Here is a 55,600-nt window from a genome sequence, read left to right as displayed (position 1 = left end):
CTTATTAAGCATTGGTCTCAGGAAGGAGGAAAATAAGATGAAAATCTTTGTGTTAGAAGATGATATCAATCAACAATTCTATATGGAGTCAACCATTCTGAATATTTTGAAAAAAAACAGCTGGCAATGTCAGTTTTTAGAAATCTACAGCAATCCCCAAAAGTTACTTGATGCTGTTCGGGAACGCGGAAGCCACCAGATTTTCTTTTTGGATATTGAGATAAAAAAAGAGACACAGAAGGGCTTGGAAGTAGCTGGTCGAATTCGTAAGTTAGATCCCTATGCTTTGATTGTTTTTGTGACAACTCACTCAGAGTTTATGCCTTTGACTTTTCGATATCAGGTATCAGCTTTTGATTTTATTGATAAAGGGCAGTCTGAAGAAGCCTTTATTAAGCAGGTTGAAAAGGATCTAGCCTATCTATACGAGAGAAAGGATAGTTTCCAAGCTGAGGAAACCTTTCTATTTGAAAATTCCAAATCTGAAATTCAAGTTCCTTTTAATGAAATTTATTTTTTTGAAACATCGGATGTTCCACATAGACTTATCCTCTATACGAAGAAAGAGCGCATTGAATTTTATGGACAGCTTTCTGAGATTGTCAAGCAGGACAAGCGCTTCTATCGTTGCCACCGATCTTATGTGGTTAATCCAGCCAATATCGTTCAAATAGATAAATTGGAAAACATAGCTTATTTCCCCAATGGCGCTAGCTGCTATATTTCTCGACTTAAGATGAAAGGATTGCGGGCAGCCTTAAAAGCAGAAGGGAAGTAGTATACTAGAAGTAGGAGAGGGATTTATGTTCATAGGATTGCAAATTGTAGCATTGATATTTCAGTCTTTAGCTTTATTTATTCTTTTTTCGAATATCAGTGGCGCTAAAATGGATTGGAAAAAATATATATTAGCAACTTTAGGATTGAATTTTATAGGGATTTTACTTGCAATAATAGGGTTGGTTACTGAGAATAATATTTTTTCATATGTTAATTTTTTAACCATTCCTATATATTTTTTAATTTTTTCATTGCTAATAAACAAATATACACCAAAAGTTCTAGCTATATTTTATGGTTTCTTTCCAGTTGTTCTTTGGAATCTTTTACACCGTCTTTTTTCTTTTTTTTTAAAAAATATAATGCATTCCCATGCCCAGGCCCAGTTAAATCCTGATAAATATATTCTATATATTTCAGCAATTTTAGCTAGTTTACTATCCTTATTCCTGCCTCAGTTATTGCACTATAATTTTAAACGATTGAGGGAATATAAATTAAATAAAAAAGATATAAAATTAATTTTTTTTCTAAATATTTCCATGATTTTCTATTATACATTTGTTCAATATTTTACTTATTTAGAAAAGTATCACCAGTCTTCTAACTTGTATAATCGTGAACTGATAGTAGTTATTTACATTATTCTCTTTCTAAGTTCAGTTAATATTTTAGACCGGAATTTGCGGGAACGAATTCAACAGCAATTAAGTGAGCAAAGAGAATTACAATTGAGGAACATGTCCGACTACAGTAAGCACATTGAGGAGCTTTATAGTGAGTTAAGAAGTTTTCGTCATGATTATGTCAATATTTTAAAGAGTATAAAATTAGGAATTGATACTAAGGATTTACCAGCAATTGAAAAGATCTATAATCAAGTCCTAAAGAACTCTGGTCAATCGCTCAACCAATCTAAGTACGATTTGGGACGTTTGTCTAATATCCATAACGATGCTCTCAAAAGTGTCTTATCCGCAAAATTTCTCGAAGCTCAGAGTAAGCACATAGAGACCGGATTAGAAGTTCCGCAGGAAATTGAGCTTAGAGGAATTGAATTGCTTGATTTCGTTACCATTGTTTCCATACTGGCTGATAACGCTATAGAAGCAGCTATTGAAACTAGTCATCCAGTAGTTTCTTTTGCCTTTCTTGAGCAAGAAGGTAAACAGGTTTTTATCGTAGAAAACTCAATAAAAGATTTCTCAGTGAATTCCAATAATATTTTTAAAAAGGGCTTTAGTAGCAAAGGAGAAAATAGAGGGATTGGCCTTTATAACGTTCAAAATATCATCAGTCGTTATCCCAATGTTTCTCTTCGTACCATTAGTCATGATAACAAATTTAAACAGGAGATAGAAGTAAAACTGTTAAATGTTTTTTTATAGCTCTATCTAATAAAAAGCCAATTTCAATTTGTTAATGAAATTGGCTTTTATTATTTATAATTAGATTAGATGGCTGGATTTTTTATTATCTACCAAAAACAGCTTCAAACCAGTTGGAAATAACTCTTGACCAATTTTGTCCCCCTCCTGAAATATTTTCTAATTCTTCAGGCGATAGTGCATTGAATTGCTCAAATAATCTCTTTTTGTTCATAATATGAACCTCCTTGATTTTAATAAAATTAGTGTAACAAAAATATTGATGTTTTTGCAGAGAAAATCCTAATCAGTTTTTATTTATTCCTGAGTGGTAGGTTATTTATTATATCAATTTAATTTTATTCGTTATGGTCAAGAATTTTGTCTTTATAGTAGTTAAAATAACTTTTTTTTGCTATGACACTGGTTACGCGTCCTTGAAGTCCATATCGGACTAGTTTGCTATTTTCCTTGGAGAGCTTAGCTTTCGCTATTACTTTGAATACGCTACCTTCCTTGGTTTCGGTGGCTGTTTGGTCAATGCTCTTGATTTTTCCAGTGATAACTAGGGGTTGGTTTCCTATTTTTTCCAGACTGAGGCGGACAGTTTGTCCTTTTTTCAGATTAGGTAAGTAGGCTGAAGTTACATAGTAGCTGATAAAGACTTCTTGATTTTCCTTGATTTGTGGATAGAGTTGGGCTATTTCGGTTCCTTTAGGTAATAAGTTCTTCCCTTTATAAGATTCATTTAGATGAATAACACCATTTTCAGGAGATATTAGTTGATTATTTTGAAGTTGGTCATCTGTTTGGTTAAGCTGATTCTCTAAATCGGTAATTTGTGCCTGAGTAGTTACTAGTTGTTGATCTGCATTTTGAATAAACTGAGTTCGCAAAACTTCTATCTTAGTTGTTGCACTACCATCATATACACTTGGACTGCCTGTACCTGCCTTTTGTATCTCTAGATTTGAAATAGAGGATTCTAAACTTGATATGTTTGAGCCTATTTGTGTTAGATATTGGCTGGTGATGCTGGTATCTTGGTTTGCTTTATACTGATTAAGATAAGAATTAAACATATCCTGATAAGAGTTTCCTTCAGGTAAGCTGGACGAGTTATTGGAAATAGCGTTGTAAAGGTCATTATAATCTTTTATTTGGGCTTGTAGTTTAGATATTTGATTATCAATGGCAGTGGCAACATTGCTAGCAATAGCGGTTTGATTGCTTACCTCTGTATTTGCTTTAGAGATTCCAAGGTTGATATCATTGACTTGGTTGACAAAGTTGTTATAGATATTACCATAACCAAACTCATCATTATCGCCAAAGAGATTATTTCCCTGCTTCAGGCTAGTTTTTAGAGTTTCCAAGCCTTCTTTCTGGTGTTTATAGCGTTCGAGCTGTGTTTCAATGGCTTGTTTTTGAGAAGCCTCTAAGGTTTCAGTGTAGCTAATCAGAAGTTCTCCCTTTTTTACAGTTTGGTTTTCGGTGAGATTGTTGACTTTAACAGTGTGATCACTGGTTGATTGGATGGAAGCGACAATATTGGTAGGGGTAATCTGACCAACAGAAGTTACAGTCACCTCTTTTGTAGCAAATAAAGAAAATAGAACTAGGAATATGATTAATAAGGTTAACGGAATTGTCAGAACCGTTGCAAAATTATGGTACCGTCTCTTGTAAAACTCAGTACTTTTAAAGAGATTAGGATTCATAGTGTACCTCCTTTTTATTTATTAAATAAATGTTGATAGAATCCGCCCTGTTCCATTAAATCTTTATGAGAGCCGATTTCAATGATTTTGCCGCGGTCAAGGATAATCACTTGATCGGTTCGCTCAGAAATACTAAGCCGGTGAGCTACAAAGATGATAGTTTTTTCTTTCATGGCCATTAGATTGTCAATAACTTTCTTCTCAGTTAGGACATCAAGTCCGCTAGTTGCTTCATCAAGGATAAGAACAGGAGATTTAGTTAAAAGTGCGCGTGCCAGAGCAATTCGTTGTTTTTGACCGCCAGATAATCCAGCTCCATCTGATAGCTCTGTCTGATAGCCCATAGGCATTTGTTCTATATCGGAGCGAATTTCTGCAATCTCACAAGCCTGAATAATGTCAGATTGATTGATAGTTTCATTGGCTCCGAGGGTTAGATTTTCTAGAATAGAACCACTAAAGATATAGGGTTGTTGAGGAAGGTAATTGATATACTGACGCAGGATTTTTTTATCAATAGTCTTAAGGTTATGGCCGTTGATGCGAACTTCACCTTGATAGGGTTCGTAAAAGTTGACGATTAGTTTAGCGAGAGTTGTCTTGCCTGAACCGCTAATGCCGACTAAGCTAACCTTGCTCCCTTCTTTGATAGTTAGCTGGATATCAGATAAAGTATCTCGTCCAAAACCATACTTGTAGGATACATTATCAAAACTAAGGTCACCTGCTAAAGCACTTGTATTTGTAATGGGCTGGTTTTTTGCGAATTCAGATTCTACTAGATATACTTCGTTTAGTCGATTATTAGCAACTCTAGCTGATTGGAGTTTAGTTTGAAGGTTGATAATATTTTCTAACGGATTTGTAAAATAGGAAAGCAAGGTATTGAAAGTAATTAGCTGACCGATAGAAATATGATTGTTCATAACGAGCTGAGCTCCTAACCAAAGAATTGATACATTTAAAATCAGATGTGCTCCTTGTTTTAAAGAACTTTGTATAATCGAAAACTTATTGAGCCGAAAGGACTTATCAAGATAATCTACAAATTCTCCATCAATTTTTTGGTAACGGACCTCTTCGCTAGTTAAAGATTTAATCGTTTCAATACCATTAATATCTTCAATAATAGCAGAGCTGACCATGGAGTTCGCTTGCATCACTTCGTTATTCATTTTTTCGAAGAATTTCATAAAACTAAAAATAATGATGATATAAATAGGAATTGCCAGCAAGGTCATTAGAAATAAATTAGCATTTTGTAGGAATAAAGTGCAACCGACAATGATTAAGATAGATAAATCTAAAAAGAGAGATAATATAGTGGATGCTAGAGCGTCAATGATAGAGTTAGCATCCGTAAATCGGGAAATAACCTCGCCAGTCCGCCTAGTTGCAAAGAAGGACATAGGGAGCTCGAAAATATGGCGGATATAGGATAAAATTACATCAATACTCAATCGTTGGCTAAGGATAGTCAATAGGTAGTCTCTAGAAAAAGACATGAATTGCTGTAAGACATAGGTGATAATTAGGCCTATAGAAATAATGCCTAGAGTTGTTTTCATCTGATTGGGAATGTACTCATCTAGAATTCCCTGAAGGTAGTAAGAACCCACTATATTCATCAATGTTACAAGAAGGCTGGATAAAATAATATAGAATATCAAAAACTTCTGTCTTAGAATGAGCGGTATAAAACTCATTAATCCAATTTTTTTGTCTCGGTGAATCTGGTAACTGGGTTCAGGAGCTAGAAAGATTGACACTCCAGTCCACTCAGATGCAAAACGTTTTAGGCCCATCCTCGTTATTTTGACCGTTGGATCTGGATCTCCGATGATAAGGTGCTTCTTTTCTTTTTTGTAGACGACATAGTAGTGTTGAAGTTTACCATTTTTATTGACATGAGCAATAAATGGATAGGGCATATCAGATAGTTCAAAGAGCGACATATCCGCTTTAATCGCTCGTGTCTCGAACCCCATCTCCTTTGCGGCCTTGACAATTCCCAGAGCTGTAGTGCCTTCCTTGTCAGTTTTGGCAAGCTCTCGCAGATGTGCTAAGGAGTAGTTGGAACCATAATATTTTGCAATAGAAGCTAAGGCAGCAATGCCGCAGTCTCTAGCATCTATCTGAGGGACAAAACTTTTACGATATTTGAACATAAAATAATCTTCCTTTCTCCTACTATATATGCATTCATATTATCGCACGATTTAGAGTAAAACGGTCTCAAAAATCTCAAATGGTTGTTATGTTATCCTAAATGGTAAAATTTTAAAAAAATTTTATCAATTACCGTTTAGGAGTAAATAATAGCTATTCATGATTTTGACCTTACAATTTTTAGGAAAAATGTTATACTTTAGGTGTGGTCGCGATGCACAAGAAAAATAATAGGAGGTATCTATTATGGATACAAAAGTAATGTCACAGTTTGATGTGCTGGATGAAAATACGCTTGCTACTGTCGAAGGTGGTTGGGGCTATGTATGGCAATGTTCAAATAAATATAAAAGCGCGTGGCATGCTCAACGTCGGACAGCTCAAGAAAATGCTAATGCATATATGAGAATCCATCGTGGAGTAGTTTGTGCAGTATTTAATGCCTAACATATCAATTACATAAGTTCGAAGAAGAGATCTGGGTAGCTTACATATAAATTTCCAAAAGATACTCTCATCTATGAAGTCTTATATAGCAATTGTAGGCGTTTATTCCAGCATTATCTTTTATATCATAACATGATTAGTTGGCTGATTAGTTTGTTAGTCTTATATATAGTTGGGGGAAGAAAATGACGATTTTCTGTCCCCTGTATTGTTTTTTGGAATGGAGGGCCTTTATGAAATTAGAAATGATAGGCATTAGCAAGAGTTACGGTTCTAAGACTGTGCTCAGTAATATTTCCTGTAAATTTACAGAAGGAGTTTATGGCTTGCTTGGAGCAAATGGTACAGGTAAGACAACCTTAATGAATATTATTTGTGATCTTATTAAGCCAAGCCAAGGAAGAATTAGATTTGATAGTTCCTCGCCTGCAGAGGATTATATCCAATATATTGGGTTCTTACCTCAAAATTTTTCTTACTACCCTAATTTTTCAGGGATAGATTTTCTCTTATATATGGCTACTCTTAAGGGAATGACTAAAAAACAAGCCAGAGCAGAGAGTGATAAAGTTCTAAAACTTACTGGTTTATCTGATGTCCGGGAAAAGAAAATTGCTTCCTATTCGGGTGGAATGAAGCAAAGATTAGGAATTGCGCAAGCTCTTCTAAATGATCCCCAGATTTTGATTTTAGATGAACCAACTGTGGGACTAGATCCCAAAGAAAGGGTGAAATTCAGAAATATTATCAGTGAGCTATCGGCCGAAAAAATTATCCTTTTATCAACCCATATCGTATCCGATATAGAAGCGATTGCCAAGGAAATCTTAATCCTAAAAGATGGAAATTTTATTGAGAGAGGTAGTGCTAAGGAGCTTCTTTCGCTTATTGAAGGACAAGTTTGGGAGTTTCAAGTTTCAGAGAGTGATTGGCAATATTTTGCAAGGGATTATGTGATTGTTAATGAGCGGATAGAGCCTGACGGTATAATCTTGAGGGTTATTAGTATGTCAAGACCGGTCGAAAGGGCAAACCAGGTAGTGCCTAGTTTGGAAGACCTTTATATTTATCACTTTAGAGAGGAGACTGTTTGATGAAAGCGTTAGTTACTTTTGAGTTGAAAAAACTAATAAAAAAGAAGTCTGTTTTAGGTGCAGTTTTGGCTAGTATTCTAGTTTTATCTGGATTATTTTATCCTACTTTTTTTTACGATGGTCAGCTAAGCGGTATTTCCACTGATCGTATTCATGGTATAGAGGCGGTTCGCATACAAGAAAAGATAGCAGAAGAACACACTGGTTATTTATCTGATAATTTGATAGGTAAAATTGTCAATGATTATGCAGAAAGGATGCCTTATCTCAAAAGTACTGATATATATGATATATTTTCATGGGATAGTATTGATCGACTTGTATCAAATGGGAAAGAAATCTTACTTCAAACTTATCAGTCAGATGAGGTATTACATTATGAAAATGCCAAACTCAAATCACAAGATGAGTTAGATTCGGCGCTGCCATTGAATAGTTTAAAATTAGGTAATTATGCTTCATGGAATCAATTATATACAATGTTAAGTAATGCTTTTTCATTGATACTTGTTTTATTTATGTATATCTGTTCCTCAGTATTTTCGGGAGATACTGCAAAAAAGATGAATTCTCTGCTCCTAACAACAAAATATGGTAGAAGCAAATTGACAGTTTCAAAAATCTTCGCTGTTTTTGGGATAGGTATACTTATATTTTTAATAGTTCATACAATTATTTTGTCTGTCTTTACTTGGTATTTTGGATGGAGTGGAGCAGATACCAGCGTTCAAATGAACTTGTATTGGATTAATATAGCTCATAACATTTTGCAATTTCCTGTAAGGATGAACTTATTAGAATTGTTAATTCGCCTTATCTTATTCCAGTTTGTAGGTATGCTCTTTATCATGGGAACGACGATTCTCATATCCAGTTTGACAAAGTCACCCTTGGCTACGTTCGCAACTTCTGTAGGATTCTTCTTGGCTCCAGATTTTTTGATGAATATTTTTAGAGATGGTGTGATAAATAAAATACTGACTATTTTTTCTGTTTCAACTGGTGAAACAGAAGGACTTTTGTTAAAGCTCTCTAGTAGCAAAGGTTTCTTCTTTAACGATTTTACTGCAAATGGTATTACCATTATTATTATACGCTTGATCCTCATGCTACTATGCTGTCTGATTTCTTATCGGATAATCCGCAAAAGAGGAGTCTAGTTGGTTATGAAATAATCTAAAAGCCTGTTACTGCTTCATAAAGATTCAGAAACAGGCTGATTTTTTAAAACAACCATTAAAGAGTAAATAAAGTCTATTTAGGATTTTCTTGTTTTATTGCTATCAGAATAAGTTAAACTAGATTTATAAAAAAAGAAGGAGCTTATTATGAAAAATAAAATGGTTATTTCGATATTGCTTTGTCCGCTTTTGCTTGGCCTAGGTGCTGTATCGGTTTCAGCTGATACGGGTAGTATAGATGTGCAAGGTGGTCAAGAAGAAGCAGAAGTCAGTAGAAGTACCGATATAGCTTTGTCTACTGTATCAGATGCTGTGCCTGAATCTAATGGGAGGGCAGAAGCAAGCCAGCCTACAGAGCAGAATTCGGATCGCTCCGAACATACTGAGGCTACTCAGGCAGAAGTGACTCAAGACAGTTATTTAGAAAATGTAGCTGATTTTCAAAAAGTTTCGATTGATCAAGTGTACCAATCTTTTACAGAAGATGGTCAGGAGCATACAATCTATGTTGGTCGTCCAACTTGCTATTATTGTCGGCAGTTTTCTCCCGTGCTGAAAGAGTTTAATCGATTAATTGATAATCATCTTGAATATTATGATATTGATGGAAAAGACCTTGATGGCAAGGCAAAGAAATTTTTATTTGAAACCGTTGGAATCCCAGGAACTCCTACAGTCCTGTATCTAAAAAATGGAAAACTTATTTCTGGTTGGGCCGGAGGAGGAGCAACAGCTCAACAATTATATGAACACTTGTACACCAGTACAACAGATAAACAAGAGAAAGCAAGGGAACAATCGAACGTAACAAGTGGTGAAAATGATCCTACTGCTGTTTATCAAGCGACTACGTCAACTTCCGATGAAAGTCAAATAAGATTTTCTAAGTCAGATCTGCAGGACAAGAGAGAAGTTAAGAGTGGCCAATGTCCTATTTTAATTGATAGTGATTTTAAAAATCAAAAGAGGGAGGATGTGGCGAAACAATCAATGTTAAGGACATTGCCGCAGACAGGTGAAAAGACAACTGAATTCTTCGCACTTCTAGGCTTTATTTCACTAGCAGCAACTCTTATGGCTTTTTCTCAAAAAGATAAAAAGGCTTAATTTAGTTCCACTAATTAATTTAAAAAGCAGAAAAGGAGCATAAGTCATGTTTTACAAAGTGATGAGCAAAAATGATTTGCCTTAAATAAATGGTGCTTGCTTTTTCAATTAAGATTTGGCATATATTTGCTTATCTCCTAAACAAATAGAATCTAAGAAGAAATGAATCCGTTTTCTACAAGAATTCCTAAAAGACCGATTTATAAATGATATAAAATACATTCTCTATTTAATAGAGAGTGTATTTTATTTAAATGACTATTTAGGACGAAATAAAAGCTATTTATGATTTTTGTATCTATCAATCTTTAAAAGTGCTATAGTATTGGTGTGTTCGCGACACAAAAGAAAAAATAATAGGAGCTATTCTTATGTATACAAAAACAATGTCACAGTTTGATGTGATAGACGAAAATATGCTTGCTGCTATTGAAGGTGGGGATCGCAATAGTTACTGTAACGGATTAATTGCAGGGCGGCTGTTGCGCAAAGCTCTCTACCATCAGCCCGTTTTACCGAGCGATTTCATTTGTAAATAGAAAGGAAAAAGAAAATGAAAGATCAACAATTTGAAGAAATATCACAAGAACATTTGGAAAATATCATAGGAGGCGGTGATTGGCTTCGTGATATCCAAAAAAGCTTCAAAAATATTGGAGATAGTATAGGAGGGTTTATTAACGGCTGGCTTGGCAATTAGTATTTATAATAAGAGGTGGGGTATATGTTTGAAAGAATTCGCAAGATTGATTGGTTGCTTCCAGCTTTAGTTTTTCTATATTTTAATGCTGCTCGGATTTTGCTAAGACTGCTGCATTTTAATGAGGGGACAAATTTGGTAATATGGTTTTTTGTCAATCTCCTATTGGCAATAGTCTGTGTTCTATATTTGAAGCATTTTGATCAGTTGTCTGTGTTTCGATTGGGACGGCCTAAGCTTAAGTTGATAGGATTAACTGTTTTAGGATTTCTCCTTCTTTACTTCTGGCTTAGTTATGTTCGTGACAATTTTCCAGTCACTCATAATCAAGCAGGCCTGAATCACAATCTTACCTCAGTTCAAGGAATTACAAGAGCATTTCTGGTTTTTTCCGTGAGCCTTGGGGGACCGATAAATGAGGAAATAATTACTCGTGTATTTGCTCTGAATTGCTGGAAAAGGTTCAAAAAATACGGTATGGATATCCTTTTAGCTGCAGCCTTTTTTTCTTCGTTGCATCTTTACAGCTGGGTATGGACGGATTTTTTAGCATACTTTGGCATGGGTTTGGTCTATGTTCTCCTATTTAGGATGAGTAAAACAGTTTACTGTTCATTAGCCTTGCATATATTTTTAAATACCATCATAATATTAGTTCGATTGAGCCATTGAGGAGTCATGAAACATGACAAAGATAATTAATCGCCAGCGAGATGACTATATTTGACTTTGTCTTCTGCTTCCAACTTATGAATCCTTTTTAAAATCATAGCTGTTATTTACTTTATATCTGTCATTTTAGCTAATATTTTGGTCTATTTTAGATTGAGATTTCAAACTTATAACTGTAAAATAGCAATAACCTCTTGATATTATTGGGATGGCTGAATAAAGACATTATAACAATACAAAATTGCATACAGCATTTGATTCTATCAAGTGCTGTTTTTGATTAAAAATGACTATTCAGGAGTAAATAGCTTCCATCTATGAATTTTGCCCCACATACCTGGAAGAAAGTGTTATACTCTAGGTGTCGAGTTGCAACAGGACAAAAATATTCACTTAAACTTGGACTAAAGAAAAGCTCCAAGGGATATTTTCTTTAATCCCTCGCATTTCACAAAAGGAGTCATGTAATGACTACACAAACAATTTCACAATTTGATGTGATGGACGAAAACATGTTAGCTGCAGTTGAAGGCGGCGGATTTGGCTATGCTTGCTTAGGTTATGGGGCAGTGTCGTTTGCTGCTGAGATTTGATACTGATAGGAAAGAAAACTTTTGTCAGTTAAAATCATGGCATGAATACAAGTTTAAAAGGATTTTTCGTATGAAATATAATAAATTAATAGCGCTAACAATGACTGTGTTTGCATTTATATTTTCCGTTCATTTATGGGAGTTTTCTAAAATAGTAGCTATTGCTTATTTTATGCTTCTTATGATAGCTAATTTTTTGTTATATTTTAGAAAGGATAAATGACTTTTTGCTTTTATTATGTCAAATCAGATTTAAGGGATAAGTGCATTAAAATAATATATTTATTAAATGAGGCCGGAACTAAAAATGTTCTAGACTTGCACTATTAAGAGATACAGAAATAATACAGCATTTGATTTTATCAGGTGCTGTATTTTATTAAAATAACCATTTACGACAAAATAAAGACTGTTTATGATTTTTATGCTTAGATTCTTTACATGTGCTATACTGTAGGTATGATATCAAAATCAAAGAAAAAGTAGCCGGTATTTATTATGGATATAAATGTAAGGTCGCAGTTTGATATGATGGATGATAGAATCTAAACTACTGTTACTAATTGAGCATAGTATTCCCTATATAGAACTCAGTGAGTGATAATAAAAGAGCTATGAGACTTAATGAACCCTAGCTAAGGTTATTAGTAACATTCTAACTTTACATTATTCTCTAGAAAAAATAAATTTGATTATCTTATGACAATTATACAAGGAAAAAAGAGGTCACTAACATGGAAAAAATTTGTTTTTTAAGATTTCTATGCTTATATCTTTTGTGCTAACGGTAGGAGGTCTATTATTAACACTCTATAATTATTTCTTTTTTAATTATCCGTTTTTAAACCAAACTACGGTAGGTTTAATTGTCTCGTTTTTAATTGTTTCGCTTATTTTTTTTAGTTCTCATCATAGAAATAGGAATTGATTTTTTGAATTACTTGAGAATAAAAAGAAAAAAACTGCAAAAGAAATTCTTTGAATTTATCTTTTAAAGGAGTTGATTTTATGACTAATACTAGGCGAGCAGTGCTAGCACTGAGCTTGGGTGTTTTGTTATTGTTAGCAACGGGAGTTCTACTGCAGGTTCATTTTTGGAGAATGATCATTTTGCTAGGTCTATTCTTTTTTGCGGAAGTATTTATCATCTGGTACTCTGGAAGTAAGTCTAAGTCGCAGATTAACGGCAGGCAAAGCCTTGACCTCTTCTGGCTTTATATCAAACGCTTGAAAATCTTTTATGTCACACTTGTGTGTCTTGCGATTCCTTTCGTTTCACTGTCTTCCAATCCTGCTTTCGATTTGTTTTTTGTGCTTGAGTTATTAGTATTTTTGCTCTTAAGCAATTATATCTTTAGCTCTCAGGGCATTCAACCGCCCAAGAAAGAGAGAGCTTTTAAAGTCTAATTGCTTTGTTTGCAGCAGTTGATTTGACTGCTGTTTTTTCAAAAAAGAAAAAAGCCTGGATTTTTCCAGGCTTTTTAGTGAAATGTGCAGGCTTAGTGTGCTACACGTTTGCGAGCTGCTTTTTTACGGTTTTCTTCGATGAAAGCCGCTTTTTGTTCTTCAGGTTCGATGACTTTTTTCTTGACTGCATATACTGCGCCTGCCACAGCAGCAACAGTAGCTGCAACTCCTGTAAGAACGCCTTTTCCAAATCCTTTAGCCATGTGATTTCTCCTTTTCTGAACTTTTATTATTTATGTTATAATTAATAGTAACGAAAAATCAAAATTTTTTCAAGGAAAAAAGATGAAAACCAAGATAATTGTGATAGTGGGGCCTACGGCAGTTGGAAAAACAGCTCTGAGTATTGAGGCAGCCAAGCGCTTCAATGGGCAAATCATCAGTGGTGACAGTCAGCAGGTCTATCGTGGCTTGGATATTGGCACGGCCAAGATTCGTCCTGAAGAGAAAGAGGGCATTCCCCATCATCTGCTGGATGTGCGGGAGGTTGGAGAAAGCTACTCGGCCTATGATTTTGTGACTGAGGCGGCTCAGGCTATTCGCGAGATTGCGGCTCAAGGTCAGCTGCCCATCATTTGCGGCGGCACAGGGCTCTATATCCAGAGCTTGCTTGAGGGCTACCATCTGGGCGGAACCGTCCCTCACGAGGAGATTCTGGCCTATCGGGCGCAGCTGGACAGTTGGTCAGATGAGGATTTGTTTGAAAAAATAGCAGAGCTGGGTATCGAGATTCCACAGATAAATAGACGCAGGGCTATGAGGGCGCTAGAGATTGCCCATCTGGGCGGTCAACTAGAAAACAATCAACCAGACTATGAAGCCCTGCTGATTTGCCTAGATGATGAGCGAGAGCGACTTTATGATCGAATCAATCAGCGAGTAGATCTGATGCTAGAAGCCGGGCTTTTAGAAGAAGCTTGCTGGCTGTTTGAGAAAGCTCCGACCAGTCAAGCCAGCAAGGGTATCGGCTACAAGGAACTTTTCCCCTACTTTGAAGGGCAGATGATCCTTGAAGAGGCCGTGGACAAGCTCAAGCAGAATACTCGCCGTTTTGCCAAGCGCCAGCTGACTTGGTTTCGCAACCGGATGTCCGTGACCTTCTATCAGGTGGGAAATCCAGACTATAAAAATCAGGTCATGGAGGACATCAAGAATTTTCTGGACAAGTAGCTGGCTGACCAAGTCTTAGTAAGGATATGAGATGATAGAAACAGAGAAAAAAACAGAGCGTGTCTTTTTGGTCGGTGTGGAGCTGGCAGACACGGAGAATTTTGACCTATCCATGGAGGAACTGCAAAGTCTAGCTAAGACCGCAGGGGCTGAGGTAGTCGGTTCCTATAGCCAGAAGCGGGAAAAGTATGACAGCAAGACCTTTGTCGGTTCTGGTAAGTTAGAAGAAATCCGGCAGATGGTTGATGCCGAAGAGATTTCGACTGTCATTGTTAATAACCGCCTAACGCCCCGCCAGAATGTCAATCTGGAGGAAAGCTTGGGTGTCAAGGTTATTGATCGTATGCAGCTGATTTTGGATATTTTTGCCATGAGGGCTAGGAGTCATGAGGGCAAGTTGCAGGTGTATCTGGCCCAGCTCAAGTACCTCCTGCCTCGCTTGGTTGGGCAGGGTATTATGCTCAGCCGTCAGGCAGGTGGAATTGGCTCCCGCGGGCCTGGTGAAAGCCAGCTGGAGCTCAATCGACGCAGTGTCCGCAATCAGATTCATGATATTGAGCGCCAGCTCAAGGCTGTCGAGAAAAATCGGGCTACCGTTCGTGAAAAACGGCTGGAATCCAGCATTTTCAAAATCGGTCTCATCGGTTATACCAATGCTGGCAAGTCTACTATCATGAACTGTTTGACCAGTAAGAGCCAGTATGAAGCAGACGAGCTTTTTGCGACGCTGGACGCCACGACTAAGAACATCAACCTCAGTGGCCAGCTCAATGTTACTCTGACGGACACAGTTGGCTTCATTCAGGATTTGCCGACAGAGCTGGTATCCAGCTTTAAATCCACGCTGGAAGAGAGTAAAAATGTCGATTTGCTGGTTCATGTCATTGACGCTAGCGACCCTCATCATGAGGAACATGAAAAGACCGTCCTGAACATCATGAAAGAGCTGGACATGCTGGATATTCCTCGTCTGACTCTCTATAACAAAGCGGACAAGGCTGAGGATTTTACTCCGACCTTGACTCCTTATTCTTTGATTTCGGCTAAGGCGGAAAATAGCAGAGCTCTTTTGCAGCAAGTCCTGCTGGAGCGGATGAAAGAGTTATTTTTGCCTTTTACAATCAAGGTAGCGCCTGCTAAAGCCTACAAGATTCATGATTTAGAGAAAGTCGCGATTATGGGGAATCGAGAATACATAGACGATGTCGAAGTCGTTTCAGGCTGGATTGCCGAGAAAAACAAATGGAAACTGGAAGAATTTTATGACTGATTATATTGACCTGGCCCTCAAATACGGCGGTTTTACAAGCCTAGACAGGGTCTACTTAGAGCAAGTGTTGGCTGGCCTGACAGAGGAGCAGAAGCGGAGCTTTATCACTCCGCCCCCCAGTGTTATCAATGCTTACTTTGCTGAGCTTTATCAAAAGAAAAGTCCGGAAGCCGCGACAGCCTATTTTTTAGAGATTAGCCAGGCGCTGGACTTGTGGAATGAGGAGCCTAGCTTTGTAGAAAATAAACCTTTTGTACGGCTTAATCTTTCTGGCAAGTCCTATGGATTTTGCTATGAGAGCGAGGAAGTCGGCTTGGTCTTTCCTGAAAAGCCAGAGTCGGTAACAGACGACTTGCTCTTTGAAATCGCCCAAGTCTTTCCACAATACTTGGTCTACGAAGAAGCAGGGAGAATAAAAATGGTACCTCTCAAAGTTGAATCTCAAGTCGTGGATAGTCAGGCACTTACTGCTTTGACAGATTGGCAGCAGCTAGCGGATGGCAGCCAGAGAGTTCTGGGCTACAATCAAGATGAAGTCAGTCAGCTGGCTCAGTCCTATGCTGGAAAAAAATACTACCACTCGCAGAATCGCTCTGCCATGATTTATATCATTTAGAAAGAAAAACATGCAATTACAATTTTTAGGAACCGGAGCCGGTCAGCCATCAAAGGCTCGCAATGTGTCCAGTCTCGTCCTCAAGCTGTTAGAGGAAATCAATGAAGTCTGGATGTTTGACTGCGGTGAAGGTACCCAGCACCAGATTTTGGAGACGACGATTAAACCGCGCAAAATCAGCAAGATTTTCATCACGCATCTGCATGGCGACCATATTTTTGGTCTGCCGGGCTTTCTATCCAGTCGTTCTTTTCAGGCTAATGAAGAGCAGACGGACCTAGAGATTTATGGTCCCAAAGGCATTAAAAACTTTGTCCTGTCTAGCCTGCGCGTGTCTGGTTCTCGTCTGCCTTATCGGATTGATTTTCATGAGTTTGATGAAAATAGTCTGGGCAAGATTCTTGAAACGGACAAGTTCACTGTTTATGCGGATAAGCTGGATCACACGATTTTCTGTGTGGGTTATCGGGTGATGCAGAAAGATTTGGAAGGAACGCTGGATGCAGACAAACTACGGGCAGCGGGCGTACCTTTTGGTCCCCTCTTTGGCAAGGTCAAAAACGGTCAGGATATCGTCCTAGAAGATGGGACCAAAATTATTGCAGCAGACTATATCTCAGCTCCTCGTCCGGGCAAAACCATTGCTATTTTGGGTGATACTAGGAAGACATCTGCCAGCGTTCGCTTGGCTGTGGCAGCAGATGTGTTGGTCCATGAAGCGACCTATGGCAAGGGAGACGAAAAATTGGCCCGCAATCACGGTCACTCTACTAATATGCAAGCCGCAGAAGTAGCCAAGGAAGCCGGTGCTAAGCGCCTTCTCCTTAATCATATCAGTGCCCGCTTTTTGGCTAAGGACATCAGCCAAATGCGCCGCGATGCCAGCGCTGTCTTTGAAAAGGTCCATGTGGTCAAAGACTTGGAAGAGGTGGAGATATGAGAACCATCATCATCACAGGGGCTAGCGGTGGGCTGGCTCAGGAAATGGTTAAGCTCTTGCCTCATGACCGACTGATTTTGGTCGGACGGAGCAAGGCTAAGCTGGAAAAACTATATGGAGAAAGGGAAAATCTTGACCTAGTAGAACTAGATATCACTGACAGCTCAGCTTTGGAGAGATTTGCTGAGCGAATTGACAGCCAGTACGGCCGCGTGGATGTCCTGGTCAATAACGCTGGCTATGGGATTTTTGAAGAATTTGAAAAAATCAGCTCAAGCGATATCGAGGCCATGTTTGAAGTCAATACCTTTGCCCTGATGAATTTGTCCCGGATCTTTGGAACTCGCATGAAGCAGGCAGGTCAAGGACATATCGTCAATATCGTTAGTATGGCCGGCCTCATTGCAAGTAGCAAGTCAAGTCTGTATTCGGCGACTAAGTTTGCAGCTATTGGTTTTTCCAATGCTCTGCGTTTGGAACTCCTGCCTTTTGGTATTTATGTCACGACAGTGAACCCAGGTCCTATCAAAACTTCCTTTTTCGATCAAGCAGATCCTGACGGTTCCTATGTAAAAGCAGTCGATAAGTATATCTTGGAACCTGACTTTGTAGCAGGAAAAATCGTCAGCTCCTTTGGCAAAAAGAAGCGGGAAATGAATCTACCTAGGATTCTCAATCTTGCACACAAGCTTTATACCCTTTTTCCAAGAATTGCCGACAAGATGGCAGCCAATATGTTTAACTACAAGTGAGGTTTTATGACAGCTAATCTACAAGCCTACAAAGCTCATCTGCAGGCGCCTTGGGGCAAGCTTCAGTATGATATTGTTTTTGCCTTTCTAGAGTCGCTGAAGGGCCAGAAAATTCTTGATTTCGGCAGCGGTTTTGGAATTGTGGCTGATTTTCTAGCGGAAAAGAACCAAGTGACCGCAATCGAGCCTAGTTCAGAAATGATTGCTGAGCGCAAGCAGGACTTTTCCTATGAGCAATTGCAAGGCAGCTTGGACCTTCTGCAAACATTACAAGACCAATCTTTTGATGTCATCGTTTGTCATAATGTCTTAGAGTATGTATCTGACCCTGCTCTTTATTTAGCAGAATTTTCCCGTCTCTTAAAAAAGGACGGCAAAATTTCTCTGGTCAAGCATCACGAGGTTGGGCGCATTATGCATACAGTGGTTTTTGAAAATGACCCAGAAAAGGCCCAGCAGCTTTTGGCGGGTCAGGAATATCAAACCCACAGCATGGGAGCTGCAAAGGTCTATCAGATTAAAGAAGTGATTTCAGGTCTTTCATTAGAAGTTGAGGATTATCAGGGAGTACGAATTTTTTACGGGCTGCAATCCAATGACTACAAAACTGCCCCTGACTGGGCTGAAAAGATGCTTGAAATGGAGCTGGCTGTCTGCAACCAATCTCCTTATCGGGACATCGCTGCCTTTCAGCATGTTTGGCTAGTCAAGTCCTAAATTGAATGAAAAAGTGTTCATTTACATCTTAAACAAACCTCGTAAGGAGAAAGCTTGATGCAAAGGAGAGGAGTCATAGAGCCAGAGCAACCTGTCAATTATGCCCTGCTCAGCCTTTTTCAATATATTGCTTCAGTTTTAGTGATTATGGTCCATTGCCAGAGGCTTTTTGAACATGAAACCCTGCATTTTGTTCAAAAGAGTATGTTTGGTCGCATGGCAGTGCCGTTCTTTTTAATTTCTTCAGCCTATTTTTTCCGAGTACGCTGGAAGCAAGAGCCTCAAGACGTGAAACTGACTCTGTATATTAAAGGTATTTTAAAGGTCTATGGCTTTTGGAGCTTGGTCTATCTCCCCTATGCTTTGACTTACTTCCAATCTCTGCACTTGCCTCTCTACCTAGCTCCGCTGGCTATTCTAGCAGCGCTCTTCTACATCGGAATGAGCTACCAGCTCTGGGGTACATTCCCGCCTTACTCTCAGGTTTGCTGCTGGTCCTTTTTTTGTATAGGAGGTTGGGTACCAAGAAAACATTTGTTCTTTTACTACTTCTCTATGCTTTAGGTGCTATTGAGTCTTATCACGCCTATCTGGCGCCTAGTCTGCTAACTGACTGGTATGATGCCTATGCCAAGATCTTTTTCACTAGCAGGAATGGCCTCTTCTCTACGCCCGGTTTTATCTATTTAGGCTACTTTCTAGCTGATTACGGGTAGATAGCCTTATTTCAGAAAAAACGCTGGCTGTTTCTTCTGTTGGCAAGTCTTTTCCTAGTAGGTGAAGGAGTTCTGGTTTACATCAGGCAGGGACTGGATAAAAATTTTTTCTTTGCTCTCATTCCCTTTACGCTCTTCTTATTCAATTGGCTGTTAAAAACTCAGTGGAAGCGTAAAAAAAACTGGCGACATTTAAAAGATCTAAGTATCCTTTATTTCTTTCTCCATCCTATCTTTATTGAGTTATCTTTCTTTCTGCTCAAATCCCAGCAGCTGAGTAAGTGTGAAAATGGCCGTTGGGCCTTCCTTCTGACGATTATCCTGACCCACCTGACTTCAGAATTGGTAATTCGATGGCGAGGGAAAAAAACAGAAAAGAAGTGAAAGTTTAGTTTTTGAAGAAAATCATATAGAGCGTTAAGAGCAACTATCAATTTTGAATAGAATTAACTATAAAACATTTCAAAGGAGTTCCACATGCTTGAACGTCTACAGCAGCAGTTAGCTTTTACCAATGAGCTGGAAAAGCTGAAAGCCACTCATCGCAACAATCGGACCTTGGATGCCTATCGTTTTGAGAATTCTGCAGAGCATAGTTGGCAGGGAGCGCTCATGGCGCTAGTCTTTCGAGAATATATCCCTGAAGAAGTTAATCTGGAAAAGGTCATGTCTATGTTACTGATTCATGATTTGGGCGAAATATATGCTGGCGATACCTTTATCTTTGACGATGTGGGCAAGAGCGATTCTTACGATAGAGAGTTTGAGTCCTTGAAAATCAGTTTGGGCAAGTTGCCGTCAGATCAGCAGGATTCCTTTTTAGAGCTTTGGCAGGAATTTGAGACCGGTATTAGCATAGAGGCTAAATATGCTCGAGTGCTGGATGCTCTGGTTCCCCTGCTCAATCACTTGGAAGTTGCTCAGCCTCATGATAACCCTCATGGCCTGACCAAGTCGCAGGTTGTTGCGAAAAAATCCTTTATACAAGAAACCTCCGAAACTCTTTGGGAATTAGCCCAGGAAGTTATTGATAGAAGTGTTGCTAAGGGACTTTACCTGGATGAATGAGGCTTAGGAACTTGCTCGCAGATAGAAAGTTTGAGACTGGTTGAACCAGTCTTTTCATGTTATAATATTCAGACAAGATTGAACGGAGAAAGTGTTTCACTTATCATGATTAGCTCAAAATACGACTGGCAGTTTGCCACAAATTTTACAGACGAAAAATTTTTAAAAAAGGCCAAGAAAGCCGGATTGGAACCTGCCGCTGCCAGTCTTCTTTACCAAAGAGGTGTTCAGACTGAAGAGGCTTTACAGGAATTTTTGGAGCCTAGTTTAGACCAGCTTCACGACCCTTATGATCTGCATGATATGGAGCGGGCAGTGGAGCGCATTCGCTCAGCGATTGAGAATTACGAACAGATTTTGATCTATGGCGATTACGATGCTGATGGTATGACCTCGGCATCTATTGTCAAGGAAGCCTTGGAGCAGCTGGGGGCTGAGTGTCAGGTCTATCTGCCCAATCGCTTTACGGACGGCTATGGTCCTAATAGCAGTGTTTACAAGTATTTTATTGAAAATCAAGGCATCTCGCTCATTATTACAGTAGATAATGGAGTGGCCGGCCTCGAAGCTATCGAGCTGGCCCAGTCTCTGGGTGTGGATGTCATCGTGACGGATCACCACTCCATGCCTGAGGAGTTGCCAAATGCTTATGCGATCGTCCATCCGGAACATAGCGGTGCGGATTATCCTTTCAAGCATTTGGCTGGCTGTGGGGTGGCTTTTAAGCTTGCAACAGCCTTGTTGGAAGAAGTACAAGTCGAACTTTTGGACTTAGTTGCCATTGGTACCATTGCTGATATGGTCAGTCTGACGGGGGAAAATCGGATTTTGGTTAAATATGGCCTTTCCGTCCTCAAAAATACCCAGCGGGTGGGTCTTCAGGAACTCTTCAAAATTGCAGGCATTCAGCCAGACGAACTGGATGAAGAAACGGTTGGCTTCCAGCTTGCTCCTCGACTCAACGCCTTGGGACGGCTGGATGATCCAAATCCAGCAGTTGAGTTTTTGACTGGCTTTGATGACGAAGAAGCTCGTGACATTGCTCTTATGATCAACCAGAAAAATGACGAGCGCAAGGAAATCGTCCAGCAGATTTATGAAGAAGCACAAACCATGCTGGACTCTAAGAGACCGGTGCAGGTGTTGGCTAAGGAAGGTTGGAACCCTGGTGTGCTAGGGATTGTCGCTGGGCGCTTGCTGGAAGAGTTGCACCAGCCAGTCATAGTGCTTAATATCGAGGATGGCATCGCTAAGGGCAGCGCCCGCAGTATTGAAGCGGTCAATATTTTTGATGCCTTGGACAGTCATCGTGATCTCTTTGTAGCTTTTGGTGGCCATGCTGGAGCAGCTGGAATGACTCTTGAAGCAGATAAGTTGGCGGAGCTTGCAGATATCCTGACAGCCTACATCTTAGACAATGATTTGGATTTGACTGGCAAAACAGCTCTGTATTTGGATGAGGAGCTGCATCTGCCAGAACTGACCCTGGACACACTCAAAAGCTTTGAAAAACTGGCACCTTTTGGTATGGACAATAAGAAGCCGCTTTTTTACCTCAAGGACTTTAAAGTGGACAATGCTCGGACTATGGGGGCTGGCAATAGCCATCTCAAGCTAAAAATTTCCCAGCAAGATGCATCTTTTGAAGTGGTAGCTTTTGGGCAAGGAGGCCTAGTGACTGAGTTTGCCCAAACCAAGAATCTGGAGCTAGCTGTCAGCCTCTCTGTCAATAAATGGAATGGACAGACCAGTCTCCAGCTCATGCTGGTAGATGCCCGAGTGGACGGTGTTCAGCTTTTCAATATTCGTAGCAAAAATGCGACGCTGCCTGACAAGGTTCCTGTCTTGCGTTTCACAGAGGAATTGCCGGATTTGACAAATAGCAGAGCAGTTGTGGTTTATGACCTGCCTGATGATTTACAGGTCTTGAAGAAGATTCTTCAATCTCAGGATTTCGAAGCGATTTACTTTAAGAATGAGATTGCCAAGCCATACTATCTGACAGGTTATGGTACCCGTGAGCAGTTTGCCAAACTATATAAGACAATCTATCAGTTCCCCGAGTTTGATGTTCGCTATAAGCTCAAGGACCTAGCAGCTTATCTGAAAATAGATCCTATTCTCTTGGTCAAAATGATTCAGATTTTTGAAGAGCTGGGCTTTGTTAGCATCACAGAAGGCGTCATGACGGTCAATAAGGAAGCAGAAAAGAAAGAAATTGACAGCAGTCTTATATACCAAAACCTCAAGCGCCTAGTCAAGGAACAAGAACTCATGGCACTGGGCACCGTGCAGGAGATTTATGATTATTTGATGGCATCAGACTGAAAATTGTGTAGGTAATATCGTTAAAAAGTGAGTGTCTTGGATCTATGGCTCAGCATGTTAGGGAAAAGTAAGTTTCGTTCTTGGAGCTAGTAGAAGAAGTGATTATAAAGATTAACCAACTCAATCCCGGCCTCAATGTGATGGTCTATAAATGAATGAAACATACTTTTTTAAATTAAATAACCTATCCCCTTAAAAAGTAAGTTTTCTATTACCATTTGGAGGAAAAAGTGATATAATAGAGAGTAAAAAATTTTTTTGAAAGAAAGTATATCATGAATTTAAAAGACTACATTGCAACAATCGAAAATTATCCAAAGGAAGGCGTGACATTCCGTGATATCAGCCCGCTGATGGCAGACGGAAATGCTTACAGTTACGCTGTTCGTGAGATTGTTCAATATGCGACAGATAAGAAGATTGACATGATCGTTGGACCGGAAGCTCGTGGCTTTATCGTGGGCTGTCCAGTTGCCTTTGAGTTAGGAATCGGCTTTGCTCCAGTCCGCAAGCCTGGTAAGCTTCCTCGTGAGGTTATCTCAGCTGACTATGAAAAAGAGTACGGTGTTGATACCCTAACTATGCATGCGGATGCTATCAAGCCAGGTCAACGCGTTCTGATTGTAGATGATCTTCTTGCGACTGGTGGAACAGTGAAGGCAACGATTGAGATGATTGAGCGCCTTGGTGGTGTAGTAGCTGGCTGTGCCTTCCTTATTGAGCTGGATGAGCTCAAGGGTCGCGAAGTTATCGGCGATTACGACTACAAGGTTCTGATGCACTATTAATACATAGTTTCTAACTATATCTAGTTAGAGAAAAAGTATAATTGAAAACTATATCTCCTTTCAGTATAATGAAAGTACATTGGATAAACAAAGAATAGGCTGGAAAAGTATTTCCAAGCCTTTCTAACGATTGAAGGAGATATTTTCATGCCAATTAAGATTGATAAGAAACTGCCAGCTGTTGACATTTTAAGTTCTGAGAATATCTTTGTCATGGATGACGATAGGGCGGACCATCAGGATATCCGCCCTCTGAATATTCTGGTACTCAATCTCATGCCCCAGAAAATGGTGACAGAAACTCAGATACTGCGCCATTTGGCTAATACCCCGCTGCAGTTGACTATTGACTTCCTCTACATGAGCTCTCATCAGTCTAAAACGACACGTGCAGAGCATATGGAGACTTTTTATAAGACTTTTGATGAGGTTAAAAATCGCTATTTTGATGGCTTGATTATCACTGGTGCACCGGTAGAGCATCTGCCTTTTGAAGCGGTGGACTATTGGGAAGAGTTCCAGCAAGTGATTGAATGGTCCAAGACCCATGTCTTTTCTACTCTGCATATCTGTTGGGGAGCTCAGGCTGGGCTTTACGCTCGCTACGGCGTGGTCAAGCACCAGATGACGCGCAAATTATCGGGTGTTTATAGCCAGTCAGCTGACAGCAGCAACCTGCTTTTCCGTGGCTTTGACGATGAGTTTTATGCGCCGCATTCCCGTCATACTGAAGTTCTAAAGGAAGATATTGTCAATCTGACTAATCTGGAAATTCTCTCGTATGGTGAAGATACTGGCCTCTCTGTGTTGGCTAGCCGGGACTTGCGAGAGGTGTATAGCTTCGGTCACATGGAATACGACCGTGATACTCTATCCAAGGAGTATTTCCGCGATTTGAAGGCAGGAAAGAATCCACATATTCCAGAGAATTATTTCAAAAACGATGATGTCCATGCGACACCGGCCTTGCGTTGGAGTTCGGCCGCGGCACTCTTTTTCAGCAATTGGGTCAATTATGCTGTCTATCAGGAGACACCTTTCGACTGGGAGAGTCCTGAAAATGATGTATCGTTTTTTGCTTATCTATAAGAGGTGACATGACTTATTTATCAGCTTTTAAATCGGGTAATCTTGTAATCCCGAGTGCTCTTCTTTTACATTTTAAGGACATCTTTGATTCCAGCGATGATTTTTTGGTCTGGCAGTTTTTCTATTTGCAAAATACGACTTCCTTGGAAGAGCTGGCGCCTAGTCAGATTGCGGAGCATATTGGCAAGACCCTGTCAGAAGTCAATCGCTCTATGTCCCATTTGACGGAGAAAGGTCTCTTGCAGTATAAGACCATTGAGCTGAATGGAGAGACAGAGGTTATCTTTGATGCTTCACCGGCTTTGGAAAAGCTGGATGAACTGCTGGCAGCCAAAAGTGGTCATCAGACTGTGGCAAAGGCACCTCAGAATGTCTTGAAAGATTTGGTTGAGACCTTTCAGCAGGAGTTGGGCCGTCTCCTGACACCCTTTGAAATTGAGGACTTGACCAAGACTGTTCAAGACGACAAAACCAATCCTGACTTGGTCAAGGCTGCCCTTCGTGAGGCTGTGTTTAATGGCAAGGCCAACTGGAAGTATATTCAGGCTATCTTGCGCAATTGGCGTAAAGAAGGTATCACCACACTTGCTCAGGTAGAAGCCAAGCGGGAAGAACGTGAAGCAGCTAATCCTCAAAATGTGACAGTTTCAGATGATTTCCTCAATGCCATGAATTTATGGAAGGACTGACTTTATTAGATTTACAGTGGCCTGTTAGATACGACAGGCCCTTGGTTTTATAAAAAAGGAGAAAAGTATGACCTATCAATTGCCAAAAGTCTGGTCTGCTGCGGATAGCGAACAAGGAAAATTTTCAGGTATCAATCAGCCTACTGCTGGCGCGCGCTTTGAGCAGAAGCTTCCTGTCGGTAAAGAGCCTTTTCAGCTTTATTCACTTGGGACTCCTAATGGGGTCAAGGTGACGATTATGCTAGAGGAACTACTTGCAGCAGGTGTGACAGAGGCTGCCTATGACCTCTATAAGATCAGCATCATGGACGGCGACCAATTTGGCTCAGATTTTGTGAAAATCAATCCCAACTCTAAGATTCCGGCCTTGTTGGATCAGTCAGCTGATAAGCCGATTCCTGTCTTTGAGTCGGCGAATATCCTGCTTTATCTGGCAGAGAAGTTTGAAAAGCTTATTCCGTCAGATTTGGCTGGTCGGACTGAGGTGCTCAACTGGCTCTTCTGGCAGACAGGAGCGGCTCCTTTCTTGGGGGGCGGATTTGGTCATTTCTTTCACTATGCACCAGAAAAACTAGAATACCCTATCAACCGCTTTACAATGGAAGCCAAGCGACAGCTGGATTTGTTGGACAAAGAATTAGCCAAGAAAGCTTATATCGCTGGAGATGACTACAGTATTGCTGATATTGCTATCTGGTCTTGGTATGGTCAGTTGGTGCAGGATAAGCTTTACCCAGGCGCAGCTGAGTTCTTGGATGCCACCTCCTACAAGCACCTATCTGCTTGGGTGGAGAAGATTGCGGCTCGTCCAGCAGTCCAGCGCGGTTTAGCTGCCGAGTATCAGGAAATCAAATAAAAAAGTGATGGGTAGAACACCCATCATCAAGTGGCGAGACAAAATCAGTTTATCAACAGGTTGATTTTGTCTCCGCTGCTTTTTTTATACCCTTAAAAATGATATACTGAATAGAAGAATGTTTAGAAAAGAGTAAGCAATGCAAAAAAAGACTATTTCCCAACGCTTGGAGCGAGTAGCTGCTTTTGTGCCGGAGGGGGCAAAGTTGCTGGATGTTGGGAGCGATCATGCCTATCTGCCTATTTACCTGATTCAGCAGGGACGGATTGAGAAGGCTCTGGCCGGTGAAGTGGTAGAGGGGCCTTTTCAGTCTGCCCAGAAAAATGTGGCAGATCACGGGCTGACAGAGCAGATTGAAGTTCGTTTGGCCAATGGTCTGGCGGCTTTTGAAGCTGAAGATCTGATTGATACCATCGTTATCGCTGGCATGGGTGGTCGATTGATTTCAGAGATTTTGGAAAATGGCAGAGCTAAGCTTGGAGCTATTTCCCGCTTGGTTCTGCAGCCCAATAACCGAGAGGATGAGCTTCGCAGCTGGCTGGTATCTAACGGTTTTCGTTTGCTGGCTGAGGATATCTTAGAAGAGGCTGGTAAGTTTTACGAAATCCTGGTAGCAGAAGCTGGCCAGCAAACTTTAACAGAGCAAGAAAAGCGTTTTGGTCCTTTTCTGCTAGAGCAGCAATCGCCTGTTTTTCAGCTAAGATGGCAGAAAGAATTGAAGAAACTTGAAGGAGCTCTGGCCCATATCCCAGAAAAGAATGAGCTGGAACGCTCTGCTATGTCCCAAAAAATCGAAAGTATCGAGGAGGTGCTCCATGCTAGCAAGTGAAATCATCGCCCGTTATGAAGCCTACTGCCCGCAAGAACTGTCCATGGAGGGCGACATTTCAGGCTTGCAAATCGGGACTTTGGATAAGGAAGTGGACAAGGTTCTAGTGGCGCTGGATATTCGGGAGCAGACGGTGGCGGAGGCTATTGAGGCAGGTGCTGGGCTGATTATCGTTAAACATGCGCCTATCTTTCGCCCGCTTAAGGACCTAGTGGCGGATAAGGCGCAAAATCAAATGATTTTAGACCTCATCAAGCATGATGTTACTGTCTATGTCAGCCATACCAATATTGATGTTGTGGAGGACGGGCTCAACGACTGGTTCTGCCAGCTATTGGATATTGAGGAGACAAGTTTTCTCAGTCAGACAAGCCCAGAACATGGTATTGGCCGCGTGGGGAAGATTTCTCCTCAGACCTTTGGGGACTTTGCGGCTAAGGTCAAGGAAACTTTTGGACTAGATAGTTTGCGTCTGGTCGCTTATGAAGAAGCAGATCTCGAACGCGTGATTGAGCGTGTGGCTATTTGTGGCGGTAGCGGTCAGTCCTTTTATCCAGAGGCTATCGCAAAGAAAGCGCAAGTCTACATAACAGGTGATATTTACTATCACACTGCTCAGGAAATGCTGACAGAGGGGCTTTTGGCGCTGGATCCTGGACATCATATCGAGGTTCTTTTTACGGAAAAATTGAAAGAAAAGCTTGATGCTTGGAAGGCAGAAGAGGGATGGGAGATTGAGATTCTGGCTAGTCAGTCTTCTACCAATCCTTTCCGACATATTTGAGAGGGAGCGACATGAAAAAAGTAGCAGTGATTGGATCTGGGATTGTCGGATCAACAGCGGCTTACTATCTGTCCAAATCTCCAGGTGTGGAATTAACTGTCTTTGATGATGGCAAGGGGCAGGCAACCAAGGCAGCCGCTGGCATTATCAGTCCTTGGTTTTCCAAGCGTCGCAACAAGGCTTGGTATAGGATGGCGCGTTTGGGCGCTGATTTTTATCAGGACTTGATTGCGGAACTGAAAGATGCTGGAATCCAGACAGACTTTTACCAACAGACAGGTGTTTATCTGCTGAAAAAGGACGAGACTAAGCTGCAGGAGCTTTATGATTTGGCTGCTAATCGTCGGGAAGAGTCGCCCTTAATAGGGGACTTGAGTCTTCTCAGTCGTCAGGAAGCGCAGGAGAATTTTCCAGACTTGCAAGGCTTTGAGCGACTTCTCTATGCTTCCGGCGGTGCCCGTGTGGAGGGAGCGCTCTTGACGGAGACGCTTCTGAAAGCCAGCAAGGCAGAATTGGTTGAGAAAAAGGTAAGATTGACAGTAGAAGGAGAGCAACTTCTTGTGGACGGACGCAGCTTTGACTGTGTCATCTTAGCTGTGGGGGCTTGGCTGGGAGAAATCTTGCAGCCACTGGGCTATGAGACAGATGTTCGGCCGCAAAAGGGACAGCTACGTGATTTTAAGCTGGCTGAAAAGACGGATGACTACCCAGTTGTTATGCCTGAGGGCGAGCTGGATATCATTCCCTTTCTGGCGGGCAAGGTCAGTGTTGGTGCCAGTCATGAAAATGATCAGGGATTTGATTTGACAGTTGATAAGACGGTATTGAATCAGTTGCAGCAAGAAGCGGAAACTTATTTGCCGAGGCTGTCTAAAGCAGAGATTCTAGGCGAACGCGTGGGAACACGAGCTTATACCAGCGACTTTGCTCCTTTCTTTGGAGCTGTTCCAGACTTGCCGCATGTCTACGCAGCCAGCGGTCTAGGCTCTTCTGGTTTGACAACTGGCCCGCTCATCGGACGCCAATTGGCTCAGATGGTTTTAGGAGAAGCGGGGCTGCTGAATCCAGCTGACTATCCTATCGAGCGGTATGTGAAGAAGGTTTGATATGACAGAAACTATTTTGAATTGGGTCAATGTTTGTGTGAAAAAAGATGATGAAATTTTACTGCTTAATCGCCAGCATGATAACTTTAAAGGGTGGATACAACCAGGCGGGAAGGTGGAGTTTCCAGAATCTTTCTTCGAAGCTGCAAGGCGCGAATTAAAAGAAGAAACAGGGTTGACTGCTCTAAACTTGGAATTGAAGGGGATTTCAGGCTTCACTAATCCTAGAAGAAAAGAACGCTATGTGTATTACGATTTTCTTTGTACTGCCTTTGAGGGGCAAGTCAGGGGAAACGATCATGAAGGGGAGCCCAAATGGTGGAAGATTTCCGAACTTGGCCAAATAGATATGCAGGACGACATACGTGAACGTTTGCCTCTCTACTGGCGGAAAGGCTCTTTCGAGCGGATTCATTACTGGAATGAGGAAAAACACTGTATAGGGGAAACCAAGATGATTTTGTATGATTGATTTTAGAGAATAAGGAGAAGTTATGGATTGGTTACGATCGCAGCCTGTGGTTATGCAGGCATTCTTGGCTGGGCTTTTTACATGGGGATGTACCATTGTAGGCTCGGCTGTTGTATTTTTCTTTAAACAAGTCAGTCGCAAGTTGCTGGATATTATGATGGGCTTTGCGGCAGGCGTCATGATTGCGGCTTCCTTTTGGTCGCTTTTGGCACCGTCGATTGAGTATGCGGAAGTTTCTTATGGCAAGCTGTCTTGGCTTCCTGCAGCGATTGGCTTTTTAGTGGGAGGTTTTTTCCTGCGGTTGATTGATGCGGTGGTGCCTCACTTACACTTAAGCAAAGACATTTCGGAGGCTGAGAGTGTTCCTGAGCATAGCCGAAAGAAGCTCTCCAAGACTGCCCTGCTCTTTTTAGCCATTACCATTCACAATTTTCCAGAAGGTTTGGCAGTCGAAGTAGCCTTTGGTGCTTTGGCCGCCAATCCTAGTCCAGAAGCCTTTGTCGGCGCGATTGGTCTAGCTTTGGGAATTGGCCTGCAAAACGTCCCAGAAGGAGCAGCTTTGTCCATTCCGATTAGGACGGACGGCAAGTCTCGGCTTAAAGCCTTTTACTGGGGTTCCATGTCTGCGATTGTAGAGCCAATCGGGGCTGTTCTGGGGGCAGTTGCTGTTATGGCCATGACGGCTATTCTGCCCTATGCCCTCTCCTTTGCAGCAGGGGCGATGATTTTCGTGGTGGTAGAGGAGCTGATACCAGATTCGCAGACCAATGGCAATACTGATGTGGCGACTTTAGGTCTCATGGTGGGCTTTGTTCTCATGATGGTTTTGGATGTAGCTTTGGGATGATGTCAATTTAGAATCAAAGAGCGGAAGAAAGCGGAATTTCCGCTCTTTTTCTTTTATTTAAGGGTAATGAAAAGGATGACATCCGCTTTCAAAAATGGTAGAATAAGGAGAATACATTAAGAGAGGAAACTCATATGAAAGGTATTATTCTTGCAGGTGGTTCTGGTACACGTTTGTATCCATTGACCCGCGCTGCGTCAAAACAGCTCATGCCGGTTTATGACAAACCCATGATTTATTATCCACTGTCAACTCTTATGCTGGCTGGTATCAAGGACATCTTGATTATCTCCACTCCGACGGATTTGTCTCGTTTTGAGGATCTGCTGGGAGATGGCTCTGAGTTTGGTATCAAGCTCTCTTATGCAGAGCAGCCAAGTCCGGACGGACTTGCACAAGCCTTTATCATTGGGGCTGATTTCATTGGAGATGACCGCGTGGCGCTGATTCTTGGGGATAATATTTACCATGGACCAGGTCTGAGTAAAATGCTCCAAAATGCTGCTGCTAAGGAAAAAGGAGCAACTGTTTTTGGCTATCATGTCAAGGACCCAGAACGTTTTGGTGTTGTAGAATTTGATGAGAATATGAATGCTATCTCCATCGAAGAAAAACCAGAACAACCGCGCTCTAACTATGCAGTAACAGGACTGTACTTCTACGATAATGATGTCGTCGAAATTGCCAAGAACATCAAACCGAGTCCTCGCGGAGAACTGGAAATCACAGATGTCAACAAGGCATACTTGGATCGTGGCGATTTGTCTGTTGAGCTTATGGGACGTGGTTTTGCCTGGTTGGATACAGGTACCCACGAAAGTCTCTTAGAGGCAGCTCAATATATCGAAACAGTTCAGCGGATGCAGAACGTTCAGGTGGCAAATCTGGAAGAAATTGCCTACCGTATGCGCTATATCACTAAAGAGCAAGTGCATGAATTGGCGCAACCATTGAAAAAGAATGAATATGGTCACTATCTTTTGCGCTTGATTGGAGAAGAATAAGAAGATGACGGAACAATTTTTTGATAAGGAATTAGCAGCGCGTGAGGTTCCTGGAATTCCTGGAATGCTGGAATTTGATATCCCTGTTCGTGGGGACAATCGAGGCTGGTTTAAGGAGAATTTCCAAAAGGAAAAAATGCTGCCGCTAGGCTTCCCTGAAAGCTTCTTTGTAGAAGGAAAACTGCAGAATAATGTCAGCTTTTCTCGCAAAAATGTCCTGCGTGGTCTTCATGCTGAACCATGGGACAAGTACATCTCTGTTGCAGATGACGGTAAGGTGCTGGGAACTTGGGTAGACCTGCGTGAGGGTGAGACCTTTGGTAATACCTACCAGACAGTAATTGATGCTAGCAAGGGGATTTTTGTCCCGCGTGGCGTAGCCAACGGCTTCCAAGTCCTTTCCGATATTGTTTCCTATAGCTATCTGGTGAATGACTATTGGGCTTTGGAACTCAAACCTAAGTATGCCTTTGTCAACTATGCAGACCCAGCTTTAGGCATCCAGTGGGAAAACTTAGAAGCAGCAGAAGTCTCAGAAGCAGACAAGAACCATCCATTGCTTAAGGATGTCAAACCTCTAAGAAAAGAAGATTTGTAAGAAGAGTGAATAGAACAAGTGTTTGAATATATTATCTATTTCTTGCTGATTATATTCTATTTTCTTATTTCTCTAGGACCATTAGGCTTCATTCTGATGATGGTTCTCCTCTTTTTGTTTATTTTCTTAGCCCTTTATATAATTTCAAAATTACTATTTTTTACGAAACAAATAATTCGATATTTTGTTTTATTATGGAGAAAAAATAAATCAATGACTGAATACAAAAAAATTATCGTGACAGGTGGAGCTGGTTTTATCGGTTCTAACTTTGTCCACTATGTTTACAATAACTTTCCAGATGTCCATGTGACAGTGCTGGACAAGCTGACTTACGCGGGTAATCGGGCTAATATTGAAGAAATTTTAGGCGACCGCGTTGAGTTGGTTGTTGGAGATATTGCTGATGCAGCCTTGGTAGATAAGCTGGCTTCCGAAGCTGATGCTATCGTTCACTATGCGGCAGAAAGCCACAATGACAACTCACTCAATGACCCGAGTCCATTTATCCACACCAATTTTATCGGAACTTACACACTTTTGGAAGCAGCTCGTAAGTACGACATTCGTTTCCACCATGTATCGACTGACGAAGTCTATGGAGATCTCCCTCTGCGTGAAGACTTGCCAGGTCATGGAGAAGGTCCAGGTGAGAAATTTACGGCTGAAACCAAGTACAATCCAAGCTCGCCTTATTCATCAACCAAGGCAGCTTCAGACTTGATTGTTAAAGCTTGGGTGCGCTCATTTGGCGTGAAAGCGACGATTTCTAACTGTTCAAACAACTATGGTCCTTACCAGCACATTGAGAAGTTCATTCCGCGCCAGATCACCAATATCTTGAGTGGTATCAAGCCAAAACTCTATGGTGAAGGCAAGAATGTCCGTGACTGGATTCATACCAATGACCATTCATCAGGCGTTTGGACGATTCTGACAAAGGGACAAATCGGTGAAACTTACTTGATTGGTGCTGATGGTGAGAAGAATAATAAGGAAGTGCTGGAGCTGATTCTCAAGGAAATGGGACAGCCAGCTGACGCTTATGACCATGTGACAGACCGTGCTGGCCATGACCTTCGCTATGCCATTGATGCCAGCAAGCTCCGCGATGAACTAGGTTGGAAGCCAGAGTTCACCAACTTTGAAGCTGGTCTCAAAGAGACGATCAAGTGGTACACGGATAACCAAGACTGGTGGAAATCTGAAAAAGAAGCAGTCGAAGCCAACTATGCTAAGACTCAGGAAGTGATTAAGTAAGGATAGGCTATCTATGATGAGCCTTGTAAAACTAGCGCTATGTGATTGAGAGGCTGGGATTATCTGTCCCAGCCTTTTCTCACAAGATTGTTAGCTTTTTAATATGTTTGTTACAGAAAATTATGCAAAAATAGTGTAAAATAAGATAAATCCTTTCTGTGTTTTTAGCTAAAGGGATTTTCTCAAATTAAAGGAATACAAACATGAAAATGGTAAAAAGAGTAGTGGGAATTGCTTTGGTGCTGTTGCTTGCAGCGGTGCTATTTCTGGTTCCTGCATCTGTTAATCAAAGTGAACAATTAAAAAATGTCCAAGGCAGTGCTTCCTGGATGAGTATTATTGAGCCAGCTTTGAGTAATGCCAATGTAACGGCTCAGGGAGTCAGCACGGAGGTTTCTCTCAATAGCGTCCAGCTTAATCAGGTGCTCAAGTCTTCTCTGGCTGACTCTGAGAATCAGGAGTTGCTGAACAGTGTTTACAGTATTGAAGGCAATAAGCTACGCATCCAGTATCCAGTCAAACTGCTCTTTATTGACAGTAAGCTGGACCTAGAGGTGGATGTGACGGTGAGAGATAATGTCTTGCACATCACAATTGATAGTGCCAAGTTGGGCTCTCTTCCCATCCCTAAATCTTGGGTGACAGGAATGCTGAAGCAACAAATGCAGGCCTCTAATTCATCTATCACGACGGAGGGAGATAGTTTCCTTCTCGCTCTGCCGCAGAGTCAATACAGCATTAATAAAATCAGCTTCCAGAACGGAGCTGCTAAAATCCAGTTCAGCATGGGTTATGGAATCTAAAAAGAAAACTTCATTTGAGGAAGAAGTCTTCCGAATCAAATGGAGTTTTTATACTATTATTTGAGCAGTAGCATTGTGAGGGAGAAAAGATGCCTATTCCTAATATCCAGCAAGAGGAGCTGATTGTTATTGATGACAATCAGCGTTTGCGGGCCTATGATGGCCAGTTTGAGTTAGCCTTGGACTGGTACCAAGATCCAGACATGATTTATATGATTGATGGCAGTAGAGAGCCCTATTCGCCGGAGCGAGTTCAAAGGATGTATGAGTATTTGGCTTCGCGAGGTGAAGTGTATTTTATTGAAGTATGGGAGCAGGAGTGTTGGTTGGCTATTGGGGATGTGACCTTTTGGCAAGATGATTTGCCGATTGTTATTGGAAAAGCGGACTACCGTGGGAAAGGCATTGGCAAGAAAGTTCTTTCTGCTTTGATACAGCGCGCACGCAATCTAGGCTATCAGAAACTAACAGTTCAAGAGATTTATGATTTCAATCTCCCCTCTCGCAGTTTGTTTGAGTCGCTTGGTTTCTATCAAACTCATGCTAGGGAGAGAGGTAGGTCCTATACACTTGATTTGACCTTGCCCATAGCGCAGATCCAGCCCAGTCAGTTCTACCTTTCAAGGGAAAAGCTGGACAGGATTAGCATTGATTTTGACCAACAAGAACTTGAAGCTTTACCTGTCAAGCGCATGGATGGAAAAGTTTTCTTTACTGATGGACATAGCAGAGCCTTTAAGGCATATCAGGCTGGCCTCTCTCATATTCCCATCTATTATGATAGGGATGAGCTTAACTGGGATTTTTATCAATACTGTGTTCAGGCTTGTCAAGAAATAGGTATCTTCTCGATAGCTGATTTACAGAACCGCGTTTTGTCCAAGGAAGACTATCAGACCAAATGGCTTGATTGGTGTCAAAGAGAAGCTAGAAAATTTGATAAGAGCTGATATCAGATGTTCTTGTGTTATAATAGATAGAGGGAATCAATATATTAAATCAGAGGTGAGATGATGCTTTATGAATTTTGTGCGGAAAATGTAACCTTGTTAGAAAAGGCTATGAAAGAGGGAGCTCAACGGATTGAGCTCTGTGATAATCTGGCTGTCGGTGGTACGACGCCCAGCTACGGCGTAATTCGAGCAGCAGTTGACTTAGCCAAGCTTTATGGTGCGACTGTGATGACCATGATTCGGCCACGAGGTGGTGATTTTGTTTACACTGATCTTGAAATTGAGATTATGCTGGCTGATATCCAAAAGGCCAAGGAAGCCGGCAGTCAGGGAGTCGTTTTTGGTGTCTTGACGGAGAAGAACGAAATAGATGTTCCGAAGATGCAGCGGCTGCTGGAGGCTTGCAAGGGACTGGAAGTAGTCTTCCACATGGCTTTTGACTCAATCCCAGCTGAATACCAGTTTGGCGAAATGGACTGGCTGATTGAGAACGGTGTCCAGCGAATTTTGACCCACGGAGGACCTGCCAGTGAGCCGATTGAGGAGCATTTTGCTTGGCTGGATGAATTAATCGAGCATGCTGCTGATCGGATTGATATCATGCCGGGGGGAGGTATTCATCTGGGCAATCGTCAGCAAATTATAGACAGTCTGGCAGTTGACCAGCTGCATGGAACTAAAATTGTATTTTAAGGAGGGGTAAGCTGCGCTGTCAGCGGCTAAGGAGATGTTGGAACTATTTGAAAAATACAAGGCTAATCCAGACAAGCTTCAGACTTACGGCTTTAAAGAGTCTGATGGAGCTTACCATTTCTCGCAGAAGATTATGAAGGGTGACTTTCGCTTGGAAGTGACTATCAGAGATGGAGAGCTGGACTATCAGATCTTTGACTGCGATACTGATGATGTTTATCTGCAGGTCAAGATGGAGCAGGTGACGGGGGAGTTTGTCGGTCAGGTTCGTGAAGCTTGTCAGGCAGCTCTTTTGGCTATCCGTCAGAACTGTTTTGACGAGGTTGGCTTTCTCTATGAGCAGAGTAAGCGACTACGGGATTATGCGGCTGAGGTTTATCAGGGGCAAATAGAGTACCTCTGGGAGAAGTCGTCCAGAAAGAGCTCGACCAAGGCTGGAGTTTTCCGCCACCAGGACAGTAAAAAATGGTATGGGGCTTTTCTGACCACAGACTGGTCTAAGTTTGAAGCAGAGCGAAGCGGCGCTATTGAGGTGCTGAATGTTAAGAATGATCATGTAGCAGAACTGATTCAGAAAAAGGGGATTTACCCGGCCTTTCACATGAATAAGAAATATTGGCTCAGTCTGCCCTTGGATGATACCCTGAGCGATCAGGAAATCTTTGATTTACTGGCTGTTAGTTACCAGCTGACCAGTAAAAAATAGAATCGAAGCACAGCGCTCCAATCCGCTGTGTTTCATTTTTCCTCAAAAAACAGTATAATAAAAAGACTAGTAAGAATAGGAGAAATTATGAACCTCATTAGAAAATTAGCCTGGTTTTTTAAGTTGGAAAAGCGGCGCTATATCATCGGTATCTTGGCCTTGTCCTTGGTCAGTGTCTTCAATCTGATACCACCCAGAGTCATCGGTCAGGTTATTGACCGAATTGCTAGCAAGCATCTGACTTCTCAAGAGCTGCTCTTTAATTTGCTGTTGCTGATTGCTTCAGCTTTTATCATGTACGGCCTGCGTTATGTCTGGCGCCTTTATATCTTAGGGACGTCCAATAATCTGGGACGGATTCTGCGCTCTCGATTGTTCGAGCACTTTACTCACATGTCTCCCTCTTTTTATCAGAAATACCGTACAGGTGACTTGATGGCTCATGCGACCAACGATATCAATGCAATTGTCAGTCTGGCTGGGGGTGGAGTCATGTCAGCTGTGGATGCTTCTATTACAGCCCTGGTGACCCTGCTGACTATGTTTTTCGTTTTGGACTGGCGGCTAACCTTGATTGCCATTGTGCCCATGCCCTTCTTGTCGTGGGGTACGGGCTTGATTGGCCGAAAAAATCATGAAAGTTTTAAGGCTGCTCAAGAGGCATTTTCGGATTTGAACAATAAGGTTCAGGAGAGTGTTTCAGGGATTCGAGTGACCAAGTCCTTTGGCTATCAGGAGGCAGAGACTCAGTCTTTTGCCAAGACCAATCAGGAAGTCTACGAAAAGAACGTTTTGGCTGCCAAGTACGATTCTCTTTTTGATCCCTTGGTTTTGCTTTTTATCGGTCTTTCTTATGTTTTGACCTTGATTTTCGGTGGGATTTTTATCTCCCAAGGGCAATTCACCATAGGAGAGTTGGTTACCTTTATCACCTATCTGGATATGCTGGTTTGGCCACTGCAGGCTACAGGCTATCTTTTTAACATCGGCCAGCGAGGGGCTGTTTCTTATGAGCGGATTGAGAAACTGCTGGCTCAGGAGTCAGATGTCAAGGAAGCTGAACAGCCTCTCTCTCATGCGGAAAATGGTCGATTGGATTATGACATTCAGAAGTTTTCTTATTCAGAAGAGGTTAGCCTATCGGATATTCATTTTTCCATTGAGCAGGGACAGACACTGGGAATTGTCGGTCAGACGGGCTCAGGGAAGACCACTCTTCTGCGCTTGCTGCTGCGGGAGCAAGATATTCAGGAGGGGGCTATCTATTTGAATGGACATGATATCCGGGAGTACCGTCTCAAAGACTTGCGCCGTCTCATCGGCTATGTACCACAGGAACAGATGCTCTTTGCTCTGTCCATTCGGGACAATATCCGCTTTGCTAATCCCCAGCTGACAGATAGCCAGGTTCTAGCTGCCGCTCAACTCTGCGGTGTGTATGAGGATATTCAGGCTATGCCAGAGGGGCTGAATACGGTTGTCGGTGAGCGGGGCTTGTCTCTGTCTGGTGGGCAGAAGCAGCGCTTGGCGATGAGTCGGGCTATTATTACCAATCCTGAAATTCTGATTTTGGATGATTCCTTGTCGGCTGTTGATGCCAAGACAGAGCATCTGATTTTAGAAAATTTAAAGTCTGAGCGTGCTGGCAAGACAACCATCATCACAGCTCATCGGCTGTCAGCTTTGGTACATGCAGACCTGATTTTGGTCATGGAAGAGGGGCGGATCAAGGAGCGGGGAACTCACCAAGAGCTATTGGAGCAAGAGGGCTGGTATGCCCAGACATACCATAATCAGCAGCTGGCAGAAAGCTTGAAGGAGGAAGATTAATATGAAAAAGAAAGCAACTTTTCATCGCCTCCTTGGCTATATGTGGCGCTACAGGATAGTGAGCAGCATGGCTTTGACATTTATCCTGCTGACGACTCTGGTAACAACAGCATTGCCGCTCTTGGCCCGCTATTTTATTGATCAATTTATCGGCCGTAACCAAGCCTGGGCTGGCCTGCCTTTGCTGGCTCTTTACTATGGCCTTTTCCTCTTGCGGGTACTTTTTACCTTCTTGGGAAAGTATTTCTTTGCGCGTGTGGCTCAAAGCGTGGTTCGGGACTTGCGACAGGAAAGCTTTGCCAATATCCAGCGTCTGCAAATGGCTTATTTTGATAGGACGCCAGCTGGTGCTATCGTTTCCCGCCTGACCAATGATACTCAGGCAGTCGCAGATATGTTCAGTGAGATTTTTTCTAATTTTTTGAGCTCCTTGCTGATTTTAGTTGTTACTTTGAGCGCTATGTTTGCTCTCAACTGGCAATTGACCCTGATGATTGCTCTCTTTTTACCTCTGATGGCAGCTTCTATCTTGCTTTATCAGCATTTATCCAATCGTCAGCTGAAGCAGGTCCGGAATAAACTCAGCGATTTGAATGTCAAGCTATCTGAGAGTATTGAAGGGATGCGGATTATCCAAGCTTTTGGGCAAGAGAAGCGCTTGCTGCGGGAATTTGAAGAAATCAACGGTCAGCATTTAGGCTTTACCAATCGCTATCTCAATATCAACAGTCTCTTTCTGAGACCGGCCATGTCCCTGCTGAAAATCTTGGCTTATGGAGTGATTCTGACTTACTTTGGCTTGACTTGGCAAGTGGCGGGTATTACAGCAGGTATTATGTATGCCTTTATCCAGTATGTTAATCAGCTTTTTAATCCTTTGATTGATGTTATGCAGAATTACTCTGTTTTACAGACATCTATGGTTGCTGCGGAACGGGTTTTTGAAATTATGGACCGCACCGACTACGAGCCTGATCAGGCTAATCTAAACTTGCAAATTCAGGATGGCAATATTGAATTCAAGCATGTTTCCTTTTCCTATGATGGAAAGCGTAATGTTTTACAGGATATTTCCTTTTCTGTCAAAAAAGGCCAGACGATTGCCTTTGTGGGTTCGACTGGCTCTGGTAAATCCTCTATTATTAATCTTTTCCTACGTTTTTATGAGTTTGAGCAGGGACAGATTTTGATTGATGGCCGTGATATTAAAGACTTTAGTCAGGCGGAGCTGCGGCGAAAGATTGGCCTTGTTTTGCAGGATCCCTTCCTTTATCATGGTACCGTTGCTTCCAATATTCAGCTTTACCAAGAGCAGCTGACGCGAGAAGAAATTATAGAAGCGGCTAAGTTTGTAGATGCTCATGGCTTTATCAGTCAGCTCCCTCAAGGATATGATGCCCCTGTGACTGAGCGGGGAGCGACTTTTTCTAGCGGACAAAGGCAGCTTCTAGCCTTTGCCAGAACCATCGCCACCAAACCTAAAATCTTGATTTTGGATGAGGCGACAGCCAATATTGATTCGGAGACAGAAGAGCTGATTCAAACCTCACTGAGAAAGATGCGGCAGGGTCGGACAACCATTGCCATTGCCCACCGTCTGTCTACCATTCAGGATGCCGACTGCATCTATGTCTTAGATAAGGGGTGCATTATCGAATCCGGCAGCCACGAAGAATTGCTAGCTCAAGATGGCACCTATAAGAAAATGTACCAACTGCAGGCTGGGATGATGGAGTCTTGAAAAACCTGATTATAAATGAAAGGTGTAGAATTCCAAATGAATTCTACACCTGTTTTAAATAGTCTTTTAATTTCTCTAAATTTTCTTCCAAGTTATCATAAGGCAGCTTGGCATACTGGTAAGGGCAGCTAGCAAGGTAACTCTGTTCAAAGAAGTCAAGCGGCAGGCTGCTGTGTTTGAGAGCACTGACGGAAGAAAGTGACCTCAAGTCTAACAGAATGCCATCCTTGGTCAGATAGCTGGATAGTGGAAGCTGAGCTTGTTCTAGCAGTGTCTGCGCCTTTCTTGCTTCCTCTTCTTGAAGCTGCAGCAGCGCCAGCCTATTTTTTTCAAACATGAGACTGTCGATATAGAGCGATAGAGCCTTCTGCATGATGAGGTTGCTGTCATAGTCCACGGCGCTTTTGTAAGCGATAAAGGTCTTTTGAATCTGGGGTGGAAGGAGCAGGGCAGTAATCCTTAGGGCCGGGAAAAGGCTGGTAGAAAAGGACTTGATGTAGATGACCCGCTGGCTATTGTCTAGATAGTGAAAGGTTAGTTCCCGCCGTCCATCAAAGTCTGATAGATAGTCATCCTCTACGATATAGACATCATAGAGCTGTGCCAGCCGAAGAATCTCTTCCTTTTCCTGCCGACTGTAGGAGTGGCCCAAGGGATAATGAAAACGCGGGATAGTGTAGAAAAACTTGATCTTTCCGCTTTTAAAAATCCTCTCCAGTTCTTGCAGGTCAATCCCCTGTGGTGCTCTTTCAATGGTTTCATAAGGAAGTTTTTGCGCTAGCAGAAGATCATTAATCCGATGGTAGGTCGGCTGCTCCACCAAGATACGCTCTTTTTGGTTGGGAAAGTCAATCTGTGAAAGGATATAGAGGGCCTGTTGGGTGCCGGAAGTCAGTACCAACTGATCCCTAGAAGCATAGACAGCAGAGTCCAGCATCAGTTTTTGAACAGAGCGGCGCAGATCCTCCAGTCCTTCCTGCTGAGGATAGTAGTTGAAGAGATAATTTTCTCGGCCAATCAGAGTTTCATTTACACAGAGTCGGAAATCCTCATAGGCTTGGTGGCGGTCATCCCTCACAGGCAACTCCAAATCTTGCTTTTTTTCCTGAGCATTCTCCAGCACATAGTAGCCGCTTTTGGGAACGGCATAGATGTACTTCTGATATTTGAGCTCAATCAGAGCCTTCTGCGCAGTATCCTTACTGCAGTGGTAACGCTCTGCAAGCTTCCGGACAGAAGGAATTTTCTGACCAGTTGCCAATTTTCCCTCTTTAATATCCTTAGTAATCTTATCAATTATGCGTTGGTATTTTGCTTTAACCATAAAACTGTCCCCATACAGATTTGATTTTTTCATATTGTAACTCATTTTCAGATATTTTACAATAGAGAGCAAGTAGGAGGAGTCATGAAAACAAAAACAGTTATTCTGGCCACAGATATTTCTGGCTTAGGTAAGGTTGCTGCAACAGCTGCCCTGCCACTCTTTGCAATTTGCCAGCTAGAGGTTGCTCTCTTGCCAACCATGATTTTGTCGTCTCATACAGGCGGTTTTTCAGACATCTATATAGATGATTATACGCATGGGATGCTTGCCTTTTTGAAACAATGGCAGAGCTTGGAATTCGATTTTTCAGCTCTGGTAACAGGATATTTGAAATCTGACATACAGGTGGAAAATTTGCTGCGCTTTAAAAAGGAAAAAAGCTTGCCCCTTATCGTGGATCCTATCATGGGAGACAAGGGGACTTTTTATCAGGGATTTTCAGATGCCCATCTAGACCATATGCGTCGCCTCTGCCAACATGCCGATTTGGTTCTGCCCAATTTGACTGAAGCCTGTTTGTTGTTAGAAGAATCCTACGAAGAGAGTTTATCAGAAGATAGATGGGAGGACTACTGCAAACGTTTGGCTGAGTTAGGACCGAGCAAGGTCTTGTTGACTGGCTTGCCCATGAAAGAAAAGCAGATTGGTGTGGCCTATTTTGATGCGGCGACAGAAGAGTTTAACCTCTTTTCTAGTCCAGCTCTGCCCCAGCAATTTTTTGGAACGGGTGATATATTGACGACACTTGTAGCTGCGGCTTTTGTTCAGGGGATTGACATCAAACAAGCCCTGCCGGTGATTTTGAAATTTATTGAAAAGAGCTTGGCCTTTAGCTTTAAAGAGCAAATAGATCCAAAGAAGGGCGTTGTTTACCAGCCCTATCTAGGAGAGCTTTTCGCTGATTTTCAAGCCTTAATGGAGGAAAAATATGAAGAAACAAACACTTGATTTGCAAACCTTAACCATGATTAGTTTATTTGCTGCTTTGATTTTTTTGAGCATTCAGTTTTTTAAAATTCCTGTGGGAGCTCAGTTTATTCACTTTGGGAATGCACTGGTGGTAGTGGGCTGTCTGATTTTTGGCAGTAAGCTCGGTTTTTTAGCGGCTGCTATCGGATTGGGAATATTTGACTTGCTAAATGGTTATGCAGCGGAAATCCCAGTTATCTTGCTAGAAGCTCTTGCGGTAGCCGTGGTGATTCATTTTCTGTATGAAGGACTCTTTCAGAGAAAGGATCGACTAAGAAATATTCTTGTGACAGCAGTAGCAGCTGCTTTGGTGAAGATTGTGCTTAATATCCTCAAGTACACTCTGATAGGAACACTGTTTGGCGGGAGTAGTTTACCAGCAGCCTTTTTGCTGGCAGTAGCTGAGATTACTGGTACATTTGGCTCCAGTCTAGCGACAGTCATTGCTGTCCCAATCTTATATCCAATCTTTAAGCAAGTCAGAAAAGCGCACAAGCAAAGAAGGACTCTGGAAAAGCAAGGATGAATCAATAAACAGCATAAAAAAAGAAACCGTCTGAGAATTCTCGGACGGTTTTAGTGTATTTGTCTTACATAAAATAAACGATAGCAAGGTATTGCAGGGCAGAGGCTGCTAGAATGAAAAGGTGCCAAATCATGTGGAAGTAGGGCTTCTTTTGAGCATAGAAGCCAGCTCCTACAGTATAGCAGAGGCCACCAGCCAGCATGAGTCCCCAGAATACAGGTCCGGTTTGACCGATAATCTGCGGAATGATAAAGACAACCAGCCAGCCCATAATCAAATAGAGAGCTAAGCTGAATTTTTCATTGACCTTCTTAGCGAAAATTTTGTAGAGAATGCCAAAGATGGTCGTGCCCCACTGGATAGCAATGATGAGATAGCCAAACCAGTTATTCATCAGAGACAGTACAACTGGAGTGTAACTTCCAGCGATGGCGATATAAATCATGGAGTGGTCGATAATGCGCAAGATATACTTGTGAGTAGAGCCATAGGACATAGAGTGATAAACTGTCGAGGAGAGGAACATGAGAAAGAGGCTGATGACAAAGATAGAAGTTCCGACAGCAGCCACCAAGCCGTGCTCTTCATAGCTATAAATGGCTGAGATAGGCAGCAGAATCAGCATCAGAACAGCCCCTACCGCATGGGTAACAGAGTTGGCAATTTCCTCTCCAAAGGATAGTTTTTTACTGAGTTTAAGCGCGTAGTTCAAGATTTTCTTCCTCCTCATTTGGTACTTGGATTAGGGATAAGGTCTTTTGATAGAGTTTGACCGTCTGGCAGGCAGTGGAAATGATAGGTACCACCTCTAGTTTATTGCCGTTCATATAGTCAACGAAGTCATCATAAAGCTCTCGCGAATCTGCTTCTTTATGCAGTATATTTAAAGTAGCTGAAATTTCCTGGATAGAAAAGACCGTTTTTAAGGTCGTAATGGCAATCAAGCGAGCTACTTGGCGACGTTGATATTTTTTCTTGACAGGCTTGGCAACATAACCGTGCTTGACATAGTTGTTAATCATAGAAGCGGTTAGTCCCTTGTCAGCAGCTGAAATGGAAGAGCCACAGACATTGTTTACATAGAGCAGAACTTGGTCCAAATATAGCTCCAGATCTGGTAATTCGTCCCACTTGGGAAAAACTTGTTGAGCGTTCAAATCTTTATCACTTTCCTATCTAGTCTTTATAACTAGATGATAACATCTCTGTAAATCAAAGTCAAGCAAAAAATAGAATGTCCCATTGAAATTTGATATAATTTTAAAAAGAAGAAAGGGAGGTTTCAGATGAAAAAACAAACAATCTTTGATATGGTAGCCTTCCTAGGCAGTCTGATTTTTTGGTTTTGGCTCTATATGCGCTTTTTTTATGCCTACGTAGCCGTCGTCTTTTACAAGAATCAGCCAGAGTGGAACCTGCTGATACCAGCTTCTATCATCCTGACTTTGACAGCTATCAGCTCGCTTTTTATTCGCGGCCTCTATAGTCGGCACATTCCTCGTTGGCTGGTGCTAGCCAGTTACACCCTCTATTTTCTCATTCTATTCTATGCCCTCTTTTTGAAAAATATCGGCAGGCAGGGCTTTAGTCTGGACCTGCAGTCTTTTACCTATAATTGGATTTATGGAGATAAGCTGGTACCAACCATGAATATCATTATGTTCATTCCGCTGGGCTTTCTCTGCAAGCTGTCATGGAAACATGTGGCTTATTTTACCTTGGCTATCAGTCTGGTTGAGGGGAGCCAATATCTCTTTCACCTGGGTATTTTTGACTTGGGTGATATCTTGACTAACTTGCTAGGCTTCATCATTGGCAGCTATCTACTAGAGACAGCCTTGGGAAAATGGGTTGTCCGCCATATTCACTAAATGAAAGAAGGAAACTATGAAAATTCTTATCCCAACTGCTAAAGAGTTGAATCTGTCTGCGCCATCCGCAATCCCGAATCTACCTTCAGCACAAACCCAAACTGTGTTGGATGAGTTGGCAACCATGTCAGTAACTGACTTGGCATCATTTTATAAAATCTCCCCAGAAAGAGCGGAGGTAGAGTGGCAAGCCATTCAGGCTTTGCGAGAAGGAACTGCGCAGCATGCTCCAGCACTTTATCTATTTGATGGCCTTATGTACCGCCATATCAAGAGGCAGGGCTATACCAAGAAGGAAAGTCAGTATATCGAGAACCACCTTGCCATCACATCAGCGCTTTACGGTGTTATCCCAGCCCTGGAGCCCATAGCGCCTCATCGCTTGGACTTTATGATGCCACTCAAGTTAGATGGGAAGAGTCTCAAGGCTTTTTGGAAAGAAGCTTATGACCAAGCACTGGCAGAAGATGAGATGATTTTCTCCCTCCTGTCCAGCGAGTTTGAAACGGTCTTTTCCAAGGAAATCCGCCAGCGCATGATAGGTTTCAAGTTTCTAGAAAACCGTGGTGGCAAGCTGAAAGTCCATTCGACCATTTCTAAAAAAGCGCGTGGTGAGTTTTTAACAGCTCTAATAACTAACAAAGTGACAGAAGTCGAACAGATGAAAAAATTAAGCTTTGCAGGCTTCACCTACCGACCTGATCTATCTAGTGAACAAGAGTTGGTTTATGTCAAGGAAGTGTGAAAAGGGGAAATCAAGTCAAGTGCTATCACTGCTCGGAACGCTATCAGTGAATTGGTTGGGGTAGATACAAGAGATAAGCAAAATCAGCAGGTAGAGTTCAGCTATACTACAGAAATTGCTGGGATGGAAGCAGGCCGTCAGGCATGCAATCAAATGCTGCAGGCTGTCAGTGACTTTAGCGCAGCTGTCCTGACTCAGGCTAATAAATTTCCTGATATAGCTTATAAAATTGAAAAGCGTGATGTAGAACAGGCGCAACGTTGGAGAAACTGATGATAAAAGATAAAAATCAAGAAAAACGTGAGCAATTACATAAGAAAATCATTCAGCTTGAGAATTAAGAAGAAGATCTTTTAGTTCTCAAAAGGCGTTATGAAGAGAAGGTAATGAATTTTCGTACAGATATTTGGACGATGAATGCCCAAATAGAAAACTTGATAGATCCCGTATCAGAGACTAGTTCTACCAGTCGTAAAATATGGGAAGAAAACCAAGCCTTGCAGCAAACAATAGATAGCTACGTAGAGCAGGAGTTGGACGATGTTTCCAAACAAACAAGGAAAGTTCAGCAAAAATTAGATGAAAACCGAGAAAAATTGACGAAAGAAAGGAACTCTTTACCATGGGAGTAAAATACAGTGCGTCAGAGTCTTCACAGCTGATGGAGGTCATGGCTAATAATATTCAAGTGGCCAATGAGGTGACAGACCGATTGACTCAGGGATGTGACCACCTGATAGCCACCCTAGACTCAGGAGAACTCATGGGAGCTGCCTATACAGCAGGGAAAGGCCTCTTTTCAGAGATTATCATTCCTGCTATTAAGAAACTGCAGGAAGCGGTTGATGACATTCAAACGGAGTTAAATTCATATAGGACTGCCGATGCTCAGGTAGCTGAGTACGGAAACCTCGACCTGGATCAGCTGAAGAAGACAAAAGAATTGAGAGAGTAGCAGCTAGCCTCTGTCAAAAAGGCTATTGAAGCAAAAGAATCATTCTTAGAGCGCATGAAGTCTATTGCTACATTTAATATCGTTTCTCACATGCAGTCTCTGGTGATTCTTTCTAGTGCAGAATCGCAAATTGAATCACAAATCAAAGAATTGGAAGAGAAGATTGAAAAGCTAGAGTTCTTTGTCGCTCAAGTTTCTCAATATTTCAGCGATAGTCTAGAAGTCCTCCGTCTAGCTATTCAAGGAGCCAGCCAGCTAAGCCAAGTCCTAGTAGACAGCAACGGTAATCACTATGTTGATGGAGTTGACATGAGCTGGGCCAAGAAGATGCAAGGACAGAAGATTGAAAGTATAAAATATGATTCTTCTAAGAATTCTAAGTATTTGGCTAAAGAATATGGAAATACTTTGAATAAGATAGAAAAAGCGTCTACTATTAGTGAAAAGAAATCAGCAGTAGAAGAATTTTTAAATAAGAATTTTCCAGATCTAGATGAAGAGGTACGGAGTAATCTAATTAGTGAGATTGCAGAAGGAGTTGATAAACAGTTAGCTAACAATCCGACTGTGGTCAAAAATTTACAGAAAGCTGGCCTTACCTGGGAGATGATTAAACAACTTAAGGCCTATTCACTTGGTCTAGACAGTCCAAATGTAGGCATTGGGTCAAATTTTGTAACGACAACAACTGAAGTTGTTGAGACTGCAAATGGACCTGAACTACAAACTAATTCCACTATCTTTGGTGGATTGCTTTCTAGAGGCGTTAACGCTGCTTTAGTTGCTTGGGACTATCAAAGTCAGATTGATGATGGAGCTGACATTGAGGATGCGGCTCTTAAAACGGCGGGACATTTCGGTATAGGAATTGTAGGTGCGAAAGTAGGCGCAAGCATAGGATCGTTTCTTGGTCTTCCTGGTACAATAGGTGGTACAGTTTTGGGATTTCTATTTGGTACAGCATATAGCTGGATGGGAAATCAAGTATTCGATGAACTTTATGATAGTTATGCAGAGCCTGTTGTGGAAAATGTTAAAAATTATATATTGGATGATGATAAGGGGACCCCAGGTACTGAGAGTTATTTGAATAATTTGGGACTTTAATAATATATTAATTGTAATTTTACCTTATAATCAAATTTTTTAAAAATAGAAAATAGGATATAAAATGATGAAAAAAGAATATTTAACCGAACTCTTAGCTTTTCAGGGTAGAAACTATTATTTTGACCCAAAAACTAATAAAATCTATGTCAATGTAGATAAACCAACATTCCATCTGGATCTCACGAATTATGTTCCTGCAGCTAGCATTCTGCTGCTACATGGATTTACTTCTATTTCGAATAGCCAGTTTTCCTTCCTGTGGAAGTTGATTTCTCTAGTATTGGGTTATATTATTCTTGGGTATTTAGTAGAATTACTTGTGAGAACAAAGAAGGAACTGTCATTTAAAGAGTTTCGCTTTGAAACGCTCCCCATTAAGGATGAATTTTTATATATTTTTAGTCGAAATGTATATGCGAAGCTTGTATTCGGTTTGTTTTTTACCTTTTTTGCAATTTATCATGCAACTGAGTATCTAAGCAGAGGTGTCTATGTCTCTTATTTGTTAAGTGATATTGGCTTCTTGATTGTTTATTTTTGTCTCATAAGGTCCCATTTATTCAAACAGATAAAAGTTCTAAAAAGATTAAAAAAGAAAAATACTTAGAATTCGAGAAGATTTTTAAAGGAGGTTTCTAATGACTGAGCTACTACCGATAGGGAGTGTTGTCCAACTTAAAAATGGACAAGTAAAAATTATGATTATTAACCGTTATCCTCTTTATGATAATAAGGGTGAAATTGGTTATTTAGACTATTCCGGTTGTGTATATCCTTTTGGTATGACAGATAATCAAGCTTGCTTTTTTAACCAAGAAGATATTGAAAAAGTTTGGTTTGAGGGGTATATAGATGAATCAGAAGAGAAAATGCTAGCAAAAATAGAAGATAAATTATCTCAAATTCCTTATCCTAAATATTCTTTAGCTGATTTATAATACCTGTTCCTGTCAGTAAAGCATTCTAAAAACCCCTCGCAATTATTTGCGAGGGGTTAGTGTCTTATAAGTTTTCTTTTCTTTTTATAATCTTCTCTTTTTAGTTAAGGGCTGCTAAAAGAGCATCAGCCTGTGCTGAGAGTTCAGCAAGTTTGTCTTCTGGGACAGTCAGTTGTCCAGTTCCCCATGCCTCTGGGTTGATACCAACACCTGTGAATGGTTCTACCACATTCATACGGATGAAAGGCAGAAGGCTGCGGTAGTGCTTGAATACTTCATCTGGTGATGTGCCGTTAGCTACAGATGAAACTGTAACAGCCTTAGCGTTCAAAGCAGATGGGCCAGTTGGGTCTGACAGATCCAGAGCGCGTGAAGCCCAGTCCAAGAGGTTTTTCACTACTCCTGGAATAGCCCAGTTGTAGACAGGTGAGAAAATCCAGATGGCATCAGCGGCCAAAATTTCTTCACGAACCTTAGTAACAGCAGCTGGAGCAGGGCTTTCGATGTCTTGGTTGAAGAATGGTACATCTTTGTAATCAAGATATGAAACTTCTGCCTTGCCAGCCAAAGCTTTTTCTGCTTGCTCAGCCAATTGGTGGTTGAAAGAACCTTGACGAAGCGAGCCGACGATGAATAATACTTTAGACATTGCATTGTCTCCTTTTTTATAAAATAAAGAGATATTTCTCTTGTTACAATATATGTTACAACATTAATTACTAGTTAGCAATTATTTAGCTCAATTTTTTGAAATTTTTTAAAATACGAATCAAATCCTGCTTATCGTCTTCTTCGAGAATGGACAGAGCTTGCTGGATATTTTTAATATGATCAGGCAGGGCGGCTTCAATTTTAGCTTTACCTTGTTTCGTCAGGCCAATCAAAAAAGCCCGGCGGTCATTTGGGTCGCAGGTGCGGACAATCCAGCCGTCGCGTTCCATATTTTTGATGACGACAGTCATGTTGCCAGAAGTAGCCAAAATACGGTCAATCAGGTCCTGAATACGCAGCTCTCCTTTGCTGTATAGGGTTTCTAAGACGGAAAACTGAGTAGGAGTCAAATCATGCTTTTTAAAAATTTGGGCTTCAATGGCACGGATAGTTCTTTCTGCCTTATGAAAGACAATCATGGTTTTCAAATCAAGCAGAGTTTCTTTGCTTAAATCGTCTGTAATCTTCATAACAATATTTTACCAATAAATAGTATCATATGCAAGGATATTGCTTTAGAATTTTGTGAATATTCTCATCAAAAAAAGATAGAAAAATAGGAGTATTTGTAGTATAATGACGGAGTGAAATATAAAAATAGAAATAAAGCCTATTTTCCAATTTGGCAGTACCTTATCGGTATTTTTATCGTTCTCAGCGTTCTTGTCTTTTCATTTTTTGCAGTTTTGCAAGTGTCTATGCAGCCGAGACAGTCGGTTAAGGAAGCAAGCAGCCGCTTGGCCAAAGAATATGCAGATCTTGAAAAAGTGGATTCTTTTGCTATCTACAATGGACAAGAATCTTACTACAGTCTGCTTGGCAAGACCAGTAAGGGTGTCGAAAAAGCTGTTTTGATTGCAAAAGATACCAATGAGATACGGGTCTATCGACTGGACCAAGGTGTCAGTCAGTCTAAAGCAGAGAGCATTGCCAAGGAAAATGGAGCAGGAACTATTGATAAGGTGACCATGGGCTATTTTCAGGATCAGCCCATCTGGGAAGTCAAGTCGGGAGGCACCTACTACCTGATAGGTTTTGAAAGCGGACAGTTGGTCAGCAAGGAGGGACTATGAAATTATCAAATCGTGTCTTAAAAATGGAAGAAAGCGTGACTTTGGCAACAGCAGCGCGTGCTAAGGCTTTGAAAGCGCAGGGGTGGGATATTCTATCTCTGACTCTGGGAGAGCCAGATTTTCCAACGCCTAAGAATATCCGAGATGCGGCTGTAGCAGCAATTGAGGATGGGCGTTCTAGCTTTTATACGGTGACTAGCGGTCTGCCAGAGCTAAAAGAAGCTGTAGTGGAGTATTTTGCCAACTATTACGGCTACACAATCCAGTCGAATCAAGTGACGGTGGCAACCGGAGCTAAATTCTCCCTCTACACCTTCTTTATGAGTGTGCTTGACCCAGGTGATGAAGCTATCATTCCGACGCCTTATTGGGTCAGCTACGGCGACCAGATTAAGATGGCCGAGGGGACTCCTGTTTTTGTTCAAGCCACTGAGGAAAATAATTTCAAGGTAACGGTGGAACAGCTGGAAGCTGCTCGTACTGATAAGACCAAGGTTTTGGTTTTGAACTCGCCGTCCAATCCGACGGGTATGATTTATACAGCGGATGAGCTGCGGGCGATTGGGAACTGGGCTGTAGAGCATGATATTCTGATTTTGGCAGACGACATCTATGGACGGCTGGTATATAACGGTAATACATTTACGCCAATTTCCAGTCTATCTGAGGAGATTCGCAAGCAGACGGTGGTCATCAATGGTGTCTCTAAGAGCTACTCCATGACAGGCTGGCGGATTGGCTACGCAGTTGGTGAGCCGGAGATTATAGCAGCTATGAGTAAGGTTGCAGGTCAGACGACTTCTAACCCAACAGCAGCGGCTCAATATGCAGCTATAGAAGCTCTGACTGGCAGTCAGGAAACGGTCGAGACTATGCGTCAAGCCTTTGAAGAGCGTCTCAATACCATCTATCCTCTCTTGGCTCAAGTGCCAGGATTTGAAGTGGTCAAGCCGCAAGGGGCCTTTTATCTCTTCCCAAATGTCAAGAAAGCCATGGAAATGAAGGGATATACTGATGTGACCGAGTTTACGACAGCAATTTTAGAAGAAGTTGGTGTAGCTCTGGTGACGGGAGCAGGCTTCGGTGCGCCAGAAAATGTCCGTCTTAGCTATGCGACAGATCTGGAAACACTCAAAGAAGCCGTTCAGCGCCTGCAGCAATTTATGGAGAGTAAATAGAGCTCTCAATCTTACACTACTTTCGAAGATTTATGAACAATAGATAAGGACGGACTCAGAGTTCGTCCTTTTCAGTTTCCCTCAACTGTACTGGCAAATAATTCGACAAAATGGTAAAATAATATAGAATTTATAAAATCGCTTTCAAGTTTTCTGGTTGAATTGAGAAGATTTTGTTCAGAAAATAAAAGCTAGGAGCAGTTGGAATTTAGCTGTCAGGGCTTGCAAACAGGAGTGAAAGGAGAACAATATGAAACGTCGTTTGATTTTCTTATTCTTGCTAGGCGGCCTAGTCTTATTAGGAGTTTATGTTTTCTTTGATTCAGAGCAGGGTTGGACCACTATTTCCCAGTCTAATTCGGATGAACCAAGCTACAGCCTACAAGCAAAAGATAATCGCTATTGTATCCACTATTATGAGAATTCCTCGGCCCGTAAGGATTGGTACTTGAATAATTACCAGCCAGGTTTAAATTTAAAGATGCGAACTTTGAATAGTGAGCAATTAAAAAATATTGAGGGGGGATCTGCAAAGCAGGAACTTTCTGGGACGGGCTATACGGATTTTACGATAGTTTATGAGACTCGCTATAATCCTCAGATTGAGCGAACCTATTTTAAAGTACATATTGAAGTTAATGATAAGGTAGATGTAGACACTAAGAAGAGCAGTATGACCTACTGGAAGACGGAAGAAGAGGTAAAGAATGATCCGCCAATTGATTAAATAGCAGCTATAAATGGCAGATTAACTTAGTAGAAGTCACTTTCTGATAGAAGTCACCATACGACTTAAAAATTTGAGGAGTATTTAGTTGAAGACGACGGTGTTTCGGTGTATAATAAAAGAAGTCCATTTGGTCTAGCCCTGCATTCTATTGACTTGCAGTGTCTTCCTCATGGTCTTTTTACTTAAGTAATAATAGGGATGAAGATTATTTTGTACAAAAGGAGATAAAATGGGTTTTATCAGAAAGGAAATAGGGGAAAGAGAGAAGAAGCTTCTCGAGGATTTTTCTATTGAAGAAAAAGAACTGGCTCTGCCATTTTTACTAGAGGATGAGAAGAGAGAAATTTTTCTCTGCGTCAAGCAATTTCGTATCGGGGAAGGGAAATATCAAGTCTTAGCCATGATTCTCGGAGGTCACTTGCTTGAATTTCGCCTAGAAGAAGAGCGGGCCGATAGATATCCAGTTCGCAATGAGGAAAATCAAAGTGTAAAAGGTCTATCGACAGAAACAATCTCCCAGCTTGTGATTCCCAAGGTTTTAAAAGGACGAGAGGACAAAATCGTAACAGTGATTCAACATGCCCTGTCGCAGATTAACCCTTATTATGATACAAAGATAAGGGAAGTAAACCACGTGGAGTACAGATAAAGAGGAGATAGGATATGGGATTATTAGAAAAGTGTCTGGATTTTTTACCAACTCGGCGGGCCGTCAGTGACATAGAAGAAGAGATGACTTGGGAGGAAGAATTTACCCCTAAAAGAGTTCACTACAAAGAAGATAGTAATAGCCCTCAGAAGGAGACTGAGGGAACAGCAACTCTTCCCCAAGAAGGAAGTTGGAAGTTCGTGCATGAGATGATTTCTGAAGAAGGGGTTGAGCTTTTAAAGGAAGCTGGTATTGATGACGAGCTAGTCTTTGAGACGGGCGATTGGGTTGCAGATCATGATTTGGGGATTTATCTGGTCCTTTATCGCTTTGGTGGCAGAACCAACTGGAAGAAAACCTATAAGCTAATCTTGCAAGGACAGGTGATTGAATTTAAGACCAAGACCATTTTTCATCAGCAGGATTTTTCTTATGAAGATGGGGAATTCACTAAGGGAGTGATTGTCAAAAATGTCTCTAATATGCTCCTGCCCTCGGCTTTCGAAGGTCAACAGCAGCGCGTGCTCCATATCATTCAAGCGGCTCTCTCAGCAGCTAGCCCAAGCTATGATACTGTCATTTACAGGGCGAACTTTGATTTGGTTTAGGAGGGGAAAATGATATATATTACAAGAGAAGATGTTTTGACTTGGCTGGACAAACATGAGCCAGTGGCCAATCGTCAGAAGGACATTGCGGCCTTTCATAAAGAACTGTCGTTTCGTCTGCAAAGAATGGACTTTCGACCGTCTACCAGTTCAAAAGATCCGCGGAGAGATGTTTGTGAAGATCCTGACCAAGAGCTCACTGTAGCCTTTACTCAGGACGGGGAGGGGAATTATGCGACGATTGACCAGAGTCCAGGAGGTCAGATTCTCAGCGATCAGCGCTTTAAGATGGCTTTGAAAAAAGTCTTGAACTATGATGATGACATGGTTGATCGACTGCTATATGGAACAAAAAATTAGTCCTCTTATTCAGAGAGAGTTATCCACCAGCCTTTAAGAGGCTGGTTTTTTAATTTTTCTGAGATTTAGCCTCTTCAAGGATAGCTATTGCAATCGCTTTATGGTAAAATATAGAACAGATGTCCGAAAGATTTGTCTTGAAATAAAGTGACATTTAGCAACCAATCTAGGAGGCAGATATGATTGATCATTTTGGGATTACAGTCAAGGATTTGGAAGCCAGCAAGCTTTTTTATCAGCAAGCTTTAGAGCCATTGGGCTACAAGATTGCCTTTGAAATTCCTCAGGCAGTAAGTTTTGCGGAGCCACGAACAGCTCCAGCTGGAGACTTTTGGTTAAGTCAGGGGCAATCAGATGCATCTCATTTTGCCTTTCGTGCTGAGACTAGAGAGCAAGTGGATGCTTTTTATCAAGCTGGTCTAGCAGCGGGAGGTCAAGATAATGGTGCCCCGAGTATTCGTCCTCAATATCACCAGCCTTACTATGCAGCCTTTGTCTTGGATCCAGATGGTAATAATGTCGAAGCAGTCTGTCATAAAGAATAAAAAATAGAAGAGAGAAAAAACGTGTCAAAGAAAATCGTAACAATTATTGATGTGAAAAATTATGTTGGTCAAGAAGTGACCATCGGTGCTTGGGTTGCCAATAAGTCAGGTAAGGGTAAGATTGCTTTCTTGCAGTTGCGCGATGGCTCTGCCTTTTTCCAAGGGGTGGCCTTCAAGCCTAACTTCATCGAAAAATTTGGCGAAGAAGAAGGACTGGCGAAGTTTGATACGATTAAAAAGCTTAGCCAAGAAACTTCTGTCTATGTGACAGGGATTGTCAAGGAAGACGAGCGCTCAAAATTTGGCTATGAGCTGGACATCACCGATATCGAAATCATCGGTGAGTCAAATGACTATCCAATCACGCCGAAAGAACATGGAACGGACTTCCTTATGGACAACCGTCATTTGTGGCTGCGTTCTCGTAAGCAAGTAGCTATGATGCAAATCCGCAATGCCATCATCTACGCTACCTATGAATTCTTTGACAAGAATGGCTTTATGAAGTTTGACAGCCCAATCTTGTCAGGAAATGCTGCAGAAGACTCAACTGAACTCTTTGAAACAGACTACTTCGGAACTCCAGCATACTTGAGTCAGTCAGGTCAGCTTTATCTGGAAGCAGGTGCCATGGCTCTTGGTCGTGTCTTTGACTTTGGTCCTGTATTCCGTGCTGAAAAATCAAAAACCCGTCGTCATTTGACTGAGTTTTGGATGATGGATGCAGAGTACTCATACTTGACACATGATGAGTCACTTGACTTGCAAGAAGCTTATGTTAAGGCTTTGATCCAAGGTGTTCTTGACCGTGCTCCTCAAGCTTTGGAAACCTTGGAACGTGATGTAGAACTCTTGAAACGCTATATTGCAGAGCCTTTCAAGCGTGTTAGCTATGATGAAGCGATTGACCTCTTGCAAGCGCATGAAAATGATGAGGATGCTGACTATGAGCATCTGGAACATGGAGATGACTTTGGTTCACCGCATGAAACATGGATTTCAAACCACTTTGGTGTACCAACCTTTGTCGTGAACTACCCAGCAGCTATCAAAGCTTTCTACATGAAGCCGGTTCCTGGAAATCCAGACCGCGTCCTCTGTGCAGACTTGCTTGCTCCAGAAGGCTACGGCGAAATCATCGGTGGTTCTATGCGTGAGGAAGACTACGATGCCCTCGTTGCTAAGATGAATGATCTTGGTATGGATACTTCAGAATATGAATTTTACTTGGATCTTCGTAAGTATGGAACAGTTCCACACGGTGGCTTCGGTATCGGTATCGAGCGCATGGTAACCTTTGTAGCAGGAACTAAGCATATCCGTGAAGCCATTCCATTCCCACGTATGCTGCACCGTATTAAACCGTAAATCAATAAAAACGC

Annotated in this window: 63 protein-coding genes and 2 pseudogenes (1 of these 65 only partly in view); 56 read left to right on the top strand and 9 right to left on the bottom strand. The window is 41.6% G+C overall.

Annotated features, from left to right (window positions below; genetic code table 11):
• The 3 genes in view from PCY71_RS02860 to PCY71_RS02850 are tightly spaced (at most 25 nt apart) and all read left to right on the top strand, a layout consistent with a single transcriptional unit that may run on beyond the window.
• On the top strand, positions 1-36 hold the 3' end of the coding sequence (locus PCY71_RS02860; RefSeq protein ID WP_125336986.1) for a LytTR family DNA-binding domain-containing protein. Its footprint begins 306 nt before the window's first position; 36 of the gene's 342 nt are visible here — the last part of the coding sequence; its start codon lies beyond the left edge, outside the window; it ends in the stop codon at positions 34-36.
• 1 nt (position 37) lies between these two features.
• Positions 38-778, top strand: coding sequence for a LytTR family DNA-binding domain-containing protein (locus PCY71_RS02855; RefSeq protein ID WP_125336990.1), 741 nt, complete (start codon positions 38-40; stop codon positions 776-778).
• Positions 779-803: 25 nt separating this feature from the next.
• Positions 804-2,168, top strand: a complete 1,365-nt coding sequence (locus PCY71_RS02850) for a sensor histidine kinase (protein WP_142999165.1) — start codon at positions 804-806, stop codon at positions 2,166-2,168.
• 85 nt (positions 2,169-2,253) lie between these two features.
• On the opposite strand, the gene PCY71_RS02845 is transcribed toward PCY71_RS02850, so the two are convergent.
• The 3 genes from PCY71_RS02845 to PCY71_RS02835 all read right to left on the bottom strand — a co-directional run bounded on the left by PCY71_RS02845 (position 2,254) and on the right by PCY71_RS02835 (position 6,036).
• Entirely contained in the window at positions 2,254-2,382 is a 129-nt protein-coding gene (locus PCY71_RS02845; RefSeq protein ID WP_125336993.1) for a ComC/BlpC family leader-containing pheromone/bacteriocin, read from the bottom strand.
• 124 nt (positions 2,383-2,506) lie between these two features.
• Entirely contained in the window at positions 2,507-3,868 is a 1,362-nt protein-coding gene (locus PCY71_RS02840; RefSeq protein WP_125336998.1) for a bacteriocin secretion accessory protein, read from the bottom strand.
• Positions 3,869-3,882: 14 nt separating this feature from the next.
• On the bottom strand, positions 3,883-6,036 hold the full coding sequence (locus PCY71_RS02835; RefSeq protein WP_301412433.1) for a peptide cleavage/export ABC transporter: 2,154 nt from the start codon (positions 6,034-6,036) through the stop codon (positions 3,883-3,885).
• 247 nt (positions 6,037-6,283) lie between these two features.
• Here PCY71_RS02835 and PCY71_RS02830 point away from each other — a divergent pair, with 247 nt between their 5' ends.
• The 9 genes from PCY71_RS02830 to PCY71_RS02790 all read left to right on the top strand — a co-directional run bounded on the left by PCY71_RS02830 (position 6,284) and on the right by PCY71_RS02790 (position 13,238).
• Positions 6,284-6,484 carry a bacteriocin class II family protein gene (locus tag PCY71_RS02830; protein ID WP_125337005.1) on the top strand — a complete coding sequence of 67 codons (201 nt, stop codon included), beginning with the start codon at positions 6,284-6,286 and terminating at the stop codon, positions 6,482-6,484.
• A 233-nt stretch (positions 6,485-6,717) separates the two neighbouring features.
• A complete protein-coding gene (locus tag PCY71_RS02825; RefSeq protein ID WP_125337008.1) occupies positions 6,718-7,578 on the top strand; it encodes an ABC transporter ATP-binding protein in 861 nt (286 codons plus the stop codon).
• The gene (locus tag PCY71_RS02820) at positions 7,578-8,738 is read left to right on the top strand and encodes an ABC transporter permease subunit (RefSeq protein ID WP_125337012.1); all 1,161 of its coding nucleotides are present in this window, start codon (positions 7,578-7,580) and stop codon (positions 8,736-8,738) included. Before PCY71_RS02825 ends, PCY71_RS02820 begins: the two co-directional genes overlap by 1 nt.
• Before the next feature lie 168 nt (positions 8,739-8,906).
• On the top strand, positions 8,907-9,866 hold the full coding sequence (locus PCY71_RS02815) for an LPXTG cell wall anchor domain-containing protein (protein WP_125337017.1): 960 nt from the start codon (positions 8,907-8,909) through the stop codon (positions 9,864-9,866).
• A 371-nt stretch (positions 9,867-10,237) separates the two neighbouring features.
• Positions 10,238-10,405: a bacteriocin class II family protein gene (locus PCY71_RS02810; RefSeq protein ID WP_185757789.1), complete on the top strand. Its 168-nt coding sequence runs from the start codon at positions 10,238-10,240 to the stop codon at positions 10,403-10,405.
• Between the two features lie 14 nt (positions 10,406-10,419).
• Positions 10,420-10,566 carry a ComC/BlpC family leader-containing pheromone/bacteriocin gene (locus PCY71_RS02805; protein WP_125337021.1) on the top strand — a complete coding sequence of 49 codons (147 nt, stop codon included), beginning with the start codon at positions 10,420-10,422 and terminating at the stop codon, positions 10,564-10,566.
• Positions 10,567-10,590: 24 nt separating this feature from the next.
• Entirely contained in the window at positions 10,591-11,238 is a 648-nt protein-coding gene (locus PCY71_RS02800) for a CPBP family intramembrane glutamic endopeptidase (protein ID WP_125337024.1), read from the top strand.
• Positions 11,239-11,705: 467 nt separating this feature from the next.
• Positions 11,706-11,831: a bacteriocin gene (locus PCY71_RS02795; RefSeq protein ID WP_125337027.1), complete on the top strand. Its 126-nt coding sequence runs from the start codon at positions 11,706-11,708 to the stop codon at positions 11,829-11,831.
• 1,008 nt (positions 11,832-12,839) lie between these two features.
• On the top strand, positions 12,840-13,238 hold the full coding sequence (locus PCY71_RS02790) for a hypothetical protein (protein ID WP_301412432.1): 399 nt from the start codon (positions 12,840-12,842) through the stop codon (positions 13,236-13,238).
• 92 nt (positions 13,239-13,330) lie between these two features.
• Here PCY71_RS02790 and PCY71_RS02785 read toward each other — a convergent pair whose 3' ends face one another.
• Positions 13,331-13,501, bottom strand: coding sequence for a DUF3042 family protein (locus PCY71_RS02785; protein WP_002895160.1), 171 nt, complete (start codon positions 13,499-13,501; stop codon positions 13,331-13,333).
• Between the two features lie 82 nt (positions 13,502-13,583).
• On the opposite strand from PCY71_RS02785, the gene miaA reads away from it, so the two are divergent.
• The 27 genes and pseudogenes from miaA (at position 13,584) to PCY71_RS02650 (ending at position 39,923) form a co-directional block, all read left to right on the top strand.
• Positions 13,584-14,468: a tRNA (adenosine(37)-N6)-dimethylallyltransferase MiaA gene (miaA, locus tag PCY71_RS02780; protein WP_301412431.1), complete on the top strand. Its 885-nt coding sequence runs from the start codon at positions 13,584-13,586 to the stop codon at positions 14,466-14,468.
• A 31-nt stretch (positions 14,469-14,499) separates the two neighbouring features.
• A complete protein-coding gene (gene hflX, locus PCY71_RS02775) occupies positions 14,500-15,738 on the top strand; it encodes a GTPase HflX (protein ID WP_301412430.1) in 1,239 nt (412 codons plus the stop codon).
• Entirely contained in the window at positions 15,731-16,354 is a 624-nt protein-coding gene (locus tag PCY71_RS02770) for a cystathionine beta-lyase (protein ID WP_301412429.1), read from the top strand. Before hflX ends, PCY71_RS02770 begins: the two co-directional genes overlap by 8 nt.
• Before the next feature lie 10 nt (positions 16,355-16,364).
• Positions 16,365-17,294 carry a ribonuclease Z gene (gene rnz, locus PCY71_RS02765; RefSeq protein ID WP_002897334.1) on the top strand — a complete coding sequence of 310 codons (930 nt, stop codon included), beginning with the start codon at positions 16,365-16,367 and terminating at the stop codon, positions 17,292-17,294.
• Entirely contained in the window at positions 17,291-18,046 is a 756-nt protein-coding gene (locus PCY71_RS02760; protein WP_301412428.1) for an SDR family oxidoreductase, read from the top strand. The genes rnz and PCY71_RS02760 overlap by 4 nt, the downstream gene beginning before the upstream one ends.
• Positions 18,047-18,052: 6 nt before the next feature.
• Entirely contained in the window at positions 18,053-18,763 is a 711-nt protein-coding gene (locus PCY71_RS02755; protein WP_048771888.1) for a class I SAM-dependent methyltransferase, read from the top strand.
• 57 nt (positions 18,764-18,820) lie between these two features.
• Positions 18,821-19,863, top strand: a pseudogene (locus PCY71_RS14950) (acyltransferase family protein).
• A gap of 93 nt (positions 19,864-19,956) precedes the next feature.
• On the top strand, positions 19,957-20,547 hold the full coding sequence (locus PCY71_RS02745; RefSeq protein WP_002909458.1) for an HD domain-containing protein: 591 nt from the start codon (positions 19,957-19,959) through the stop codon (positions 20,545-20,547).
• A gap of 105 nt (positions 20,548-20,652) precedes the next feature.
• Entirely contained in the window at positions 20,653-22,875 is a 2,223-nt protein-coding gene (gene recJ, locus PCY71_RS02740; protein WP_301412427.1) for a single-stranded-DNA-specific exonuclease RecJ, read from the top strand.
• A gap of 275 nt (positions 22,876-23,150) precedes the next feature.
• The gene (locus PCY71_RS02735) at positions 23,151-23,663 is read left to right on the top strand and encodes an adenine phosphoribosyltransferase (RefSeq protein ID WP_002897341.1); all 513 of its coding nucleotides are present in this window, start codon (positions 23,151-23,153) and stop codon (positions 23,661-23,663) included.
• A gap of 147 nt (positions 23,664-23,810) precedes the next feature.
• Positions 23,811-24,752, top strand: a complete 942-nt coding sequence (gene metA / locus PCY71_RS02730; RefSeq protein ID WP_002912723.1) for a homoserine O-succinyltransferase — start codon at positions 23,811-23,813, stop codon at positions 24,750-24,752.
• An 8-nt stretch (positions 24,753-24,760) separates the two neighbouring features.
• Positions 24,761-25,441 (top strand): DnaD domain-containing protein, encoded by a 681-nt coding sequence (locus PCY71_RS02725; RefSeq protein ID WP_002909462.1) that lies wholly within the window; start codon positions 24,761-24,763, stop codon positions 25,439-25,441.
• Positions 25,442-25,508: 67 nt separating this feature from the next.
• Positions 25,509-26,297, top strand: coding sequence for a glutathione-dependent disulfide-bond oxidoreductase (yghU, locus tag PCY71_RS02720; protein ID WP_002912721.1), 789 nt, complete (start codon positions 25,509-25,511; stop codon positions 26,295-26,297).
• A 139-nt stretch (positions 26,298-26,436) separates the two neighbouring features.
• On the top strand, positions 26,437-27,126 hold the full coding sequence (locus PCY71_RS02715; protein ID WP_002912720.1) for a tRNA (adenine(22)-N(1))-methyltransferase TrmK: 690 nt from the start codon (positions 26,437-26,439) through the stop codon (positions 27,124-27,126).
• A complete protein-coding gene (locus tag PCY71_RS02710; protein WP_048771878.1) occupies positions 27,113-27,910 on the top strand; it encodes a Nif3-like dinuclear metal center hexameric protein in 798 nt (265 codons plus the stop codon). Before PCY71_RS02715 ends, PCY71_RS02710 begins: the two co-directional genes overlap by 14 nt.
• An 11-nt stretch (positions 27,911-27,921) precedes the next feature.
• Positions 27,922-29,016 (top strand): FAD-binding oxidoreductase, encoded by a 1,095-nt coding sequence (locus PCY71_RS02705; RefSeq protein WP_048771874.1) that lies wholly within the window; start codon positions 27,922-27,924, stop codon positions 29,014-29,016.
• Between the two features lies 1 nt (position 29,017).
• Positions 29,018-29,488 (top strand): 8-oxo-dGTP diphosphatase, encoded by a 471-nt coding sequence (locus tag PCY71_RS02700; protein WP_048771871.1) that lies wholly within the window; start codon positions 29,018-29,020, stop codon positions 29,486-29,488.
• Positions 29,489-29,510: 22 nt separating this feature from the next.
• Positions 29,511-30,335 carry a ZIP family manganese transporter TmpA gene (tmpA, locus tag PCY71_RS02695; RefSeq protein ID WP_048771868.1) on the top strand — a complete coding sequence of 275 codons (825 nt, stop codon included), beginning with the start codon at positions 29,511-29,513 and terminating at the stop codon, positions 30,333-30,335.
• Between the two features lie 134 nt (positions 30,336-30,469).
• Entirely contained in the window at positions 30,470-31,339 is an 870-nt protein-coding gene (gene rfbA / locus PCY71_RS02690) for a glucose-1-phosphate thymidylyltransferase RfbA (RefSeq protein WP_048771865.1), read from the top strand.
• A gap of 4 nt (positions 31,340-31,343) precedes the next feature.
• Complete coding sequence (locus tag PCY71_RS02685; protein WP_032910392.1) at positions 31,344-31,937, top strand: dTDP-4-dehydrorhamnose 3,5-epimerase family protein; 594 nt, start codon at positions 31,344-31,346, stop codon at positions 31,935-31,937.
• A gap of 213 nt (positions 31,938-32,150) precedes the next feature.
• Positions 32,151-33,197, top strand: a complete 1,047-nt coding sequence (gene rfbB / locus PCY71_RS02680) for a dTDP-glucose 4,6-dehydratase (protein ID WP_002906330.1) — start codon at positions 32,151-32,153, stop codon at positions 33,195-33,197.
• Between the two features lie 203 nt (positions 33,198-33,400).
• The gene (locus PCY71_RS02675; RefSeq protein ID WP_002900125.1) at positions 33,401-34,000 is read left to right on the top strand and encodes a hypothetical protein; all 600 of its coding nucleotides are present in this window, start codon (positions 33,401-33,403) and stop codon (positions 33,998-34,000) included.
• 89 nt (positions 34,001-34,089) lie between these two features.
• Positions 34,090-34,950 carry a GNAT family N-acetyltransferase gene (locus PCY71_RS02670; RefSeq protein WP_048771859.1) on the top strand — a complete coding sequence of 287 codons (861 nt, stop codon included), beginning with the start codon at positions 34,090-34,092 and terminating at the stop codon, positions 34,948-34,950.
• A gap of 63 nt (positions 34,951-35,013) precedes the next feature.
• Positions 35,014-35,646, top strand: coding sequence for a copper homeostasis protein CutC (locus PCY71_RS02665; protein WP_048771857.1), 633 nt, complete (start codon positions 35,014-35,016; stop codon positions 35,644-35,646).
• 34 nt (positions 35,647-35,680) lie between these two features.
• Positions 35,681-36,352, top strand: a complete 672-nt coding sequence (locus PCY71_RS02660; RefSeq protein WP_048771853.1) for an MmcQ/YjbR family DNA-binding protein — start codon at positions 35,681-35,683, stop codon at positions 36,350-36,352.
• 87 nt (positions 36,353-36,439) lie between these two features.
• Entirely contained in the window at positions 36,440-38,182 is a 1,743-nt protein-coding gene (locus tag PCY71_RS02655) for an ABC transporter transmembrane domain-containing protein (RefSeq protein WP_301412426.1), read from the top strand.
• A 1-nt stretch (position 38,183) separates the two neighbouring features.
• Positions 38,184-39,923, top strand: coding sequence for an ABC transporter ATP-binding protein (locus PCY71_RS02650; protein ID WP_301412425.1), 1,740 nt, complete (start codon positions 38,184-38,186; stop codon positions 39,921-39,923).
• A 43-nt stretch (positions 39,924-39,966) separates the two neighbouring features.
• Here the strand turns inward: PCY71_RS02650 and PCY71_RS02645 are convergent, their stop codons facing one another.
• Positions 39,967-41,292, bottom strand: coding sequence for a PLP-dependent aminotransferase family protein (locus PCY71_RS02645; RefSeq protein WP_223337006.1), 1,326 nt, complete (start codon positions 41,290-41,292; stop codon positions 39,967-39,969).
• Positions 41,293-41,331: 39 nt separating this feature from the next.
• Between PCY71_RS02645 and PCY71_RS02640 the strand changes: the two genes are divergently transcribed.
• Together PCY71_RS02640 and PCY71_RS02635 are read left to right on the top strand one after the other, a co-directional pair.
• Positions 41,332-42,198 (top strand): pyridoxamine kinase, encoded by an 867-nt coding sequence (locus PCY71_RS02640; protein ID WP_223337005.1) that lies wholly within the window; start codon positions 41,332-41,334, stop codon positions 42,196-42,198.
• On the top strand, positions 42,179-42,745 hold the full coding sequence (locus PCY71_RS02635; RefSeq protein ID WP_301412424.1) for an ECF transporter S component: 567 nt from the start codon (positions 42,179-42,181) through the stop codon (positions 42,743-42,745). Before PCY71_RS02640 ends, PCY71_RS02635 begins: the two co-directional genes overlap by 20 nt.
• A gap of 64 nt (positions 42,746-42,809) precedes the next feature.
• On the opposite strand, the gene PCY71_RS02630 is transcribed toward PCY71_RS02635, so the two are convergent.
• Together PCY71_RS02630 and PCY71_RS02625 are read right to left on the bottom strand one after the other, a co-directional pair.
• Complete coding sequence (locus PCY71_RS02630) at positions 42,810-43,457, bottom strand: hemolysin III family protein (protein WP_301412423.1); 648 nt, start codon at positions 43,455-43,457, stop codon at positions 42,810-42,812.
• The gene (locus tag PCY71_RS02625) at positions 43,441-43,902 is read right to left on the bottom strand and encodes a DUF1836 domain-containing protein (protein WP_301412422.1); all 462 of its coding nucleotides are present in this window, start codon (positions 43,900-43,902) and stop codon (positions 43,441-43,443) included. Before PCY71_RS02625 ends, PCY71_RS02630 begins: the two co-directional genes overlap by 17 nt.
• A 129-nt stretch (positions 43,903-44,031) precedes the next feature.
• Here PCY71_RS02625 and PCY71_RS02620 point away from each other — a divergent pair, with 129 nt between their 5' ends.
• From PCY71_RS02620 to PCY71_RS02590, 7 genes and pseudogenes are all read left to right on the top strand, one after another.
• On the top strand, positions 44,032-44,616 hold the full coding sequence (locus tag PCY71_RS02620; RefSeq protein ID WP_301412421.1) for a VanZ family protein: 585 nt from the start codon (positions 44,032-44,034) through the stop codon (positions 44,614-44,616).
• A 16-nt stretch (positions 44,617-44,632) separates the two neighbouring features.
• Positions 44,633-45,361 carry a peroxide stress protein YaaA gene (gene yaaA, locus PCY71_RS02615; protein WP_301412420.1) on the top strand — a complete coding sequence of 243 codons (729 nt, stop codon included), beginning with the start codon at positions 44,633-44,635 and terminating at the stop codon, positions 45,359-45,361.
• Between the two features lie 9 nt (positions 45,362-45,370).
• Positions 45,371-45,634 carry a TIGR04197 family type VII secretion effector gene (locus PCY71_RS02610; RefSeq protein ID WP_301412453.1) on the top strand — a complete coding sequence of 88 codons (264 nt, stop codon included), beginning with the start codon at positions 45,371-45,373 and terminating at the stop codon, positions 45,632-45,634.
• Positions 45,635-45,747: 113 nt separating this feature from the next.
• A complete protein-coding gene (locus tag PCY71_RS02605) occupies positions 45,748-45,993 on the top strand; it encodes a hypothetical protein (protein ID WP_004186523.1) in 246 nt (81 codons plus the stop codon).
• A pseudogene (locus tag PCY71_RS02600) lies at positions 45,984-46,667 on the top strand (ATP-binding protein); the annotation flags it as partial. The gene PCY71_RS02605 and the pseudogene PCY71_RS02600, both read left to right, overlap by 10 nt.
• 820 nt (positions 46,668-47,487) lie before the next feature.
• Entirely contained in the window at positions 47,488-48,033 is a 546-nt protein-coding gene (locus PCY71_RS02595; RefSeq protein WP_301412419.1) for a hypothetical protein, read from the top strand.
• 31 nt (positions 48,034-48,064) lie between these two features.
• A complete protein-coding gene (locus PCY71_RS02590; RefSeq protein ID WP_301412418.1) occupies positions 48,065-48,364 on the top strand; it encodes a DUF4176 domain-containing protein in 300 nt (99 codons plus the stop codon).
• Positions 48,365-48,464: 100 nt separating this feature from the next.
• Here PCY71_RS02590 and PCY71_RS02585 read toward each other — a convergent pair whose 3' ends face one another.
• Together PCY71_RS02585 and PCY71_RS02580 are read right to left on the bottom strand one after the other, a co-directional pair.
• On the bottom strand, positions 48,465-49,013 hold the full coding sequence (locus tag PCY71_RS02585; RefSeq protein WP_301412417.1) for an NADPH-dependent FMN reductase: 549 nt from the start codon (positions 49,011-49,013) through the stop codon (positions 48,465-48,467).
• A gap of 85 nt (positions 49,014-49,098) precedes the next feature.
• Positions 49,099-49,545, bottom strand: a complete 447-nt coding sequence (locus PCY71_RS02580; RefSeq protein WP_002900138.1) for a MarR family winged helix-turn-helix transcriptional regulator — start codon at positions 49,543-49,545, stop codon at positions 49,099-49,101.
• Positions 49,546-49,659: 114 nt separating this feature from the next.
• On the opposite strand from PCY71_RS02580, the gene PCY71_RS02575 reads away from it, so the two are divergent.
• From PCY71_RS02575 to asnS, 8 genes are all read left to right on the top strand, one after another.
• The gene (locus PCY71_RS02575) at positions 49,660-50,148 is read left to right on the top strand and encodes a DUF5590 domain-containing protein (RefSeq protein ID WP_301412416.1); all 489 of its coding nucleotides are present in this window, start codon (positions 49,660-49,662) and stop codon (positions 50,146-50,148) included.
• The gene (locus PCY71_RS02570; RefSeq protein WP_301412415.1) at positions 50,145-51,326 is read left to right on the top strand and encodes a pyridoxal phosphate-dependent aminotransferase; all 1,182 of its coding nucleotides are present in this window, start codon (positions 50,145-50,147) and stop codon (positions 51,324-51,326) included. Before PCY71_RS02575 ends, PCY71_RS02570 begins: the two co-directional genes overlap by 4 nt.
• 250 nt (positions 51,327-51,576) lie before the next feature.
• Positions 51,577-52,053 carry a hypothetical protein gene (locus PCY71_RS02565; protein WP_125439470.1) on the top strand — a complete coding sequence of 159 codons (477 nt, stop codon included), beginning with the start codon at positions 51,577-51,579 and terminating at the stop codon, positions 52,051-52,053.
• Between the two features lie 232 nt (positions 52,054-52,285).
• Positions 52,286-52,705, top strand: a complete 420-nt coding sequence (locus PCY71_RS02560; RefSeq protein ID WP_125439468.1) for a hypothetical protein — start codon at positions 52,286-52,288, stop codon at positions 52,703-52,705.
• Positions 52,706-52,719: 14 nt separating this feature from the next.
• The gene (locus PCY71_RS02555; RefSeq protein ID WP_301412414.1) at positions 52,720-53,313 is read left to right on the top strand and encodes a hypothetical protein; all 594 of its coding nucleotides are present in this window, start codon (positions 52,720-52,722) and stop codon (positions 53,311-53,313) included.
• A gap of 9 nt (positions 53,314-53,322) precedes the next feature.
• Positions 53,323-53,673 (top strand): hypothetical protein, encoded by a 351-nt coding sequence (locus PCY71_RS02550; protein ID WP_002914952.1) that lies wholly within the window; start codon positions 53,323-53,325, stop codon positions 53,671-53,673.
• A 179-nt stretch (positions 53,674-53,852) separates the two neighbouring features.
• Positions 53,853-54,218: a VOC family protein gene (locus PCY71_RS02545; RefSeq protein WP_125356842.1), complete on the top strand. Its 366-nt coding sequence runs from the start codon at positions 53,853-53,855 to the stop codon at positions 54,216-54,218.
• 21 nt (positions 54,219-54,239) lie between these two features.
• The gene (asnS, locus tag PCY71_RS02540) at positions 54,240-55,586 is read left to right on the top strand and encodes an asparagine--tRNA ligase (RefSeq protein WP_125356843.1); all 1,347 of its coding nucleotides are present in this window, start codon (positions 54,240-54,242) and stop codon (positions 55,584-55,586) included.
• Positions 55,587-55,600 lie beyond the last annotated feature (14 nt).

The organism is Streptococcus sp. SN3, assembly GCF_030439905.1.
This window is presented reverse-complemented; position numbering and strand designations above follow the sequence as displayed.

Bases quoted from the DNA above. Each gene is read 5' to 3' on its own strand.
- PCY71_RS02660 (WP_048771853.1), top strand. From the start codon at position 35,681: ATGTTGGAACTATTTGAAAAATACAAGGCTAATCCAGACAAGCTTCAG.
- PCY71_RS02645 (WP_223337006.1), bottom strand. From the start codon at position 41,292: ATGAGTTACAATATGAAAAAATCAAATCTGTATGGGGACAGTTTTATG.
- PCY71_RS02570 (WP_301412415.1), top strand. From the start codon at position 50,145: ATGAAATTATCAAATCGTGTCTTAAAAATGGAAGAAAGCGTGACTTTG.
- PCY71_RS02835 (WP_301412433.1), bottom strand. From the start codon at position 6,036: ATGTTCAAATATCGTAAAAGTTTTGTCCCTCAGATAGATGCTAGAGAC.
- tmpA (WP_048771868.1), top strand. From the start codon at position 29,511: ATGGATTGGTTACGATCGCAGCCTGTGGTTATGCAGGCATTCTTGGCT.
- PCY71_RS02790 (WP_301412432.1), top strand. From the start codon at position 12,840: ATGACTAATACTAGGCGAGCAGTGCTAGCACTGAGCTTGGGTGTTTTG.
- metA (WP_002912723.1), top strand. From the start codon at position 23,811: ATGCCAATTAAGATTGATAAGAAACTGCCAGCTGTTGACATTTTAAGT.
- PCY71_RS02820 (WP_125337012.1), top strand. From the start codon at position 7,578: ATGAAAGCGTTAGTTACTTTTGAGTTGAAAAAACTAATAAAAAAGAAG.
- recJ (WP_301412427.1), top strand. From the start codon at position 20,653: ATGATTAGCTCAAAATACGACTGGCAGTTTGCCACAAATTTTACAGAC.
- PCY71_RS02800 (WP_125337024.1), top strand. From the start codon at position 10,591: ATGTTTGAAAGAATTCGCAAGATTGATTGGTTGCTTCCAGCTTTAGTT.
- PCY71_RS02810 (WP_185757789.1), top strand. From the start codon at position 10,238: ATGTATACAAAAACAATGTCACAGTTTGATGTGATAGACGAAAATATG.
- PCY71_RS02620 (WP_301412421.1), top strand. From the start codon at position 44,032: ATGAAAAAACAAACAATCTTTGATATGGTAGCCTTCCTAGGCAGTCTG.
- PCY71_RS02640 (WP_223337005.1), top strand. From the start codon at position 41,332: ATGAAAACAAAAACAGTTATTCTGGCCACAGATATTTCTGGCTTAGGT.
- PCY71_RS02785 (WP_002895160.1), bottom strand. From the start codon at position 13,501: ATGGCTAAAGGATTTGGAAAAGGCGTTCTTACAGGAGTTGCAGCTACT.
- PCY71_RS02650 (WP_301412425.1), top strand. From the start codon at position 38,184: ATGAAAAAGAAAGCAACTTTTCATCGCCTCCTTGGCTATATGTGGCGC.
- PCY71_RS02770 (WP_301412429.1), top strand. From the start codon at position 15,731: ATGACTGATTATATTGACCTGGCCCTCAAATACGGCGGTTTTACAAGC.
- PCY71_RS02635 (WP_301412424.1), top strand. From the start codon at position 42,179: ATGAAGAAACAAACACTTGATTTGCAAACCTTAACCATGATTAGTTTA.
- rfbB (WP_002906330.1), top strand. From the start codon at position 32,151: ATGACTGAATACAAAAAAATTATCGTGACAGGTGGAGCTGGTTTTATC.
- PCY71_RS02855 (WP_125336990.1), top strand. From the start codon at position 38: ATGAAAATCTTTGTGTTAGAAGATGATATCAATCAACAATTCTATATG.
- PCY71_RS02815 (WP_125337017.1), top strand. From the start codon at position 8,907: ATGAAAAATAAAATGGTTATTTCGATATTGCTTTGTCCGCTTTTGCTT.
- PCY71_RS02580 (WP_002900138.1), bottom strand. From the start codon at position 49,545: ATGAAGATTACAGACGATTTAAGCAAAGAAACTCTGCTTGATTTGAAA.
- PCY71_RS02545 (WP_125356842.1), top strand. From the start codon at position 53,853: ATGATTGATCATTTTGGGATTACAGTCAAGGATTTGGAAGCCAGCAAG.
- rnz (WP_002897334.1), top strand. From the start codon at position 16,365: ATGCAATTACAATTTTTAGGAACCGGAGCCGGTCAGCCATCAAAGGCT.
- PCY71_RS02805 (WP_125337021.1), top strand. From the start codon at position 10,420: ATGAAAGATCAACAATTTGAAGAAATATCACAAGAACATTTGGAAAAT.
- PCY71_RS02745 (WP_002909458.1), top strand. From the start codon at position 19,957: ATGCTTGAACGTCTACAGCAGCAGTTAGCTTTTACCAATGAGCTGGAA.
- PCY71_RS02845 (WP_125336993.1), bottom strand. From the start codon at position 2,382: ATGAACAAAAAGAGATTATTTGAGCAATTCAATGCACTATCGCCTGAA.
- PCY71_RS02605 (WP_004186523.1), top strand. From the start codon at position 45,748: ATGAATTTTCGTACAGATATTTGGACGATGAATGCCCAAATAGAAAAC.
- PCY71_RS02565 (WP_125439470.1), top strand. From the start codon at position 51,577: ATGAAACGTCGTTTGATTTTCTTATTCTTGCTAGGCGGCCTAGTCTTA.
- miaA (WP_301412431.1), top strand. From the start codon at position 13,584: ATGAAAACCAAGATAATTGTGATAGTGGGGCCTACGGCAGTTGGAAAA.
- PCY71_RS02560 (WP_125439468.1), top strand. From the start codon at position 52,286: ATGGGTTTTATCAGAAAGGAAATAGGGGAAAGAGAGAAGAAGCTTCTC.
- PCY71_RS02830 (WP_125337005.1), top strand. From the start codon at position 6,284: ATGGATACAAAAGTAATGTCACAGTTTGATGTGCTGGATGAAAATACG.
- PCY71_RS02705 (WP_048771874.1), top strand. From the start codon at position 27,922: ATGAAAAAAGTAGCAGTGATTGGATCTGGGATTGTCGGATCAACAGCG.
- PCY71_RS02665 (WP_048771857.1), top strand. From the start codon at position 35,014: ATGCTTTATGAATTTTGTGCGGAAAATGTAACCTTGTTAGAAAAGGCT.
- yghU (WP_002912721.1), top strand. From the start codon at position 25,509: ATGACCTATCAATTGCCAAAAGTCTGGTCTGCTGCGGATAGCGAACAA.
- rfbA (WP_048771865.1), top strand. From the start codon at position 30,470: ATGAAAGGTATTATTCTTGCAGGTGGTTCTGGTACACGTTTGTATCCA.
- PCY71_RS02755 (WP_048771888.1), top strand. From the start codon at position 18,053: ATGACAGCTAATCTACAAGCCTACAAAGCTCATCTGCAGGCGCCTTGG.
- PCY71_RS02825 (WP_125337008.1), top strand. From the start codon at position 6,718: ATGAAATTAGAAATGATAGGCATTAGCAAGAGTTACGGTTCTAAGACT.
- PCY71_RS02710 (WP_048771878.1), top strand. From the start codon at position 27,113: ATGCTAGCAAGTGAAATCATCGCCCGTTATGAAGCCTACTGCCCGCAA.
- PCY71_RS02700 (WP_048771871.1), top strand. From the start codon at position 29,018: ATGACAGAAACTATTTTGAATTGGGTCAATGTTTGTGTGAAAAAAGAT.
- PCY71_RS02715 (WP_002912720.1), top strand. From the start codon at position 26,437: ATGCAAAAAAAGACTATTTCCCAACGCTTGGAGCGAGTAGCTGCTTTT.
- PCY71_RS02725 (WP_002909462.1), top strand. From the start codon at position 24,761: ATGACTTATTTATCAGCTTTTAAATCGGGTAATCTTGTAATCCCGAGT.
- PCY71_RS02590 (WP_301412418.1), top strand. From the start codon at position 48,065: ATGACTGAGCTACTACCGATAGGGAGTGTTGTCCAACTTAAAAATGGA.
- yaaA (WP_301412420.1), top strand. From the start codon at position 44,633: ATGAAAATTCTTATCCCAACTGCTAAAGAGTTGAATCTGTCTGCGCCA.
- PCY71_RS02840 (WP_125336998.1), bottom strand. From the start codon at position 3,868: ATGAATCCTAATCTCTTTAAAAGTACTGAGTTTTACAAGAGACGGTAC.
- PCY71_RS02595 (WP_301412419.1), top strand. From the start codon at position 47,488: ATGATGAAAAAAGAATATTTAACCGAACTCTTAGCTTTTCAGGGTAGA.
- PCY71_RS02585 (WP_301412417.1), bottom strand. From the start codon at position 49,013: ATGTCTAAAGTATTATTCATCGTCGGCTCGCTTCGTCAAGGTTCTTTC.
- PCY71_RS02795 (WP_125337027.1), top strand. From the start codon at position 11,706: ATGACTACACAAACAATTTCACAATTTGATGTGATGGACGAAAACATG.
- PCY71_RS02655 (WP_301412426.1), top strand. From the start codon at position 36,440: ATGAACCTCATTAGAAAATTAGCCTGGTTTTTTAAGTTGGAAAAGCGG.
- PCY71_RS02735 (WP_002897341.1), top strand. From the start codon at position 23,151: ATGAATTTAAAAGACTACATTGCAACAATCGAAAATTATCCAAAGGAA.
- PCY71_RS02850 (WP_142999165.1), top strand. From the start codon at position 804: ATGTTCATAGGATTGCAAATTGTAGCATTGATATTTCAGTCTTTAGCT.
- hflX (WP_301412430.1), top strand. From the start codon at position 14,500: ATGATAGAAACAGAGAAAAAAACAGAGCGTGTCTTTTTGGTCGGTGTG.
- PCY71_RS02555 (WP_301412414.1), top strand. From the start codon at position 52,720: ATGGGATTATTAGAAAAGTGTCTGGATTTTTTACCAACTCGGCGGGCC.
- PCY71_RS02760 (WP_301412428.1), top strand. From the start codon at position 17,291: ATGAGAACCATCATCATCACAGGGGCTAGCGGTGGGCTGGCTCAGGAA.
- PCY71_RS02685 (WP_032910392.1), top strand. From the start codon at position 31,344: ATGACGGAACAATTTTTTGATAAGGAATTAGCAGCGCGTGAGGTTCCT.
- PCY71_RS02675 (WP_002900125.1), top strand. From the start codon at position 33,401: ATGAAAATGGTAAAAAGAGTAGTGGGAATTGCTTTGGTGCTGTTGCTT.
- PCY71_RS02550 (WP_002914952.1), top strand. From the start codon at position 53,323: ATGATATATATTACAAGAGAAGATGTTTTGACTTGGCTGGACAAACAT.
- PCY71_RS02670 (WP_048771859.1), top strand. From the start codon at position 34,090: ATGCCTATTCCTAATATCCAGCAAGAGGAGCTGATTGTTATTGATGAC.